Here is a 57478-nt window from a genome sequence, read left to right as displayed (position 1 = left end):
TCAGCCTTCAGACCTGTAGGCGCCAGGACCGGCGGAACGGCCATTATGACCAACTTTGCTGCGGACAAGCACGATGGTGACGTTGTCGGTGCCGCCGCGTTCGAGAACCGTTGCTAACAGTTTCTTGCACGCTGTCTGTGGTGCAGCCGACACAACGGCTGCCTGGATTTCGGCATCCGTGACATGAGCCGTCAGGCCGTCGGTGCTGAGAACGAAGATATCACCCGGCAGGACTTCCCCTTGCTGGAAGTCGATGACGATATCGTCGCTGACGCCAACGGCGCGGGTGATCACATTGCGGCGGGGCCAGCTCCGCGCCTCGCTTGGGGTGATCATGCCGCGATCGAGCAATTCCTGGACTTCGGTATGGTCGCGCGAAATCTGCGAGATCGAACCATTGCGCACCAGATACACGCGGCTGTCGCCGGACCACAGGCATGCAAATCTGCCGTCCATCGCCAGGAGGGCAGCGACGGTGGAGCCAATGGTCACCCCACGTGCCGCGGAAATGCCGCGGATTTCGGCGTGGGCGCGGCTCAACCTGTCTTCGAAGCGGGCGCGCAGGTCGGGTGCGGAACTCGCAATGCCGATGGTCGCTAGGTGCTCGACGATGCTCGCGGAAGCGATCTCTCCCGCATCGTGCCCTCCCATCCCGTCAGCCACCAGCCAAAGCCCGCTCCTCGGCTCGATAAGATAGCTGTCCTCGTTAAGCTGACGCACGCAGCCCTTGTGGCTCACGCCGTAACTCTCGAAGGGGAGGGCGGCATCGTTCAAATCGGTCCAGGCGCTTCTCAGCGCTCCTCCGCGGCGTTTTCCCGCACGCCGGCTCCCGGCACTCTGCCACACGGCTGAACATTAGAGTACAAAAATTAAGTCGTGGCAGTTCCCCCGAGATGCATCCAGCATGCGGGTCCAGGCTGCTGTAATCATTGTTCGGCTCTTCTGCGTATCGCGAAACAAGTGCCTACCTGAAACTTGTCGGACAACTGAAGCCTGAAAGCGCGGGAAGCGCGAATGGATTGCCGCCCGAGGCGACCTGGACCGTATAAGCGACGTCACGGCCGCCGATCACGAAACGCGCTTCCAGATTGTCACCGTTGCGGGTCATCGTTGCGCTGTCCAGCAACCGCTTAAGGGCCCAGGGTCCGTCGAATTTGACGGCGGATTCGCGGCCGGGAAGTTCAGGCGTTAGGCTGAGATGCGCGGAGCCGGCTTCCAGGCTGCCAGGCCATGTCACGATGCCTGGTGCGTTGCCCGTCTGATAGCTCTGCACGATCTGCCCATTAACATCGAGCAGCGCCATGTCGGCGTCGCCGTGCAGCGAGAACGGGGTGAAGGTCACGTTTACCGCCGGCACCGAGCCGCCCATCGGGAAAAACGCGTCGCGGATTTCGGCGGCCTGCTGGAATTGCTTCAGGGCGGACTTCGAAAGCTCCCGGCCAAGGCGGGTGTCCTGCTTCCATTGCCAATTCACACCTCCCGTATCGACGAGCGGCAACAGGTTCTGCGCGAAGAACCTGTCGATCACGCCGCTCGGGGCGAACAATTTGGCGAAATCCACCAGCTGCACTTCGTCGCTGCTGCCGCTGGTGAAGGGAAAGCGATTAGCCGTTACATCATCGCAAGGCCTGCTGACGGTCTCGGCCAGCCGCTGATCCAGCTGCGCGATGGAGGTTTCCGCGACATCTGCTTCAAAATCGTCGGCGCCGCCATTGACCATTCTCGAAAGCGCTTTGGGCAGCCGCGACGCGTTGGCGCGAAGGCTGGAAATTTGCAGTTGGAGGTTGGCGTTGGCCCGGTCGGTCTGCGCCGGCATCGCCGCTGCCAGCTTGAGGCTTTGGAGGATATCGCGGAAATTCTGGATCAGCGCGTCGACCGGGCGCTGGCCGGGAGGGCCATTGACCAGCAGCTGAAAGGGCTTGAACTGCGCTTCTATGCTGCCGCCAGGGTTCTGGACCGCCGACTGTGCGAAGGCGGCGCCCGCCCTGCTTTGTGATTTACCGGTGGGCAGTTCAATGCCGACGCGTGCAAGGCCTTTGGCGCGATCCTTGGTGTCTTGCATCCCTTGGGCCTGGGGCTCGCGCGTCAACGCGGTCTCCTGCGCGATAGCCTCGAAAAGCTGAATGATGGGCGATGTCGGCGACGCGGCGGCCGAGAGCGTGAGATAGTCCGGCTTGTCCGCGGCCAGCGGCTTGAACTTCAGCCTGTCGAGGACACCGTTCCAGGCTGCGGCAAATCCCTTGCCGTAGCGGTCGAGAAGCTCGGGGCCGAGCCGCAGCAGCTCCTGGTCGAAGCCGCCCTGTTCTCCGCCAGCGCCGATCACCCATTGGTCGTCGACGAGTTTTTGGGCAACCTTGGCCAGTCGGGCAAGGTAAAAATCGTTGAAGCCGGCATGCGAATAGATGCCCGGCACCTTCACCGTCGACAGGTCGCTTCCATCCACGGTTTCGAAGACGAGCGGGGCTTCCGGTCCGCCTCTCGTCGCCACGGAGAAATCGTCGAGGGCGGCCGAATAGATATCCGACTGGACAAGCGCCAGCGCGCGATCCGCCACCGTCATGCGGCCGAGCGAGCGCTGCGCGGATTCGACCAATGGACGATTGAGTTCGAAGGTCGCGTCGTGGGCATCGTCGAGCGCCAGCATCGCACGCAGATGTTTCTCGAGCTCGGAGCGTCCGGCACGATTTTGCGCGCCCGGATAGCGGTTCTGCTCCCAATCCTGCTTCATCCACGCAACGATCAACTCGTCGTCGGATTTCGGCGCTTTGCCGCCAAGCATCAGGTAGATTTTCAGCGGTTCGTAAAGCGCAATCGGATTGCTCATGTTTGCTTCGATCGTTTGCTCGACCTGGAGCAGCAGGCGCGAGCGGAACATGCGCTCCAGCGCTTGCCTGTAAGCCGTCTCGGATGCCGAAACGAGCCTTTCCCGCTGGCTGAAACCGAGCGTTTCCCCGACCGGCGTCGGCAGATCGCGGTTTTCGTAGCCGGCTGGTAGATTGCGCAACGCTTCCAGCGCACCGATGACGTTTTCGAGGTCGACATCCGCCACCGTTGCGCTCGAAAGCAGCGGCTCCGCCGTCGTGCGATACTGTTGGACTGCCTGTTTGCTCGATGTGACGAGCGCCTCATTGGCGGTGAAACTCAAGCCCAGCGCGCCAAGCACGACAGCGGCGGCAAGCGCGATCGCCGCGTAGCTGCCGTATCGGATGAACGCAGCGCGCCTTTCGGCCACTCTGTCGTGCGAGACCCATCCGGATTCGGCGAAGATAACCTTGGCCAGCAGGTCATGGAGGAAAAAGCTCTTGCCGGTGCCGGACAGATGGGCTCCGACACCGCTGCCGAAACTCCTGCCGAGGGCGCCGAGCACCTGGTCGATCGGCGTGCCTTCCTGCGTGCCGGATGAAAAATAGAAGCCACGCAGGCCGGTTGCCCGCTTGCGTGTCGGCTCGAAGACGCGGCCAAGAAACTCGATGACCCCGTCCTTCAGCAATCCGAACTGGGCCGGGAAGCCGAAGATAGAAACGCGCGTCACCGGATCGGCTTCTTCGTGAAGGCGATCAGAGATTTCGTCGGACAGGCGCTTGGCCAGTGCGTCGAACTCCGCCGGTGCCGCCTCGATCATGTTCTTGTGACGATCCGCGGTCTGGAACGTAGCGCCCCACACCTCGCGACGGCGGGTTTCGTCGAAGCTGCCGAAATATTCCATGAAACCCAGCAGCAGGTCAGCCTTGGTGAATAGAACGTAGACTGGAAAGTCGACCTTGAGGATTTCGTGGATTTCTTCCAGCCGATTGCGGATCTCGATTGCGTGGGCGCCGAGGTCCTGGCCGCCGAGCGTCATCAGATCGGAGAGGCTTATGGCCAGGATGACGCCGTTTATCGGCTGCCTTGCGCGATGCTGCTTGAGCAGCGACAGGAAAGCGAGCCAGCTTTTCTTGTCCGCTTCGGAGTCCGAGTCCTGCGTGGTGTATCGTCCGGCCGTGTCGATCAGCACGGCATCGTCAGTGAACCACCAGTCGCAGTAGCGCGTACCGCCGATGCCTGCTACCGGCTGGGCCTGACCCGATCCAGCGAGCGGAAATTTAAGCCCGGAATTGACAAGCGCGGTGGTCTTGCCTGCGCCTGGCGGACCGATGACGATGTACCAGGGCAGCTCGTAGAGGAAATTGCGCTTGTGGCTCGCGCGCCTCAATGTGGCGATGGCTTCGCTCATGCGCGTTTCGAGCACGGCGGTGTCGCTGTCCCGGTCGCCGGTGCTGGTGGCGATTGCCGCCTCAAGGGCTCTCTGAGCCTTGTTCATCTGCCAGAAGCGGAAAAGATACCAACCTCCCACCAGGGCAACAGTCACGCCGATGATCGTCGCCCGCAGCCAAGCTGGTTCAAGCGGCCTCGTGTCGGCAAAGCCGATCAGAGGGCCGGCGAACCACACGGCGGTGGCAAAGCCGATCAGGGCGAACACGCTGAATATCCGTAGCAGCCACAGCGTCACGCGCGCACTCCGTCACTCCGCGATCGTTCGGCGCTCACAGCGTTTCCTCCCGCGGGATCATCAGGTCGACACGGCGGTTGCGGGTCCTGCCTTCCGGCGTCGCGTTGTCTGCGATCGGTTCTTCCTCGCCCTTGCCCTCGACTGCGATCCGCGATGGATCGGCGATCTTGGAAGCCACCACTTTTTCGACGGCTTTGGCGCGGGCTACGGAAAGGTCGTAGTTCGATTTGAAGGCGCTCGACCTGCGCGGTTTCACATTATCGGTATGGCCGACGATCCGGATCGGCCCCGGCTCGGGTTCGAGTGCCGCGGCGATGCGGCTGGCGACCGGTTCGAATTCGGCTTTTATCTCGGCCTTCCCCGACGCGAACAGCATCAGGTTGTTGACTTCGACAACAATGAAATCGCCCTTCGTGGCGACAGTCAGCCCGCCGGCCTCGATGTCTTGCGCAAGGGCCGCGCGGACACGATCGATCTGTGCGGTGGCGGCAGGTTTCACTTCTTCGGTCAGCGGCACGAAGCTCGCCCGCTGGATAACGACGGGCGTGGATGGGTTGAGGGCCAGCAGTTCGTCGGCAAGTGCGTCGCCCTGATTGGTGATGGCGATGCGCATCGCAAAGAACGCGCCGACCAAGAGGGCAAGTGTCGCCGCCGCGATGGACCAGAGCGGTACACGCAGCCCCGTGTGTTCCATCGCAGCCGACAGGCCTTGCCAACGCGGCGAAATCTCGTTGCCCGGCCTGGGCTTGAAATAGCGCAGCGTATCGTAGACGTCCTGCCGGACCCGTTGCAGGCTGCCGTCTTCGCGCGGCAAGCCACGGTATTGGCCTTCAAAACCGAGGGCGAGGCATGCATGCATGAGCTCCAGCAGATCGTGATGCGCTTCGGGTTCGGCCAGCATCTTGTTCAATGCCCTGAAGAAGCCGGCGCCCGGCGTTCCCGCCTGGAAGAAATGCGACAGCATGGCGTGCGGCTTCCAGACATCCTTGTCGAAACCGGGCAGGTTGCCGACAATGTCGTCTGCGGTCTCGCAAAGGACGAATTTGGCGATGCGCGCGTCTTCCGCCGGAATGCCGGCGTCGGCAAACTTCCGCTCGAATTCTTCGATCGCTCCGGCGATGTGCTCTGCCAGCGGCGATGCTTCGATGTCAGGAGCCATGAGCCGAAGATGGCCGAACAGGATCAGCAGTGGCGCCGCGGCAGCGATGAATGGATTGGCCGAGGCGTATTCCTTGCCTTCCCCCGCTCCGAGCAGAACATCCAGCGGGATTTTCCGTGTCGCGGGAGAGGGCAGGTCGGCTGATTTGATGCCGGCTTCGCCGCTTTCGGCGGGGCTATCCACGGCGAAAGATGTGCCCTGATAGATGACCGTTCCCGACGACCAGCCAGGCGGAGCGGATTGAATGCTTGCGGGATCGAAAACCGTAGCGCCAGGGTTTTCCGCGGATGCGGGCTGCGGCGTGGCGGCTTCCCGCCTGTCAGCCTTCGGCGGTCGTGCAAGGCTGGGGCGAATGATGGTTTTGTCGCCGGAGCCGGAAGGATCATCCTTCGAACTCATCGCCACCCCTGCCTCGCCGCGTGATTTGTGCAAGGTAAGTTTTTGATTCTATGCATGTCGTTATCGCAAAATCGCCCCACACTTTTGCGTGACATGCTTTAGAAAACACCGCCAATGCCGATGCCGCCGCTGATATCCGGTGGAGGAGCGGCCGGCCGGCTTCTGGTCTGTGAGCGGCCCATGGCTTTGCGGTTGCCAGTCGCCGCCTTGGAAGCGCGTCCACGGCTTTCGTCGGCTGCCACTCTCGGTGGCTTGACTTTCTTGACGATCACCGGCTGCTTGCAGATGCGGCCTGAACGCAGGAAGAGATCTCCCAGCAGCTCGACGGTCGGATCGCTGGTCGCCATGGCTTGCTTGGTATTCCTGTAGTAATCGGTGAGCGCTCTGATGGAACCCTTGCCCCAGTCGCCGTCGACCGTCATCCGATAGCAGCCGAGGCGGCGAAGTTCCGTCTGGATGCTGCGCGCGAGGTCTGTGGCTTTGGCGTCATCGGTTTCGCCAGCCGACGTGCCGACGATCAGGGTCTCGAGGCCGGAGACGACGCTTTGCCGGGCGCCCTCGATGGCTTTGGGTGAAAGGCTGGCGACCTGCGTGCCTGTCTGTGCTTGAGCGGCCTTCGCTTGGGCGGGAATTTCAACGGAGCGCAAAGTCTGACCGACGATCAGCACTGCGGTCTGGAGGTCGTTCGAGGCGAGTTCCAGTTGCAGCTTTTGCTTGGCGACCGGGTCGGAAAGGATGCGCGACAGGCTTGCACTCAGTTGCGCCGGATCGAGCACCTGCTGTTCGGTGAAATAGAATTGTTCGCGCAGGTTCGACTGGTCCCAGGGGACCTGACGTCCGACGGTCAATGCTTCCGTTTCGTTGCGGACGCGGATCATCATGTCGGAAATGCTGAGGCCGGGGATCTCGACATTCTTCAGCAGTGCCGTGGTGAACGGGCTGTTGTCTCCGGAGCCGTCGACGGTCACGTTGCCGGGCTGCGTGGCGAAGGCGATAAAAGTGTTTTCGCCGACTTCTACCTGTGCCAGACCGTTGCCGGTGTTGGCGCCGCTGCCGAGCGGGTTGTTTCGGCATGCATCGAGAAACACGAAGGTCTGGCGGTCGCGGCTGGCAAACCGCGCGATCACGTCATTGAGCTTGACGGCCCTGGCGCTCAGCTTTTCCATGCTTTCCGGATCGGGAGTATCCACCGGCAGCAGATAGTTTTCGCCCTGCAATTGCACGCCATGGCCGGCATAGAAGATCAGTACCGAACTTGTGGCAGCCAGTTTCGCGTCGGCGTCGCGGAAGAGCTTGGCGAAGCCTTCCGCTGAGAGGTCGGTTTGGATTAGCACGTCGAAGTTCAGTCTCTTCAGGCTTTCCGCAAGCTTCGTCGCGTCGTTCGCCGCGTTGGCCAGGTGCTCGAGGCGCGTGCTCTGATAGTTGGAGTTGCCAATGACGATCGCCAGGCGATTGCGCGGCAGCGGCGACGGTTGCTCCTCTATTGCCGCCCACACGACGCCAACCGACCACATCAGGGCGAGAAGCAGCAGAAACGGAATGCGCAGAAAATATTTGTGGTCGTGCGGCATGTCAGCGTGCTCGTCCCGGCCTGCGACAAGATCGGTCCTTCGAGGCGCTCGCCAGATGCGAGGATCGGTCCGAATTTCCGGACCGGTATCTCCGAAGACCAAGTCCCATTTTTTACACCAAGAATCAGTTCAAAGATAGGGTAAGGACCGCATCGTATGGTTGAGTATTGTGCTTCATTTCGACTTGCTGAGTCTTTTTGGAGCAGCGCGAGCAAACCTTCCTTTGTGACTAAACCACTTCTCGCGTGATCTTTATGCAACACCGCCGAATGGCGAGAATGCAATGCCTGCTATTCTTTGGTTGCGGGGTCAGGCCACATCGATTTTTGTTGAATTTTCAATCGATTGCCTTTTATACGAAAATTCTGACCGGCAGCGTTACGTTCAAAAAACAACATGCGGGCGCGTTCTGTATGCGCTTCACTTCACATACAGGCGGATGGCTCGAACTATATCCTCCGCTCTCACGTGATGGTATCTTCAGGTTGACGCCGAGTTCGTTTTGCCTGCCCGGGGGATTGAAGGGGTGGTATCGCGGACAGCCCTCGCGTCATGCGCAGTTTTGAAATGCGCGTGAACGTAGTTGGAAGGGGAACAATGACCGGCAAAACTCGGGCGTTGTATTTGGGTGGCGCTTCCGCGCTGGCGATCGGGGCAGCATCGATTTTCATTCCGGGACAGGCGGAGGCGGCCTGCGAAGCCACCCCCATTTTTGAGGGTGAAACGGTTGTTTCGGTGGATGTGACCTGCGATGACACGGCGCCAACGATCACGGCGCCGTTCGACACCAGCTTCGACGACATCTATCTCGGCGGCGGACCGGACACGCTGAACATGTCGGGCGGCAGCATTGAGGCGGGCGTTGCCGGTACAGCCACGCCGCCTGTAGATGGTTTTGAGGAGAACCTGAACCCGAGCCCCAACATCGACATGCTTGGCGGCAACGACACGGTCGTCATTTCAGGCGGGACGATAGGCACGGGCGGGACGACCGGCACTCCCATCGACGTCAACCTCGGAGCCGGCGACGACCGGTTCGAAATGAGCGGAGGCACCTTATTCGGCAATGTCTTCGGAGAAGTCGAAGGGGAAGCGCCAGGAATCGATACGTTTGTCATTAGCGGCGGCACCGTCACCGGCTCCCTTTTCGGCCTGGGTGGAGGCAACATATACGACATCAGCGGCGGCCTCGTTCAGGGCTCCCTTTTCGCCGGCAGCCAGAACGACAGGGTGACGATTTCCGGGACCGCGAACATCCAGGTGAATACCGCCGTCGGGCCGGATTCGGTTGGACTGGAAGATGGCGACGATGTCTTCACGATGACCGGCGGCACGCTTGGCGGATCGGTAAGCGGCAACGCCGGCAACGATCTGTTGACAATCAGCGGCGGGACGATCGGCAATTACGTTGCCGGTAACGAGGGCGACGACCAGATTGAAATTTCGGGCGGCAGTATAGCTGACGATGTCCGCGGCAACGAAGGCGTGGACCAGGTTACTATCTCCGGCGGCACGATCGGCGGCGATGTGGAAGGCGAAACGGTGCGTCTCTACGGCGGCACCATCGGTGGCGACATCACAGGCATCTCCGGCAACACGCTCATCATCAACGGTTCGGTGGTGGCCAATCCGCTCACCCTGCGCAACGGGGTGCTTTTCAGCGGCACGGGCGGTGTCGCTACCATCACCGACGAGGATCTCGCCGCCGGCGGCACGAAAACGCAGAACTTCACCGGTTTCAACACGGTCTCCGCCTCCAACTCCACGCTCGGCTTTGGCACGGGAACGCAAGGCATCGGCTTGCTGAGCCTGACAAACGCTTCCACGCTTTTCGTCAACGGCAATGCCAACCTGGCGGGCAACCTCAATCTGACCAATTCGACCATCAACATGATCGACGGCGCCGCAGACGATGTCTTTACGCTCGGAGGCCTGACGCTCAACAGCGGCACCATCGGTCTCGATCTCAACCAGCAGACAAGCCAGGCGGACCAACTCATCGCGTCGGCGTTTGCGGCGAACGGCGTCAACACGATCCTGGTCAATCTGGTCGGCACGCCCCAGTTTGCCACCACGACCGATATTCCGATCATCATTTCGACCAACGGTCCGGTTGCCGGAACTTTTGTTATCCAGGGTATTCCGGGCACAGTGGGTTCACTCTTTATCTTCCAGGTGATTCCCGGGCCGACCGGTGGTCTGCTGATTCGCGCCATTCCAGCCAATTTCGGCATCGCGGTAGCCCCCAACAGCGCGGTCAATGCCAGCACGGTCGAGACGGCGATCGATGCGCTTTACGGCGTCAATCGGGACGCGATAGCTTCTGATCTCGGGTTGGCCAACGGCGTCCAGAGAGTACAGCTCACTTCGACGTTCGGGGTTTTCGCATCCGGCCAGTTCGCCCACACAGAGCATGACGGCTTCACCATCAGCGGAAACGGGCTGACAGCTCCGGGGCCAGACTTTGATGCAGATGATTTTTCGGCCGCGATTAGCCTGGATTTCAACGCCGCGAAGCATTTTGGCTTCGACGACCGCTACGGGCTGAATTTGGGGCTCTTCGGCGGCTATGCCTCGACCGATGTCGGCATGGGCTCGCTGCAAGGCTTTGATTTCATTGGCGACGCCGACAACAAGAGCGGCATGTTCGGCGGATATGCGCTGTTCCGTCAGGGTGTCAATTACGGGCTGGTTTCGGCTTCGACCTTCATTGGCGAAACCGACGTTACCAGCGGCGTGCTGAACACAACCGGCAGCTACGACACCATTGGTTATGCCGTAACCGGCTCTATCGGCCATATCTTTGCCCTGAGCGATCGCATGCGCTTCGATCTGCGTGGCGGCATGCTGGGGGTCAGCTTCACCGGCGACGATTACACCGACAGCGGTGGCAACCAGTTTGGAAAGAGCCGGATTTCATTCGGCGCCTTCAAATTCGAGCCAGGCATCTATGCGGACTACGCGATGGAGAACGGCATGGTGTTCAGCCCCTATGCGCGGGCCGACCTGCAGCAGCGCTTCGCCTACAAGAACACCGCCACGATTGACAACAGGGAGATCGATTTCGACGACGCCGATTTTTCCGTGGCGCTGTCGGCCGGCTTCAATCTGAAGATGTCGGAGCGGTCGACCCTGAGCAGTGAGTTGCGCGGCAAGTTTTCGTCGGACAGCTCAACGGTCGGCGGAAAGTTGGGCTTGAAGATCTCCTTCTAGAGCTGGCATTAGCAAGCCGGCTCTGCAAACCTCACTTCGGTTTGGATGCCTTGGCGTAAGCCTCGCTGAAGTAAGCGAGGAACACGTCAAGCATGCCGTTCTCGTGTGCCCCCTCCTTAGCCTCCCATGTCGCGACGAAGGCGTCCCAGGCGCGGCTTTTCTTCGAGGTGAAGGAAGCCGGTGGCAGCTTTTTCTCGATCGCGTCAGGCGACAGATCCTCGAGAAGGCGAGACAGGGCCGCCTGCATGGCCGTGTAGGTGGCAAGCTCGTGTGTCTTCAGGTCGCGAAATGCTTCCTCGATGCTGTGCCTGGCGTCGAGATAGCCGGCTCTGCGCCGGGCGAACATGATCTCCAGGATTTCCTCCGACCCGGGGACGAATTTCAGCGGATTGTTGTCGGCGGCGCTGACCATCGTTCGATGCGCGCTCTTGGCCAGAACCTTCGCGGCGGCGCGGGCCTTCAGCAGCATTGCCAGTTCATCGACCACGCTTCTGAGGACCGCGCCGATTTCGGCTGCAATCTCGTCAGAGCTGCGCTGCAGAAAAGTTTCCTGCGGAAGTCCGGCGCCAAGGGCGATGCTCCGCAGGACGTCCGCCGCACCGGACTGCCCGGAAGCCATCGGCGACAGCGGCGCGGTGTGTGCGGAGATCGGTAGCTGACTAACACCCCGCGGCGTTGCTTGTTCCGCTGAACCACCGAAGAACGGATCGCCGAACTGCGGCCCTCGCCTGCCCGACTCCGGCTCATATCTTGGCAGCGAACGGCTGCCGGAATTCTCGGCCGGCATCGGCGCGATCAGCTCGTCCCCGATCGACACCGAAACGATGTAACGGCCAATGCGAAGCCGATCACCGTGCCCCAGCCTATAGGGGCTTGCGATACGATTGCTGGCGCCGTTGACGAAGGTGCCATTGCGCGAAATGTCGTAGAGCCAGAAGGCGCCTCCTTCGTAGCGGACTTCGCAATGCCGGCTGGAGATGAACTTGTCCGGGTCGGGTAGAGCCCAATCACGGCTTTCGCGGCCGATGTCGAAGCCCCGATTATGCGACTTGTAGCTGAGTGGCCCACCGTTAGGCAGCCTGTCCACATTGTCGATCTTCAGACCAATGAACATCCTCAATTGCCTGCCAAATTCTCGTTAGTCGACATCACCGCCGATTTAACCGCGATATTCTAACAGTTTGTGGCAGCAGGAGAACAGTGCCAACCGACGGCTGAGCAGTCGCTCGCCCGATGTGTGAAGCTCCTCTCTTGTTGGTTGAAAAACATGTGTTACCCTCAAAGTTGAAACGTCGCCATCGTTACTGGAGAGGCAAGGTCCTCGATGCCCACTGATCGCGCTACTGCCGTTCAGACACCAATTGGCGCCGATATCCTTACCTTCACGCATCTTGTCGGCCGTGACGAAATGAGCCGCTGTTTTGCCTATACTGTGGGATTTGTGGGCAAGAACGCGGATGTCGATCCGCTGAAGATGCTAGGTGGCGTCATTTCGGTCGAGGGCGAATCCGGAGACCCGAAACGCTGGTTCAGCGGCCTTGTTTCGGAGTTCCGCCTCACCCGCATCGAGGATAGGCTGGTATATTATGAGGCGGTCGTCAGGCCGTGGCTTTGGTTCCTCGGCAACACCACCGACTGCCGAATTTTCCAGAACATGAGCGTCATCGAGATCGTCGAGAAGGTTTTTTCCAGATACGGCCCGGTGAAGTTCGAGAAGCGGCTGCAGGGATCCTACCCGCCGCGCGACTACTGCGTTCAATATGACGAGACCGATCTCGATTTCGTGCAGCGCCTGCTCGAACACGAGGGGGTGATGTATTTCTTCGAACATGGAGATGGGGAACACAAGCTCATCCTTGCCGACGCAATGAGCAAGCTGAAACCGGCCCCAGGTTACGAAAAGGTGCCCTATCATTTCGAGGGCCAGCCCCTGCGGCGCGATGTCGAATACATCACCGAATGGATCCCGGCGAGTTCGGTAAGGCCGGGCGCATACGCCCACAAGGATTTCGACTTCAAGAAACCGGGGGCCGACCTGACCGCCGTATCGGCGCAAGCCTTCAGCCACAAGGAAGCGTCGCACGAATTCTACCGGCACCCCGGCGCACATCTGGATGTCGGGCGCGGCGACAAGATCGCGGCCATCCGACGTGAGGAAATTCAGGCGGCACACAAGCGCGTGTCGGCAGCGGGGACGGTGAGGGGGCTTTTTTCCGGCTGCACTTTCAAGCTCGAAGGCTTTCCGCGCGATGACCAGAACCAGGAATATCTGGTGCTGAGTGCCGAGTACAGGTTGTTCGATCCGGGCTACCGCTCGGGGATCGAAACGGACGCTGAGAATTTCAAGGTCCTTCTCGGGGTGGCGCCTACGGCGCTGCCTTATCGCCCGCCACGCGCCACGCCACGCCCCATCATGCGGGGGCCGCAGACCGCGACCGTCGTCGGCCCCTCGGGCGAGGAGATTTTCACCGACGAATATGCGCGGGTGAAGGTGCAGTTCCACTGGGATCGTCAGGGCAAGAAGGACCAGAACAGCTCGTGCTTCGTGCGCGTCTCCCAGACCTGGGCCGGCAGCAGCTGGGGCTTCATCCAGATTCCGCGTATCGGCCAGGAGGTCATCGTCGATTTCATCGAGGGCGATCCCGACCTGCCGATCATCACAGGCCGCGTCTACAATGCCTCGCAGATGCCGCCCTATGGCCTGCCGGGCAGCGCTACCCAATCGGGCTGGAAATCCGATTCATCGAAGGGCGGCGGCGGTTACAACGAGCTGATGTTCGAGGACAAGGCCGGTTCCGAACTGGTCAACTTCCAAGCGCAGAAGGACCACAAGCTTCTGGTCAAGAACGACCGCACCAAGCTGGTGCAGCATGATCAGTCCGACCGCATCGATCATGACGCCAAGCACTCGGTCGGCCACAATCTCGATGAGGACGTCGGCAACAACAAGACGGTGAAGATCGGGGTCGACCAGACCACCGATATCGGCAACAACGACACCGAGACGGTCGGCGCCAACCGCTCGCTGACGGTGATGGCCAACGAGACGATCCATGTCGTCTCCAACTCAACCGAGAATATCGACGCGAACCATTCGCAAACGGTCGGCATCGTGCAGACGATTACTGTAGGTGCTGCGCGCATCGATACGGTGGGCGCCGCCGAGACGCGCACCGTCGGTGCGGCTCAGATGAACACGATCGGAGCGATCAGGTCCGTGTCGGTAGGAATTTCCCAAAGCCACGACATCGGAACAAGCGACAGCTGGGATATCGGGGCGAGTCAAACGGTGCAGATCGGGGCTGGGCAGGGCTTGAAGATTGGGGCAGACCAGAATGTTCAGATCGGCGGCACCCAGATCGTCAAGGTTGGCAAGGACGCGCAGACGCAGATCAGTGGCGCCCACAAGCTTGAAATCGCAAAGGACAGCTTGACCGAGATCGGCGCCGATGGCGCCATCAATGTGGGCAAGACGCTGATCATCGCCGCCAAGGAGTCGATCACTATCAAGACGGGCAGCGCCAAGCTGATCATGAAGAAGGACGGCACCATCCAGCTCGAAGGTAAGGACATCAGCGTCAAAGGATCCGGCAAGATCAACATCAAGGCAAGCGGCGACGTAGCGATCAAAGGATCGGCGATCAAGGAGAACTGAGGACGAAAAGCATGACAAAACTCCTGAACCGCATCGACGGCGTGGTCATCGGCGTGTTCCTGGGCTTCGACGGAGAGCGGCCACTCGTCGTCTTTCCCGGCAATCCGAGAGATGTCGCCTTGCCCGCGCGCAGCCTCGCTGGACTTGCTCCCGAGATGATCGGGGCCGAAGTCGCGCTGCTTTTCGAGGGCGGCGACCCGGAGTGCCCCCTCATTGTTGGTCGGGTCGTTGGACGCGAGCCGCCCGACCGGCAACCGGAAGTCAGGCGAGACGGCGAAACCCTCAAGATCATGGCGAAGCAGCGGATCGAACTGCGTTGCGGCAAAGCGACCATCATCATGGAGAAGGATGGCCGGATCACCATTCGCGGCTCCTATCTTACGAGCCATGCGAGCGCGACTAATCGCATCCGCGGGGGATCGGTGAACCTCAACTGATGTCCGCACCGGTGCTCAAGGAAATCGTTCGGCAACATGCCGAGATGGCGGCCCTTCTGTGGACCATCTACGACCGCCATCTGCAGTTTCCGGACGAGAATCCGGACCTCGACGTGCAGCGGGTCAGCTGGCTCATCGCACGGATCGAGGCGCATCTGGACGGACTCGTCGTCGCGGGTGCGGAGGGCGAGGCGATGGCGCGCGAGCGCTATGAGGAATATCCGGAGGCAGGCGAACTGTTCGTGGTGCAGGTGCTGAAGACCACGAAGCGGCCTATCCTGGTTGCCGACCTCGACCCACCGAAAATTCGGGCTTGGATCGCACAAAATCTGCCGTCTCGGGAGTGAGTCAGCGCAGCAGAGCCCTTGGGATCTCGACCTCGCCCCAATCCGAACCGTTCCAGCGCGCGAGCCCCAGCCAATCGACGAGCCAAGCTCGGTCTCCGTCAGGATGGAGGTTCTGTAGTGCCTCGAAGCCGTCGGGCACGGGCAGGTTCTCGCTTGTGCCAGCCTCCAGATCGAGTGTGACGATCTCGTCGGTGAGCACCACCATCGGCTGTCCCTGCCATCCGACAAGATCGGCGACCTCTTTCGGCTCGCCACTCACATAGAGCTCCTCCACCTGATCCGCCGCCACGATCTCGGCGACCAGGCCGCTGTTGGTCGACAAGAACAGCCTTCCGCCCTCCCATTCGAACAGGTTCGTCACCGTGCCGGAAGCAGGCAGATCGACCTTTCGCCAAGCGCCCTCCGCCAAAAGCCACAAGGTCCCGTAGTTCCGGCGCACATCCGTGATGATGCGGTTCGCGAAGCCTTCGACATCGCCGCGCGTCAGGAGCGCCACGATCTCGTCGAAGCTCTTGGTTTGCGGCTCGCTCACCCCTCCGAAGTACAGCCCACCGCCGGCGCTTGCGCCCGCGCAAAGGAAGTTAATGTGATCGGTGGGGTTGTCCTCCAAAGGGGGAACTGGCGACACCGCCTGCCAGCCATCTTCCGACCCGAAGCGGTAGGCCTGCCCGCCGCGGCCGAGCGCCAGCAACGAACCACCCGCAATGTTGAGCGCCGATAGCATGCCCTTGCCCGGTTCGATCACCCGGAAAACGCCTTCCGCGTTGACACGCGACACAACGGGCGGATCGGTGAGGACGACTGCTTCGCCCGTGCTGGCGAGTGCCATATAGGTCGCCTGTCGCCGTTGCGGGTCAGATGTTAGCGCGACGTCCATGATGTCGAAGGGCAGTTCGATACGCCGCCAGACTTCCGCCGCGCCGGGCGAATGGATCAATACCAGGCTGTCGCCGTCGCCGGCTTCGAAATCTTTGAGCGCAAGGCAAACGGTCGGTCCGTCGGAAGCGGAAGCGAAGATGCGGAGCGTGTTCTTGTCGGTGATGCTGGGCATGTGTGCTAACTATGGCCTCAGAGCGTTGAAGGCCGGCGAGTTGGGAGCCGGCGGCTGGAGAGTGGTGCGGCCCGATTGCGTGGCGATCGGCGCGGTTTGGTTGGCGACTTTGGTTGCCGCTTCCTTGATACAATCGTCGTGGAGTTCTGGGGTTAGCCCACGAAGGCCGATCACGGCGGTCGCGGCGCAGGCGCCGATCATGGCCGTACCGGCCGGGGTTCCGGGCAACGCGGCGAGCGCCTGGTTTACGCTGCTGTGCAAGCCGCTGTGTTGGCCCGGCGTCAAGCAGATACACATGCCGCCGCCAAGCGACGGCGCTCCTCGCACGCGATTTCCGGCATTGGTCGTTGCCCGCGTTGTCTGCCGATAGACCATGTCCGGGACGATGTGGTGCGTCTCGCCTTTAGGGGTGCGATTTTTGCATTCGTCATGAATCTCACTGTACGAGCCGGTGAGGCATTCGGTCCAGCCGCCGGCGGCCATGGCTGCGCTACACACTTTGAGCTGTGGCGGCGTTCCACCTGTCGGCGAAGCGTGGTCGTTAGTGCACATGTCGGAAAAGCGGCTGACCGGCTCCTTGTCCGCCTTGACGTTGCCAGACCACGCGTGCGCGTATTCCTTGCCCCGGTTCACGGAGGTGATAAGGTTCTTCTTGGGTGCGCAGCCCGCCTCGGTGCCCGTGGTCTTGGTGTAGTAGGATTTGTTCTTGTGCGTGATCGTCTTGCCGCCCACCTTGACTGTGCCGGTGCCTTGGTCGGTGTCGGAGTCCATGCCGAATGAGGGGTAGGGCACCGGCACGCCGGGTGGCGTCGCAGGCGTCTGAGGCGGCGTGAAGCAGGTGTCGGGGAAGGCGGCGATCACCTTGTTGCTTTGCGCCTTGCAGGCTAGGTGCAGGCCGTTTGCAAAAACGGCCATCAAGCAGCCCTCGCGCCGAACACCGCGGCCCCGCAGGCGCCGTGGTCGTTGGACGCCTCGACCAGAACGGAATCACCCGCCGAATAGCCCTTGCGGGCTGCCGTCCACGCCATTCCGATCATGATGGGCACGACTGCCGCGCCGACATTACCAAGCGACTCGGCCGGCGACCACAGGTCCTGGAATCCGTGATGCCCCCGAACGAGCCGGATACTGGCGAGCGCCGTCTGCTTGAAGTAATAGGCTTCGCCGATAAGGTCGGAGATGCGGTAGCCGAGCCGGTTCATCTCGATTCCCGTCTCGTCGAGCGCAGCGCGATAAGCAGCGACAATGCCGTCGCCGCGCAGGGGCAGATTCTCCTTGTTGTAGATCGACGCCCTTTCCCGGGACAGGCCGAGCCCGAAGAGACGCAACCCTCCGGCCGCGGCCGTGGTGCAAAGAACGGCGGCGGCCGCTTCGCCGGGAATGAAGCCGTCCGGGTTGGTCTGCGTCAGCAGACGCCGGTGGTCCAGGTAGTGCCGGACCCCATGCGTCGTCAAATAGCTATCCACTCCGACGATCAAGACATAGGGCGTCGATCCCGCCGCCAGTATCTGGCGCGCCTGCTCAAGGGCGACATGGCCTGAAGGGCGGCCATGCGCGACCACGCGGCTGCGCGTTGAGGTATCGATCTCGGCGATTTCAGCGATCACTCGCAGGAGGCCTGCCGGGTCGCGCAGCGGCCGACCTGGCCGCGTTTCCTCGGGAAGGCAAAAGATCAGTTCCGTCCGGCCGCGCGCGTTGGGCACTCTCTCGAACGCCTCGCAGATAGCGCCCGCCGCCAGGTGGGCGAGACGCTTTTCGCCGATCCAACCCCGCGGCAGTGGCACGGGCGCGCCGACGAGGGCTTCGTCCTCCCCCGCCGAAAAGTGCGTTTCCTGAAACCCGTCGATGCCCGCGCGCATTGCCGCGCAGGATGAAGGCGCATCGAGCCCGACGGCCGTGACCATGCCGATCGAGACGATGTCAAGGCTTGCGCTCATGCAGCTTCGGCCTCCTCATCGCGTGGTGGAAGATCAAAGCGGCGGACGTAGCGCTTGCCCTTCGCGCGTGCGCGCAGCATGCCCCGGGTCGGCGGTCCGATCCAGCATTCGGAAAAATCCAGAATTGTGCGTGGGATGCGCTGCGATACCCGCCACACCAGTGAAAACCGTCGGTTCTCTGGATCAAAGAGAATCGTGTCCGGGCCGAGCATCGCTTCGAACGCCTTCGTCTGCCCCTTGAACAGCGTCATCGGCAGGGCGGTCGACGGCAACCGGAAACTGACGCGCCCTTCCGGCGTGAGGTTCACCAGTTGCACCTCCTCGCCGCCGCGGGGCAAATCGATCTGCTGGTCGGGAGGCGCCATCTGGAAATAGCGTTCGTCGAAATCCGCGGGCAGGAAAGGGAAGATGTTGTCGATCCAGTTCTGGTCGTAAGTGCCGCCATATTCGATGCGGCCCGGCCAGCCGCGGCCCATCGGGCCAAAGCTCATGGGTTTGTAATCACCAAAGGGCGAGCGGATCTCCTCGCCAACAGCCTGCGTGTTGGGCAGGCGAAGCCCTGGAATGAAGCGTTGATTTTTCGTCTGCGCCCAGCCGGTTCCAACGGGGTTACGCAGATAGGCGCCGGGCAGCTTGTCTTCGGGGTTGAGTGTGTCGACGCCGCCCCAGGCATTGTCGTAGCTGATCGGCATTTTCAGGAACGGTTGCGGTGAGGTTGCGCTGAATACGGGTCCGATGGCGCGCCATTCGCGGTTACCCACGACCTCGAAGAGTTTCGACCAGTTGCCGACCTTGACGCCGACCGGCACGCGCTCAGCCGGTCGTCCGCCAGGGGAATAGGCGCAGCCATTCAAGATCACATCGCATCTTGGTTTGCGAAAGGCGAAGTCGGTTTCCCAGACCGTCGCGGAGTAGCCCGGTTCGCCGGTCTGCGTGTCGGCGAAGACCAGTGGCATTTGTTCTGCCGATTTGCGCACCGGTGCATTCGGCGTTTCGGGGAAATCGAATGTCCCTTTAACCACCACGACGATCCAATCATGGCCGGCGACGTCGGTCGCCATCGTGAATTCGTGAGGGTAGCCCATCTGGTCCCAGATCTGCATCAGCTGGTCTCCCAGCTTGCGTCGAAAAGCTGCTCCAACACTGGCTGTGGCGCGTCGGGATCGACATCGAAAATGTCGGAATGCGCGGTCCACATCACCATGCGGTCTACGATTTCCCCGCTTGGTTCGACGAGAGGCGCCGGCAAGCCCGCCAACGCGGTTTCGAGTTCGTCCGGCGTGAATTTTCCGAGCTGGGCTTTGATGCCCGCATCCTCGATGGCGGCAAACCAGGCGTCGGCACGCGCCGTTGCGATTGGTGCATCGGCAAGCAGTGCGACAATGCTCAGCGGAAAGCGCCTGCCGACCTTGTCGGTGCTTTGCAGGACGATGCCCGTCGCCGGGCCGAAACATGCAGGTCCGGTCAAGAAGCGCAAGGCGAGGGACGGGGGCCAGCGCTGCGAGCCGATCAGCGGCGCGAGATGTTGTGCAATCCATCGATCCCAGGGCCGGACGAAGTCGAGCGGCAGCCGCCGCGAAACGAAGTCGCCCGCGGTCGGCAGTTTTCCGTAGAAGCCCGGGAGGATCATATGTTCTGCGGACATGTAAATTTCTTGAACATTTCGAGGTTGTACGGGTTTTCCACGCTGGAGGCCTTCAGCTGGAAGTCAGCATAAAAACTCTTGGCGCCGAGGCGCAGGCTGTAGACGTCTGCCAGCGATGTGCCGGTGAACCGGCCGGTACGCAACATCCTGAGCCAGGCCCAGCTGCCGGTTTCGCTGACGATGACCTCCGGCGATCCATCGACCGGCTGGAAAGCCAGCGTGATGACGCCGGTGCCATCCTTGCCCGGCCAAGTCATCGGCTGCGGGCGTGTCGCATTGTTGAAGTAGACGAGGCTCTGGCCATCGAGGTTGAGGGTGACGCGGGTCACCGTCGGCGAAAGGTCTTTCGGCTCGAGCGTAAAGCTCATCACCGGGCCAGAACCGCCGGGGAAAAGGTCGTCGCGGATACGGCGCGCCTGTTCGAATGCGGCAAGGGCTGAAGCGTCCAGGCCGAAGTCTGCGCGCCATTTCCATGGCTGATTGGTGGTGTCGACATAGTTGATCAGATGATCATTGATGAAAGCGTCGATCATGCCGCCCGGTCCAAACAGCCGGGCGAAGTCGCGCACATTGACGTCGATCGCACTCTCGGCGGTGAACGGGTAGCGGTTGTTGAGCGCGGCTTGGCAGAACGGCAGGATGTCGGCACGCCAGATAGCGTTAAGTTCCGAGGTGACGGCCTTTTCGGTCAGGCCGCTGGTGTCCCCGGCAATGCCGCCCAGCCAGTCGTCCACCGGGTCGGGCAATATCTGCGCCTGCCTGGCCACCGCGCCGGTCAATTCGGCAAGCCCGCCCTGCTTCTTGACGGCGTCCTGCGGATCGGGGCTGGCGGTCACCGTCTGCAGGACGTTGGACAGGGCAGTCAGCGCGACCACCGCCGCATCGAGTGCCGGCGGCTGCCCGTCGACTTCGGCGATCGTTGCCTTCAGCGGCTTGAAATGTTCCGCGACCAACGAACCGGTGAGATCCACCTGCGCCGCCGCTCCCGTGCGAGGCAGCAGCTTCGCGCCGGTCTTTGCCAGCTTGCCGATCTTGCCCAGCTTGCCAAGCAGCTTCGAGGTGCCCTTCTTTGCCGCCTTGTTATCGCCGGCGGGCTCCTCGTCCGACCGGGTGAGTTCGGTCTCCCTGACGACGGCGGTGACCAGCCGCTTCAGCGCCGAATCCGCGCTCGACAGGTCCTTGAGGTTTTCACTTGCGACGGTGAGGTCGGTCAGCGGCGCCAGGCGCATGTCACGCAGGAAACTGTCCCATTGCGCGATGAAGTCCTCGTAGTAGAGCTTGAGGATGTCCTGCGACAGCGCGGACACCGAAGTCTCGGCGTTTTCCTCGCAGCCGCCGGCAAATACGGCGCGGTCAAGTGCTGCTTGCGCCGCGACGTCCTCGACCCGGGCCAGGATGGCGTTCTGGAACCCGTCATAGGTGAAGGCGCCGGGCATGCCCGTCCTAAGCGTCTTGTCGGAACGCCTTGCGAAAACCTTGGCCCCATTCGGACCCGCGAAATTTGCCGGTATCCATTCCTTGAGTTCGGCAACGGCAGGGTCGGCAAGCAGCTGCTTGTAGGCGCGCGCCGGCAGCGAAATGGTGCAGACGCTCGCCAGCGCCTCTGCAACCAGCGCCTGGTCGGGAGCGATGTAGCTTTCGTCGACGGTCATGCGGCGGATGGCGGCGAGCTGATGTTCCTCCGCGTCCGGCGTCGGGAATGGAGCCGTGGGCGCGAATTCGGGCAGGTCGTTCACCCACCAGTCCTGCACGAAGTCAGAATCCATCTGCGAAAGCCCTGTCATCATGCGATAGGTTTTCAGCGCGCCGAGCAGGAATTCCGGCTCGCGGATCTGCCGCCACATGGTGGCCTCGAGCAGGGCCACCATACGTGGCTCCAGAACGTTGCGCAGTGCATGATTGTAGGCATCGGTCTGTGCCAGCTGGATTTCGGATGAAGCCGAAGGCCCGATCGTGTCGCGCAAGTTGTCCGGCACTTGTGTGCGGGCGTTGGCCACGTCGTCCATCGCGGCGAGCGCAATGTCGAGGTCCGATGGTTCCACCGGCGCCGTGCTGGCGGCTATGGCGTTGAGCGGCGTCTGCAGCGCTTCGAGCTGGGCCGCCTGAGCAGTTATCGCATTGCGGCTGTCATAGTAGGAGAAGGTGAATATCCCTCCCGCCAGCAGCGCCGCTGCCGCTGAGGCGGCGGCCGCTCCCCGCCAGATCCAGGCACGGCGTTTTTGCGCGAGCGGGTCGAAGGTGCCGAGCCCGGCTTCCTTGAAGATCACTTCCGTCAAGAGGTTCTTGAGGAAGAAGCTGCGTTTTTCGATGCGTGCGGCAGGCAGCGAGCGGCGTGCCGGCAAGCCGAAAGAGGAGGAGAGCGCTGCGGTCAGCCGGTCGATCGGGGCGCCTTCCTGGGTCGCCGAGGTCAGGTAGATGCCGCGCAGCCAGGCGCTCTCCTCGTAACGGCTTTCGCCGAACATGGAATCGATCAAAACCTGGATCGGCTCGGACAGGCTTTCGAGCTGTGCCGGAAACCGGAAGATTTCGGCGCGGGCGGCGAGCTTGTCCTCGTCTTCCAGCTTTGGCACGAGCCGCCGTTCGAGTTCCCTTGCCAGCGTCGAGATTTCGCCGGCGACGATTTTCCCGTCGACCCGCGCGTCGAGCGGAAAGGTCGTTCCCCACACTTGCTCGCGCGCGGCGGTGGACAGGCCGCCGAAGAATGCCTCGAACCCCTTGATGAGGTCGGCCTTGGTGAGCATCAGATAGACCGGCAGGCGAATTTCCAGCCGCTCGTTGAGCTCAGCCAGGCGTCGGCGGATCTTGCGGCCATGTGCTTTGATCGCCTCGTCGCCCTCCGACAGCGCATCAATCGATAGCGCAACGATGACGCCGTTCAACGCGCGGCGGCCCCGATGCTTCTTGAGGAGATCGAGGAAACCCAGCCATTCGGTGGCGTCTACGTCGGGCTGGCTTTCCTGCTGAACGTAACGGCCGGCCGTGTCGATCAGAACGGCGGTCTCGGAAAAGAACCAGTCGCAGTTGCGGGTGCCGCCGACGCCCTGGAGATCGTCCGTCAGGTCGATCGGGAAATTGAGCCCGGATTGACGCAGCGCAGTGGTCTTGCCGGTGGCCGGCGGCCCGACGATCACATACCACGGCATTTCGCGCAGGAATTTGCGACCGCCGAGCTTACGGCGACGCAGTTCGCCCATCACGTCCTGGAACTTGGCGCCGACGGCGGCCACACTTTCCTGACCCGGTGTGAGCTGTTTTTCCGGTGGCGGCGCGGCGATTTCGGCGACGAACATGCGGTTGGCGCGGATTGCGCGGCGTTGCGCGACGATCAGCCAGATCAGCCACAGGATGACCAGCCCGGCGATAATGGCGATGCGCACCGTCTCCGAAGCGAACGGTTCTGATGCTCCGATCCTGACGATCGGACCGAAAATCCAGATGATCGCTGCAAGCAGCGTCAGGCCGATCAGCGTCCAGAGAAAGCGCGAAGTCAGAACCGACCAGAGGAAGCGCAGGATGAACATGTCAGAGCCTCTTCTCGACCAGCACTTCGACGCGCCGGTTCAAGGCCCGGCCTTCGCGCGTGCTGTCGTCGGCCACCGGATCGGTGGCGGCCCGGCCTTCCGAACGGACGCGGTCCTCAGGGACGCCGTTCTGGATGAGAATTTGCGCGATCGTCGCGGCCCGGGCCTCCGAAAGGCGCTGGTTGGTCGATAGCGGGTTGCTGCGTTGCAACGGGATGCTGTCGGTGTGGCCGACGACCGTGATGTTGCCGATCAGGTCCTGGTTTTCGAGGATCACCTTGGCGATCGATCCGATGAGCGGCTCGAACCCCTCGGTCAATTGCGCCTGCGAGGATTGGAAAAGTTCCGGGTTGGAGCCCTGGATCACCAGCTTGGCAAGCGAGATGCTTTCGGTGCCCTTGAGCGTGGTGCGCAGTTCAGCAGGCGCTGCGGCCTCGAATTCGGGCAAGAGGGCAAAATCGAACGTTTCAAGCTCCGGTGCGTCGACTTTCGGCGATGCGCGCTGGATTTGTGCGCGATCCGGTGGCGGGAGGGCGCGAACCAGAGTTGAAAGTTCCACCGCCTGGCTGCTGAGGCCCATTGACAGCCCGATATGGATCGCGGCGGCAAGCACCGCGGCTCCGAGCGCCATCACCCAGATCGGAATGGTGAAGCGCGCTGGTTCGTCCGAAGCGATCACGCCCTTCCAGTTCGGCGAGAGGGGGGCGTCCTCGGCATCTGCATCGCGCAGGAAGCGCGCCGCGGCAACGCGCACGGCGTTCAGAGAGCGGTCGCCGGAGCGGCCGGGAACCCGATATTTGCCGCGAAATCCCAGCGACATGCAGAGATACTGCAGCTCCAGCAACTCGCGGTCGCGGTTGGGATGGCGCTCGAGTTCTTCCAGCCTTGCGAAGAACTGCGTGCCGGCATCGACATCGCCGCGCAGCATGACGACGAGCGGCTGGCGCGGCCAGGCACTGGCGCCACCCCAAGGGGTGTTCAGCGCGAGGTCGTCGAGCAATGCAGCCACCACCCAAGCCGCCTGGTCGGCCCGTTCCAGGGAAGACCCGGCAGCCACCGCCGCATCGCGGGCGCGGACGAGTTCGTCGAGCAGGCGGGTGCGCAGCGCTTCCGGGTTTTCCGGCGGCAATGCACTTTCCATTTCGGGCGCGAATTCGAGCAGCGGCGAGAAGGCGTTGACGAGTCCATTGGGATGGGCGCGCGATCGTTTCAGCGGCGCGCCGGGGGCCGATGGGATCGGCGCACGCGGCATCGGCGAGCCGACCAGGCGAATGCGGGTTCGCTCGCGATCCTCCGACAGGCCGAAAGGATCGTCCTTGCTCATGGGGCTACCTGTTCACCGAGTAGCAGTCGACCTGCGGTTCGCTCGGCAGCACGCCGGACACACCGATCACGAAGCCGGGTGCGTCGAGCAGAGACGCCCAATGCTCGCTGCGCTGGTCGAGCTCCAGGCACAAGCGGTCGCCATCGTAGGGGATTTCACGCGGCTGCGAATGCAGCGGCTTCAGCGGAATGCCCGGCAGACGCGATTTCCATAGCCCTTCAAATTCGTCGGCGGCGCCGACCGTCGCCTGGTTGACGAATATCTTGCGCAAGGCGTCTTCCGACAGTTCCGACCCGACGCGCACCACGATACGGCTGGCCACCAGGAGCTTCGGATTGTCGACGCGCACCTTCCAGACATTGGTGGAGTGGCGCATCACGGGCAGGGCGCGCGACTTCGGTTCGATATAGCGCAGGCTGAGTATCAGCGAGCGCAACGCATCGGCGAGCGCCGAATAGGCGGGACCGGGCGCCATGTGGTCGTAGGCCGGCAGTTCGCCCAGCCGCCGCGAGCTCGATCCGTAAGTGGCCATCGAGCCGGCAAGGCCGGCAAGCTCGAGGAACAATTCGGCGGGGTGATAGACTTCCTGCGCCAGCATGTGCGCCAGCCGCGGCCGCGCCGCATTGGCGAGGTGCAGCATCAGCAGGTCCTCGACGCTGCGTCCGGGGCCGCCGAGAACCATCTTGCCATGTGCTTCGGCGATCTGGTCGAGCCCGGTGATGACCTCCTGAAGCAGCTGCGCGTACCAGACAACCGCGCCGGTCTGGAGCGTCGGCGGCAGGAAGGTTTCGTCGAGCGCAACGGCGCCATCGGCGCGAAGCCCGTTGATCTCGGCGATTGGCAGCGCGGTGTATCCGCCGACCGATTTTCCCGGTGCGAGCAGCAGCGCCTGTGGCCGGGCAATCTCGATTTCCTCGGGGTCGGAGCCGCCTTGCACCGCATCGCGGACGGAAACAATCCTGCCGCGATAGCGAGCGCCTGTCGAGGCCGCGTGCGCCGGGTCGAAACCGATGCCGCCGGGCGGTTCGAGCGGCAGGGCAATCAGCACCGCCCCGCCACCCATGTCCGGCGTTATCGCGAGCGGCAGTGGCGCGTCCATTGTATCCGGAATGGCGAACGGCGTGCCGTCGGGAAAGATGCCGCGCGCCGAAAGAACAGAGACCTGTCCGGCCTCCAGCCGCGACGGATCGAGCGTCAGCGACTGAAAGCCGAATGTATGGAGCTGCCCGGCCTGCAGTGCACCGCGCACCGTCGCTTCAAAGAAGCGATCCTGTTGCTGAAAATGCTGTGTCCGAAGGAAAAGCCCTTCAGACCATAGCACCCTGTTTGCGTCGCTCATTCCGTCACTTTCCGCATGGCGTTTCCGTTTCGGGCATCAAGCGGAAATGCCGCCCGTGCCGATCCTCGCGTTGATGGTGACCGTCGATCCCGGCGACACCGACTTGGTGGCTCGCCAGGTTCGCCCGCCGGGTTCGCGAACAAGCGCGACAAGGCCAAGCGTGGTGGCTTCGGGTTCGACCGTGATGGTCTTCGACGCGGTCTGACCGGGTGCGACTGCGACCGAGTCAGATCCGATGAGATCCGCGCCAAGTGCCGTGCCGGCATCCCCCTGCAGCGCGAAATAGTCCGCCGAATTGAATTTTCCGGCGCTTTTCAGCCGCATGATCAGAACCGTTACCGGCCTGTCGCCGCCATCCGGGCCCGGATTCATCCCGGGCTGGCCGGCGACGTTAACCGTGACCGCCGACGGTTTCGGCGGTCCGCTCTGGCAGGCTGAAACGAACCCTGTCGCGCCGAGGGCAATAATGAAGTCGCGCCGGTGGATCATGCGTCACTCCTCTTCATATGCATTTCGGAAATCGGCGCCGATATCGCCAAGGAAACGGGATTCCGCGCTCGCCGCGATTTCGCGGTGACGCTTCTGGTAGAGTTCCCACAGCTTGGCGCCACGGCCGCCCGCAAGCAGCGTCTCGATGGTTGAACTCGACTTCAATTCTTCTTCGAGCGCCTCGGGATCGAAGCGGTCGATCATCCGCCGCAATGCCGCCTGCACGCCGCGCCAGGCGCGAACGTGATGGTGGGCGAGATCGCGCACGGCGTCGGCGATCGCCGGTTCGGCGGCGAGAAAGCCCGGGCTGCGCTCGGCAAGGATCGTCGCCAGCGCGTCGTCCACGGTCGGCAGGAATTTGAGCGGGTTGACCTCAGACGCTCCGACCACCGTCTGCGCGACCCGTGCATTGCCCTTCTCCTCGGCGCGCTTGCGCAGGAGCTGCATCAGGCCTTCCATCATCAGCCGGTATTCGCGGCCGAATTTTTCCATATCCGCAACGGAATCGCGGCCGGAGAGCTCATCCTCTTCCAGTCCCAGCCCGCGCAGGAACGCGGCGCGCAGCGCATCGTTCGAGGGGGTCGCAGGCGGTGATTTTCGCCGACTGGGAATCGGCGTTGGCCGCACAGGTGGCGGAGGCGGTTCTTCGGCGACCGGCGAGGGCACATCCCACGGATCGGGCGAGGACGAGGCATCCGCCACGCTTTCGCGCGGGGCGGGAGCGCCGGCGCGCTTTTCTGGAACGGGTGCTATCGGCGGCGGCAGGCTGAACCCGTCGTCGTCCGGCTCCCGCTGAGCGCCGCCTGTGGCCGTCGCGTTCGGCGCTGCAGCCGACGTGTCGAAGCCAAATGGATCGTCGAAAATCGGGGCGCCGCGTTGATCCTGGTCGGCGCTCGCGCTAGACGCAGGCGTAGCCACCGGGTCGAGGCTGAATGGATCGTCGAAAGCCGGCGAGTTCCGCTGGGCGTCGGCGCGGCTGAACGCACCGGCTTCCGGCTGCTCAAAGGGATCCGGAAGGTTGGCTGGACGCGGACGCGCCGGCTCTTCCTCAGTCTTCACGGAGAAGAAGTCGTCATGTCCGAAGTTCACCGGCGTGCGCGAGGCGGGTTGCGCCGCCTGATATGCCGGTTCTGGCGCGGCCGGCTGGGCGTCCGCCATCTGCAGGTCGACCCACAGCACATAATCGCCCATCCTGAGGCGCATGCCGTTTCGCAATCGCGCCGAGTTTCCCGATCCCAGCGGGCTTCCGGAATTGTCGATGAACAGGCCGCTGCTCGACATATCGGTGACGAAATATCCGTCCTCTCCGCCGACGACTTTGCAGTGGGCACGCGAAACGAACATGTCGGGATCGTCGATCTGCCAGTCCGCTTCGGGACTGCGGCCGATCACCAGTTCGCCCTTGTCGAGCCGCGCCTGGCGCACTGCCTGGGCGCGCGGTCCTTGCTCGAGCGTAAGAAGCAGGCTCATGCCGCCACTCCCGCCATCTCCGGTCGCCATCCGACGATGGTCCGCAGACGCATGTCTTCAGCATCGCCCCTTTCCGGGGGGCGTGCAAGCCACGCCGTTCGGCCGATCTGTGCTGTTCCGATCTGGGCTTGCGGCACGGCATCTGCTGTCAGCACAATCCTCAGATCGACATCGAGCAAATCGCCGACAAGGTCGCGCACAGCGCGTTTCATCACCTCGAGCTGCTTGCCGCCGGGGAGGAAGTTCGTGAAATCGTCAAAACCGAGCGGCCCGATGCGAAGCTCGACACGGCTTTGCCGGCTGAACGTTCGCGGTCCGATCGTGGCGCTGCGGCCAAGTGCGGCGTGTTCTTTGCCCAGTTGGCTTTGCAGTGCTTTGGGCACCGTCATCCAGGATGCGACGAACTCCTTCAATTGCACGGGCACCCTGAAAGCTTCCGCGACAAACAAAGTCAGCCGCTCCGGCCCATCCACCTGGCTGGCGAGGGCGGCAGCCTGGCGAAGCTTGACCGCATCGAGGTCGGGGTTATCGGGATTGTGCGTGCCCGGGAGTCCCGTGCCGGCCATCGCCTCCAGCATCGAGCGGATGCGTCCACCACCTCGTTCCATCTGGACGCCTGGGTGCGCATCGGCCCAGGCGCGGTAGAACAGGGCGATCATGCGGTGCTGGAGAATATTGACGAAGTCGACGAAGGTCGTATCGCTTGTCTGATGCGCATCCACGCCGGCGAACCAGCGCTGCGACAGGCGGTCGAGCACCCAGCGAGTGACGTGGAGAGGCAACGGCCCCTCCGGACCCATCAGTCCGAGATTGGCAACGGCGATCCGGGCCGGCTGTCTGTCCGTCGCTTCGCGGAATTCGACCACGTCCCGGGTGGCAAACCCGAGGCGTATGTGCTGCCCCAGCCGCGCCGGTTCGCGATCCAGCCGACCGGCATGACCAAACATGCCGCCACGTTGTTCGAGTTGGCGCAGCAACTCGAAGAAATCGAACGCCTCGGACAGTGGCACCCGCGACGTGTTCGACTCTAGATCAGGTAGCGATTGCCGGGCGTCATCGGCCATGGCACATCCTCCTGCTTCTGGAGCAACCGCGTGCGGGTGCGCACGAAACCGTTTATTCCCGCGTGGCGGGCGAACAGGCGGGCGAGCAGGGCCGACAAAAGCAACGTGCTTTGCCCCGCCAGTACCGATTGGTCCACATGCAACGTGACTTCGGTGCCGCGCCCGAAACACATGGGTCCTTCTATCGCCAGCCTTTCGACTACCGACCGCGACTCGACCCGGGGAATCGAACGCGCATGGCGTGCAAGTCCGGGATCGCCCCGATCCGCGTAGAGATCGAGAAGTGCATGAAGAGGGGCTGCCCCGCGTCCGTCCTGGGCAAGGCCGAGGAAATTCAGCGAAAGCTGCGCCACGAGCCGCCAGGCTAGATCGTCGGCCCGCGACTCGCCCTCCGCGCCTGCCGGCAAGGCGGCGGGGATCGCGGGTTGAGGGGGGCGCACCGCGCCAAGCAGCTTTACCGCCTCGATAGGGTCACCGCTCTCCGCGCTGAGTGTAGGCGTGTCGTCCAGAATCGGTAGGTCGCGATTGGTGCACAGTGCGGTGATTTCGATGCGTTTGAGCGGGCGGTTCGCAGCCTGCCCGGGTGGACGCGATATCGCCAGGAAGACATCGTCGCCAGTGTACGAAGTGCGGGTCATGCCTTCGCGCCGCTCGTCTTCCGTCGGCCGACGCGGCCGCCGTTCGGTCGAATAGACCCAACCGTTGCCACGGTTCTGCCCAAGGCTGAACAGCACAGGTATTTCGGCGTCGAGCCCTTCGGCGTCGGCGTCCTCGACATGGGTTACCCGGTAGATTTCGAAGTCTCTGGGACGGGTCCGGTCCGCATAGACCGCCTGGCGCGTTTTGCGCGGATCGAGCTCGATCACATTGCACTCGCGTTCGAACAGATTGATGATCGGCGTCGCAAACAGCTCGAGATCGGCGGGCGTCAGATCGGAGAGTTCAGGCACGGCGCGCCTGAACAGGAAGATGATTTCCAGCCCGGCGTCGCATTTGCGCACCACTGGCCGCAACCCGCGAATGCGCGCGTAGTGGAAACGCTCAGGCATCATGAAATATTCGCGCAGCAGGCGGTAGCCTTCGAATGTCGGGCGGGTGCGGGGCATCAAAGCCTCGGCATCGTTGACGCCGGTCATCTCGGGAGCGGACAAGGCCGTCAGCGGGTTGTTCTTTCCCTCCGGTCGTGCGCCGAGCGCTATGCAACTGCCGAAAATAGCGTCGAACAGGAGCGCCGCCTTCGAACGCCCTGAAAAATACAGGTCGATCTGATCGAGCGCCAATTCGTTGAGCTTGCCCTTGCCGCTGTGCGTGATGACGAGGCGAAGCGCGGCCTCGCCGCGGATGCCTCCGATCGGCGTTATGCCCGCAACCGCCAGCGCATTCCTGTCCTGAAAATAGCTGACTGAAGCAATAGCTATCGGCCAGAGCGTGACATCCTGGCCGGTGGTGAAGGTGCAGCGGGTCGACAGTCCGGGCTGCAGGCTCGACACCAGCTTTGTGCCGCGTTTGACGACGTGACCGGCAAGCATCGTCTGCACCTGTTGGCCGGGTTTCAGCACTGCCATCGCGGTGGCAGGCGCTGGCGTGACGAGGTCAGGATAAAGAACTTCCAGAATGCTGCGTGAAAAACGCGAACGCTCGGCGTCCACCTTCAGCCTGGTGCGCGCCGCGAGGAAGGCCACGCCATCGAGCAGCCGCTCGACGTAAGGATCCGGGCACGGCACCGTGTCCAGCGACAGGTTGCGGGCGACCGCCGGGTGCATGTCGGCAAACTCGGACGCCAGCGCCCGAATATGGGTCAGTTCTTCCTCGTAGTACTCCAAAAAGACCCGGTCCATTCAGGCATCCCCGATGTCGGTCCGCGCCAGACCATTGTCGAGGTTGATGGAGGTGCGCAGTTTCAGCCGTTCCGGTGTCGGCGTCATGATGAGGATGGCGTCGATCTCGATTTTCAGCCCGCCGTTCTTGTCGCCGAGTGTGACGTTCACCTTGGTGGCGCTTTCCTTCAAACGGGGTTCGAAGGTGGCCAACACCATTTTTATTTCGCGGGCCAGCGTGTCGCGGTCGAAGTCACGCGAGGAACGCCCGGAAAAAGACGGCACACCGTAGTTTACGACGCTGCGCCGTACTTCCGGGAAATCGCTCAAATCGAGTGGACTGCCTTCCATCTGCTCGCTTTCGTGGTCGGAAAGAAGCGGCGTGACGTCGTAGCGTTCCGTATTGAACAGCGCTTCAATGTCGCGCCGCACGGCTTCCCGGAGGACGTCTGGCGAGACCACGATGCCGCGGCTTTCCAGTTCGGCACGCTGGGCGCCCTGCAAGGCCAGCCGTTGCAGGCGCCGCTTCTGCTCGGCCGTCAAGTCGGCAGCGGATTCCATGAGCCGCGAACTGCCGCCGAGCAGCGTATCGAGCCGCTCGGCGCCCAGTTCAGCCACCAACGAATGACGCAATCCCTCGATCTCCGAGCTGAGGCCCGGCAAATCGTTCACGAGGCGATCCCAAAGAGAAGGCTGAACCGCCTCGCGTTTGGCGCGCTTGGTACCACTTGGTTTCATGGCTCACTGCGATTGTCGGGCCTCACATGCCGGTGGCGACATCCATGTCGGTGGTATGATCGTCGTCGTATTTGAGCTCGATGTTCTTGTAGGCAAATTGCACGATGTCGCCGAGCGTATCGGGATTGGTCTTGCTCGCGCCGAACGAGTAGCCAACGACCGACGCTTCCTTCAGCGTGACGACGAAATAGTCGCTGGTTGCGCCATCGATGGTACGGCGGCAATAGATGACGACTTCGTCGAGCGGCTTGTTTTCGTGACAGGCTTTCGCCAGATAGGGCGACGACATGTCGACGTCCTTCGTGCAGGTCACCGTACCCAGCGAAACGCGCCCCTTGCGCGACAATGAGTTGGGGTCGAACGGAGCGACCATAGAGAAGGTAACGTCGTAGATCTCGATCTGGTCTTCATGGCCATCGCGCTGGCTGGGGCCGGCAATGTCTGGAACCTCCAGAAAGCCGTCGATCTTCATCATGTTGAGACTTCTGAGGTCGTCTATTAATGCCATTGTCGTTCTCCAATTGTTTCAGAAATTCAGGATTTGACGGACGGCAACTCCGATACGAGCCGTAGCGACGCGTTTATTCCTTCCAGCTGGTAATGCGGACGCAGATAGAAGCGGGCGTTGTAATAACCCGGCCGCCCCTCGACGCTGTCCACCTGCACTTCGGCCGCCGCGAGAGGACGCTTGGCCCGTGCTTTGTCATCGGCGAACGCAGGGTTCGCAAGAACGTAACGGTTGATCCATTCGGTCAACCAGATCTGCATGTCGGATCTTTCCTTGAACGAGCCGATCTTGTCGCGGGCGATCGCCTTCAGGTAATGCGCGAAGCGTGAGACCGGGAACAAGTAGGGCAGGTTGGCACTGAGCCGCTCGTTCGACTGGGCGTCGGGATCGACGAGCCGGCCGGCCCGCGTTTCGTCATCCTGCAGCGAATGCGCGCCGATGAAGGCGGCAAGGTCGGTGTTCTTGCGGTGCAGGATCGGCATCAGGCCGAGCTTGGCGAGTTCGGCTTCACGCCGGTCGTCGATGGCGACTTCAGTCGGGCACTTCATCGCGATCGACCCGTCGTCGGTCGGGAAGCTGTGCACCGGCAGGTTGAGCACCGTACCGCCGTTCTCGACGCCGCGGATCTGCGTCCCCCAGCCATACAGCTTGTGGCTGCGGTTGATGTTCACGCCCATAGGGAAGGCGGCGTTCATCCAGACATATTTGTTGTGGTCGCCCAACACCTCTTCTTCGAAGGCAAAGCCCTTCACCGGCACCGTCTCGGAGCCATACGGCAGTCGCGCCAGCACGCGCGGCATCGTCAGCCCGATGTAGCGCGCATCCTCGCTTTCGCGCAGCGACTGCCAGGAGGCGTATGCCGGGTTGGAAACGATCTGCTGGAGATCCTGCGGGTTCGGCAGTTCCTGCCAGCTGTCCATCCGGAAGAGGCGCGGCGAGGCTGCCGCGATGAACGGGGTGTGCGCGGAGGCGCATATGCCGGAGATGTTGCGGATCAAGCCGACATCGCGCGGGTGGTTGGAGAATTCGTAAGCGCCGATCAGGCAGCCGATCGGCTCGCCGCCGAGCATCGAATACTCGTCCGTGTAGACCTTCTTGAAGATCGGGCTCTGATCCCACATCTGGCCTTCGTAGTCTTCAAGCGTGTCAGCCAGCGCTTCCTTGGAGATGTTCATGACCCGGATCTTCAGTTTCTGATCCGTTTCCGTGTTGTTGATGAGGTACCAGAGGCCGCGCCATGTGCCTTCCATCTCGCGCACTTCCGGCGCGTGCAGGATCTCGTTGACCTGGGTCGTCAGCATCTTGTCGATGCCCGCGACAAGCGACTTGATCGACTTGATCGCGTTCGACGAGATCGTTGTGGTTTCGGAGCGAGCCTGCGCCGCAAGGGCAAGGTTGCGGACGAGTTGCTGCAGCTTCTCGCTGTCGTCCTTCTTGACCTTGAAGTCCTTCTCGAGGAGTTCGCTGAACTCCCCAAGGTCGATGGCATCTGCTTCGGCGACGGTTGCGACTTTTTGCTGTTCGGCCATGACTTACTCCCCGCCCTTCTCGCCTTCGGACAGCGCCTGATTGGCGATCTGCCCGAGAAGAGGCTCGTTGTTCAGCAGTTGCGCGATACGCTTTTCGGCGTCGACCCTGCCGTCCATGAAACCAAGCAGTTCCACGAGTTGGCGACGCATCTTGAGAATTTCCGCCAGTTGCGGAACTTGCTCGGCGACCTTGTCCGGGGCGAAATCCCCCATTTTGGTGAAGGTCAGATCCACGAACAGCTCTTCTTCGCGCTCGGCGCCTTCGGCCTGTGGAAGCGTGTTCTTGACGCGCGCCTTCACACGCGGCCCTAGCGCCTCCATGAAACGCGGGAACCTGTTGGCGTCGGTCTCGACAAAGGATCGGTCGAGCACGGATTTCTGAGCTTCCCTGGTCTCCGACGCGCCCGAAAGGTCAGCCATCACGCCCATGACGAAGGGCAGTTCGATGGTCGTCGGGCTGCCGTAAGTTTCCACATCGTAGGCGATCTGCACGCGCGGTGCGCGATTTCGCTCAATGACCTTTGCTTTGCTTTCGGCCGGCATGGTTTCTTACCTTTCATCTTTCTGTGCCGTCTTCTTGTTGTCTGGAACGCCGGCGAGAAGCCGGAACTCCTTCAGCCCCGACGGCGCGAGGTCTTCCATCAGTTCAACGAAATCCATGTGCACCATGCGTCGAACACGGCGGGCGAGATGCGGAATGGGGCTCGAAGGTTCGGTCCGATCATAGAAGGCGACAACAAGATCGAGGCATTTGACGACATCGTCGCGTGAGGAAATCCGGTCCGGGAGCATTTGCTGAGATCCCCCCTCGGTTGCTGGGGCAGAGTCGCTATCACGGCCATTTCGAACCGGGGTTTCCGGTGCCGCTGGCGTCTCGACAGGCTTGGCCGCGCCATTCGCCGAGATGCGCACCGTCGATCCGCGCTCCAGCGTGGTCAGGATGCGCTCCAGAAAGCGCTTCAGTTCGGGAACCGCCGTGCCGCTGCTTTCAAGGCGCGCGTTGAGTGCGATCTCTACCGCATCGAGCGCAGCACTTGCCGCACGGGCATCGGCGACCAGCGCGATCATCGCGTCATTGGCCTGGTCGATATGGGCCGCGCATCCGGCGCGCACCCGGCCCAGAAGTTGCTCATGCGCGCTGGAAAGTGCTGCTTTCTCGGCGCCGTTCAATCCCGATGCGGCTTCCTGGAGCATCGTGCGGTCATCCAGCGCGCCCTTTTCCAGGTCGCGTCCGGTGATCGGGCCGATGCCGCGCGGGGCGAAAAATGTCATCTGGCGCAGGTTTGCCAACAGGCCGTCCTGGCCGTTCTGCAGGTCGAGCAGTGAGTTGATGCGCCGCAACGCCGCCTCGCGCGGCGCAGCGTTTGCCCGCAGCGCCGGGTGCATGGTCTCCCAATGCGCGTCGAAGGTCTGGGCGATCAGCGTCAGGCCCTGTGTCAGCCCGGCCAGCCCCGACTCGTTGGCGAGAGCGCGCGTCAGGATCACCAGCAGACGCAGGTCCCGCCCTTCGGTATGCAATTCCTCCGCCTTGGCGAGCACCGCGGCCCAATCGACGGGAACAATGATTTCAGAGGAAGGTTTGTTGCGGTCGTCGTGCGTGACTTTGATCTGCGCTTCCGTCAGGCGTTCCAGTTCGTGAAATCGTGGATCGTTGCGCAAATCCTTGCCGGACGGGTTTTCACCGTCCAGGGGAGTCAGCCAGAGCGCGACGTCGATCACAAGCACCCCCAGCAAAACGGCCAAAGGCCGAATATCGCTAGTATTTTACCACAGAACTTTCATTCATCACAATTTGGATTACGCCCCGAAAGTCAAAGCAGGATACCTCTTTCAGGCATCGTGTCTACAATTTCACGTGGTGTTGTCTTTCGAAATTCGCACTACGTTGTTGCGAACGCCAGGTATGTTAAAGAGCGCACACAAAATTCGTTATCCGGCAACAAATTTCAGATCAGAAGCACTATGGGTAAGTTCTGAGCGTGAAAAATTTCATTGTGCCGAACCTTTGCCTTCTCTACTCCACTGCATGAGGCTCTCTTTGTAAAGCCGCTTTTTGTATGGCAGGTTATTGGCAGACGATCGGTCACAGGAGCAGTCCGATGGAGGCAGGCGGTGCACAGCGGCGCGGAAGCTCTCAGGGCTTCAAGCGCAAGGAACTGGTCGCGAAGCTCAACCCGACTTGCCAGCAAGCATTCAAGGCGGCCGCCGGCGCGGCCAAGCTGCGCGGCAATCCCTACGTCGAACTCGCCCACTTTATTGAGCAGCTGGTGCTTTCCGACCGTTCGGACGTTCAGTTCATACTGGCCGACGCTGGCGTCGACAGCAGCCGCATAGCCGGCGACATGACGCGGGCGATCGACAAGCTGCCTTACGGCGCGACATCCATCGAAGAGTTTTCCGACCATATCTTCCACGCCATCCAGGAGGCCTGGAATCTGGCCGGGCTCGAATTCGGCGCGGATGAGGTGCGCAGCGCGTACATCGTGCTTGCCTGCCTGAAGACTCCGGTGCTCGAAGGGCTGCTGTCGAAGATCAGCGGCGAATTCGACAAGATCGATGCCGACGGCGTCATCGGCCGTTTCGCCGATGTGGTTGAAGGGTCCCTCGAAGGCGCTGCGGCGGAAGCCGCGCCCGCTTCCGCCGAGGCGCCGAAACGGTCGCTCGGCGGCGATTCCGCGCTGGCGAAATATGCCACCGACCTGACGCAGCGCGCCCACGACGGCAAGATCGATCCTGTCGTAGGACGCGATCCGGAGATACGGCAGATCGTCGACATCCTGATGCGACGCCGGCAAAACAACCCGATCCTGACCGGCGAGGCCGGTGTCGGAAAGACAGCGGTGGTCGAAGGGTTTGCGTTGCGCATCGCCGAGGGCGATGTACCGCCTCCGCTTCAGGGGATCAGCGTCCGCATGCTCGATGTCGGCCTGATGCAGGCGGGCGCCAGCGTGAAGGGCGAGTTCGAAAAACGCCTGAAGGCGGTTATCGACGAGGTGCAATCCTCGGAGACGCCGATCATCCTTTTCATTGATGAAGCCCATACGCTCATCGGCGCTGGCGGAGCGGCTGGCACGGGCGATGCAGCAAACCTGCTCAAGCCTGCGCTGGCGCGTGGCGAACTGCGCACTATCGCGGCAACCACCTGGGCCGAATACAAGCAGCACATCGAGAAGGATCCTGCACTCACCCGCCGCTTCCAGGTGGTGAAGATCGACGAACCGGCGGAAGCGGTTGCTCTGCTGATGTTGCGCGGCGTTGCCGGCGTGCTGGAGAAACACCACCAGGTGCAGATACTCGACGAGGCGATCGAGGCCGCGGTCGGCCTGTCGCATCGCTATATTCCGGCGCGGCAGTTGCCGGACAAGGCGGTGAGCCTGCTCGACACGGCCTGCGCCCGCGTCGCGGTCTCGCAGCACGCGACGCCGGCCGAGGTGGAGGACATTCTGCGCCGCCGTCAGGCGCTGGAAATCGAGCGCGCCATTATCGGGCGCGAAGAGGCGATTGGCATCGAGGTCGCCGACCGTCAGGCGCGGGTCGATGCCGGCTTGGCCGAAGCCGAGATGTCGCTTGCGTCCGCACAGGAGCGTTGGGAACGCGAAAAGGCGCTCGTCGCCGAAATACTCGACCTGCGCAAGAAGTTGCGCGGTGAGGGCGTGCCGCTCGATCCGGAGCCGGACGTAGCCGAAACGGGCGAGGGCGAAGGTGTCGAAGCAATTGAGCCTGCGGCCGGCTCAGCCGAAACCGGAGGTGCGGCCGAAGAGCTTGCGGCGGAGCCGGCGACAGGCGAGGAAGTGCCCGATAAGGCCGCCGATCTGGCGCGGCTGCGGGAACTCATGGCGGAACTCGCCGAAGCACAGGGCGAGACGCCGCTGATCCTGCCTTCGGTAGACCGCAACGCGGTGGCAGCCGTCGTTCAGGATTGGACCGGCATTCCGACCGGACGCATGCTGTCCAGTCAGACGGAAAAGGCGCTGCGCCTTGCCGCAACGCTTTCGGAGCGCGTCGTCGGCCAGGACCACGCGATGGAGATGATCGCCAAACGCGTGCAGACCAGCCGTGCCGGGCTCGGTGCGCCGGAAAAGCCGGTCGGCGTCTTCCTGCTCTGCGGCCCTTCTGGCGTCGGCAAGACGGAAACCGCACTTGCGCTGGCGGAGACGCTTTATGGCGGCGAGCAGAACCTCATCTCGATCAACATGTCCGAATTCCAGGAGGCGCATACCGTGTCGACATTGAAAGGCGCGCCGCCCGGATATGTCGGTTATGGCAAGGGAGGCATCCTCACCGAGGCGGTTCGCCGCAAGCCCTATTCGGTCATCCTGCTCGACGAGGTCGAGAAGGCGCATCCCGATGTGCACGAGATATTCTTCCAGGTTTTCGACAAGGGCATGATGGACGACAGCGAAGGGCGGCGGATCGACTTCAAGAACACGCTGATCCTGCTGACTTCGAATGTCGGTTCTGAGGTCATCATGGACCGTACCGACGGCGGCCGGGAGCGGACCGGGCATGATGACCTCGATCAGGCGCTGCGTACCCCTTTGCTCAAAGTCTTTCCCGCCGCGTTCCTTGGCCGTGTGGTGACCATTCCCTATTATCCGCTGTCGGACCAGATGATCGAGGCGATCACGCGCCATCAATTCGGCAAGATCGCGCGCCGCCTGCGCGCTAGCCACGATGCGGAACTGGTGATCGGCGATGGTGTCATGGACCTGGTCAAGGCGCGCTGCACCGAAATCGAGTCGGGAGGGCGGATGATCGATGCGATCCTCACCAACACGCTGCTGCCGGAACTCAGCCGCGGCGTGCTCAACCGCTCGCTGGAAGGCGAGAAGATGACGAAAGTCACCGTCGGCGCCTCCGATCAGGGTTTCACCTACGCGTTCGAATAGCTATACGGACATCCCGTAAGCGGACCGCCGGTGGTCCCGCGTGCCGGCGACAATTTCAGGGAACGTCCGATTGACCACCAGAATCTATGGCATCAAGAACTGCGACACCATGAAGAAGGCGCGAACCTGGCTGGAATCGCATGGCGTCGCTTATGATTTCCACGACTATCGCGTCGAAGGGCTGAACCGCGAGGTCCTGGCCCGCTGGTGCGATGAACTCGGCTGGGAAACCTTGCTGAACAAGGGGTCGACCACGTTCCGGGCCTTGCCGGATGCCGACAGGAAGGATCTCGATCGCGAGAAGGCGATCAAGCTGATGCTGGCCGAGCCCACCATGATCAAGCGGCCGGTGCTCGACGCCAAGGGCAAGCTCATGGCGGGCTTCAAGCCGGAGCGTTACGAAGCAGCCTTCGCCGCTTATTAACAGCGTCGGCTTTGCGTTCGTTGCCGGTACCGGTCCTTTCCAGGAGCCGGTCGAAGCATCATCCCGATCAATCGCGATTGGCCCAATAGCCAGACGCTGCAACCGGATTGTGTCTCGCGTCGCGGCCAATATGGTCGCGCCATGGACAAGGCCCCAGCCAACCCGCTCCGCTATGCGATTGCCGGCATGACCGCCATGGCCGTGGCCATGGGCATCGGCCGTTTCGTCTACACGCCGATCTTGCCGAGCATGATGGAGGAAATCGGTCTGTCGGCGTCGAATGCGGGGCTTATCGCGTCGGCCAACTATCTCGGCTATCTGCTCGGCGCCATCGCGGCCGCCGGCGGCTGGGCGCATGGGCGCGAGCGTGCCGTCATGCTGGTCTCGCTCGCAGCAAGCGCGCTGCTGGCCGGAGCGATGGGGCTGACCGAAAACCTCGCTGCCTTCACAGCGATCAGGTTTTTCGCCGGTGTCGCCAGCGCCTTCGTCATGGTTTTCGTCATCACCATCGTCTTCAGCCATCTGGCCGCGGCTGGCCGCAATAGCCTGCAGGCGCTGCATTTCGGCGGCGTCGGTGTCGGCATTGCCGTTTCTTCGGTGATGACCGGCGCTTTGGTGCTTGCAGGTTCTGCGTGGCCGGCGGGATGGCTTTGGTCCGGCGCGTTGTCGATCGCCGGCTTCCTCGTTGTCCTCCTGATGATCGATCGCGGGCCCCTGGTCGGCGGCATTGCGCGACGCGAGCCGCAATTGCCGAAAAGTGGAGCCCTTGCCAAGATCATAGTCGCCTACGGCCTGTTCGGTCTCGGCTACATCGTCACCGCCACCTTCATCGTCGCGATCGTCCGCCAAGGCGACGGTGGCCGGCTTTTCGAATCCGCCGTCTGGCTGGTCACTGGCCTGGCTGGAATTCCCTCCGTCTACCTTTGGGCAAGGATGGCGCCGCGACTCGGCCTGACCGCAACATTCGCACTGGGCTGTATCGTCGAGGCCATAGGCGTCGTTGCCAGTGTCAGTCTCGGCGGAGTTGCCGGGCCGCTGATCGGTGGCATCCTGCTTGGCGGCACTTTCATCGCGATCACCGCAATCGGCCTGCAGGCGGGGCGCTTGCTGGCGCCTGCCGCGCCGCGCCGCGCGCTAGCCCTGATGACGGCATCGTTCGGCACCGGCCAGATTCTTGGCCCCATCGCCGCCGGATACCTTGCCGACTGGACAGGCAGCTTCGTCGTGCCATCGATCGGAGCGGCTCTCGTGTTGTTGTTGTGTGCGGCAATCGGCTACGACGCCGGCCGCAAACAGGTGCTTGCCTGAGAACTTTCCGCCAGATTTTGCCGTAAAGCATTGCCAGAAGGGTCTTTTCATCTGGACATGAAGTGTGACTTCATGTCCGGAACGCGTGCCGTTGATCTGCCCCCAAAGGAACAGCCGAAATGTTCGTATCGTTTTTCCCGAAGCCGAAGCTGTTTTTCACCAGCGCTGCAGCGTGGGCGCTCTTCGGAATCCTGTTGTGGTTTTTCGGCGGGAGGGAACTGGGCGCCGCCTTCGGCATGGGACCGGCACCTGCGGATACACCACCAATCCTCGGCGTTCCGATTTTCTGGTCGGGTCCGTTTATCTGGTTCTACATCTATTTCTTCGTCATGCTGGCGGCGTTTTATCTGTTCTGGCGGTTCTACGCCCCGCATCCCTGGCTAAACTGGTCCATTCTCGGATCTGCGATGATCCTTTTTTCGACCTACATATCTGTCGAGCTCTACGTCGCGCTTAACAATTGGCGTCGCCCCTTCTTCGATCTCTTCCAGAAAGCCCTGACTACCGCCGGGTCGGTCTCGCAAGGTGAACTCTACAGCCTGTTCTGGATATTCGCCTGGATCGCCATGGCGAACGTCACCCTGTTTGTGTTGACCAGGTTCTATGTCAGCCACTACATTTTCCGCTGGCGCACCGCCATGAACGATTTTTACATGGCCAACTGGTCGAGGCTGCGCCACATCGAAGGCGCATCCCAGCGTGTCCAGGAAGACACGATGCGTTTTTCGACCACCATGGAAGGCCTTGGCGTTGCCTTCGCGGACGCCATTCTCACGTTGATAGCCTTCCTGCCCGTGCTGGCGATGCTGTCGGACAACATCACCGAACTCCCGCTGGTGGGTGCGGTGCCTTATTCGCTTGTGGTTGCGGCACTCGCCTGGGCGATCTTCGGAACGAGCCTGCTTGCATTGGTGGGCATCAAGCTTCCCGGCCTCGAATTCCGCAACCAGCGTGTCGAAGCGGCGTATCGAAAGGAACTCGTTTACGGTGAAGACGATTCCAGCCGGGCTCAGCCACCGACCGTCGCCGAGCTTTTCGCGAATGTGCGCCGCAACTACTTCCGGCTTTATTTCCACTACGCCTATTTCAATATGTTCCGCTCCGGCTTCGGGCAGGCGGATGCGATCTTTTCGAGCGTGATTCTGATACCGACCATCGCTGCAGGCAAAATCACGCTGGGCATCTGGCAGCAGATTCTCACCGCGTTTGGCCAGGTGAGCTCGTCCTTCCAGTATCTGGTGAATGCGTGGCCGACGATCGTCGAACTGATCTCGATCTACAAACGTCTGCGTGCCTTCGAGGCGACGCTGGACGGGGCGCCACTGCCCGACATCGATCAGCGTTTTATTGAAAGACCCCAGGAAGAGCCTGTCTGAGCCGACCTCACCCACCCACCGCCGCGCCAGGCCGGTCGTCCGGGCTGGCCGGCGTCGGTGCGGTCCGCTTCAGGTAGTCCCGGTAGCTGACGCAGGCCACTTCGGGCTTGACGCAGACTTCCTCGGCGAAGCGCTCCAATGCGCGCCAGTAAGCGCCGCCGTTCATCAGCGTGAAGTGGAAGCCGACCTGGAACGGCACGCGCTTGCCGTTGTATTCCTGGTCGAAGGAAGCGAGGAAAGCGTCATAGGCGCGATCCTCGAAATTCTTCGATTCGCTCGGCCGTTCCAGCCCGCCGGAATGGCGCACGAAAAGATTATAGTCCATTGCGATCACGCGGCGCGCCTTGGGTCCTTCGGCAATTTGCGGCAGCGCGAAATGGGTGAGGCCAGCATCGCTCGCCGGTTCTGCCGGTCCGCGCGAAATACCGCTGGCGTCGTAGGAGAATTTGTCCTCGGCGAGTGCGGCATAAAGAGCCTTGCTGGTCGACAGGTAAGGCGCTCGAAAGCCGCTTATCTCCTTCTCGGCGAAACGCCGCCAGCTCTTGGGTTCTCCGGCAATGCCGTTCGCCGCATAGGCGTCGCGGACGATTTTTCTGAATTGCGAGAACTCGGCCAGCCAGTCGGCCTTGCTCCACTGCGCACCATCGAAATGGCCGCAGCCGTGGCTCGCAATCTCATGCCCCTCGCGGCGGGCCGCCGAGATTTCAGCGAGCCGTGCGCTGACTTCGTTCCTGGACAGAGCGAAGCCGACATTGGATTTTCCCGCACCCTTGCCGGGCGCCTGGTAGTTGCGGCGCGTTTCCGGCGACAGCAGGAAGACGCAGGACAGGAAGTAGGTGAACTTTGCGCCGGTCCTGGCGGCGAGATCGCGGCTGCGCTTCCATTGCGCCACGTCATGGGCGCCGTCGAAGGAGATGATCACATATTGCGGGCGTTTGGCCGCATCAGCCAGAAGCGGCGAGGCGCTGGCTAGCAGCGCGGACACAGCGGCACAAAGACGCAAGGGTACAGACATCGGTGTCAAACTAGCATGTTATCAGCGGGATGACGCAGCTAGGAGCAAAATGTGGCGCCGGTGCGTCGCGTTTCAAGGGAGGCATGGCGCCGCCTTGCCGCCTGCGCTAGCCTTGCGCCAGCCAGCGCGGAGCCAGCCATGTTTCTCCTGATTGTCGGTCTCATTGTTTTCCTTGGCGTCCATTCGGTTCGTATCGTGGCGCCCGATTGGCGCGAAGCCCAGATCGCGCGTTTGGGAGAAAACGGCTGGAAGGGCCTTTACTCCATTGTCTCGCTTGTCGGTTTCGTTCTGCTCGTCTGGGGCTATGCACGCGCCTGGCCTGTTGCTCCCGTGCTTTACGAGCCACCGGTCTGGATGAAACATGTTACCGCTGCGTTGATGCTGCTGGCTTTTATCAGCCTGATGGTCTGGCGCTTCCCTGCAGGCCGGCTAAAGCCGGTGCTGAAACATCCGATGCTGCTTGCCATCAAGATCTGGGCGTTCGCGCATCTGCTGGCCAATGGCGACCTCGCCTCGCTGATCCTTTTTGGCAGCTTCCTGGCCTGGGCCGTTTGGGACCGCATCGCAGTCAAGCGCAGCGGCGAGGCGACAGTCGCCGCCGGTCCGGTGAAGTGGGATTTCGCGGCGGCCGTTGCGGCAACGCTGCTTTACATCCTTTTCGTCTGGAAACTGCACGCCTGGCTGTTCGGCGTCTCGCCGTTCTGAGCGATTTTCTGCCTCGCCCCTTCCATGCGGACAAAATTCCGCTTAAACGCAGGCCCACACAAGCCCTGATAAACGGGCGCGAAGAACAATTCGGTAGATTTGATGTCGGACGACAGTTTCATCCGCGAGGTAAATGAAGAGATCCGCCAGGATCAGGCGAGGGCGCTGTGGGACCGCTATGGCCCTATCGCCATCGCGATCGCGATCTGCGTGGTGCTCGGAACGGCTGCCTTCGTGGGCTACAATTATTGGGTGGAAACCCGCGCCAACCGCTCGGGCGACGATTTTTCGCAGGCGCTCCGGTTGGCCAACGACGGCAAGAGCGATGAGGCGCTGAAGGCGCTTGAAGCGCTGGAGACCGGTGGCCACGGCGCTTATCCCGTGCTTGCCCGGCTGCGTGCGGCGACGGTGCTCGCCGGCAAGGGCGATTTTTCCGGTGCGGTCGCCGGCTTCGACGAAGTTTCGGGCGATGCATCCATCCCGGTCGCAATCCGCGACATGGCGCGGCTGAGGGCTGCCCTCGTGCTGGTCGACCACGGCACCTATGCCGATGTCGCAACCCGGGTCGAGGTGCTGAACGCCGACAACAATCCCCTGCGTCACTCGGCCCGCGAATTGCTCGGCCTCTCCGCCTGGAAGGAAGGCAAGTCGGCCGATGCGCTGAAGTTCTTCGAGCAGGTCTCGGCCGACGACGCAGCACCCCGCAACGTGCGCGAGCGCGTTAATCTCCTTACCGAACTGATCCGCGGTTCGGGCAACGCCTCGTGATTGTGGCTGATGAGCTTCAAGGTAGCGATCATCGGCCGGCCCAATGTTGGCAAGTCGACGCTTTTTAACCGTCTTGCCGGCAGGAAACTTGCGCTCGTCGACGACACGCCGGGCGTAACACGCGACCGGCGTATCCATTCCGCCAAGCTCTACGATCTCAATTTCGACGTCATCGACACCGCCGGCTTCGAGGATGCCGCGGCAGCGACCTTGCAGGGTCGCATGCGCGCGCAGACCGAGATGGCGATCGAGGAAGCCGACCTGGTTTTCTTCCTCATCGATTCCAAGGCGGGCCTTTTGCCCGACGACCGGACCTTTGCTGAGATCGTCCGCCGTTCGGGCAAGCCGGTCGTGCTGGTCGCCAACAAGGCTGAAGCCCGCGGCGCCCAGAGCGGCATGCTGGAAAGCTGGGAGCTTGGCCTCGGCGAGCCGGTGCCGGTGTCGGCCGAGCATGGCCAGGGACTGCCCGACCTGCGCGATGCCATCATCGCGGCGATCGGCGAAGAGCGCGCATTCGGCGATGAGGCCGAGGAAGAGGCTGTCGCCGAAAGCGAGGTCCTGATCGGTGAGGACATCACCGACCCCGACGCCGACGAAGCCGCCGCCGCCTACGACGAATCGAAGCCGATGCGCATCGCTGTCGTCGGCCGCCCGAACGCCGGCAAATCGACGTTGATCAATGCGTTGATCGGCCAGGAACGGCTGCTGACAGGCCCCGAAGCCGGAATCACCCGCGATTCCATCTCGGTCGATTGGGAATGGGGTGGCCGCAAGATCAAGCTGTTCGATACTGCAGGCATGCGTCGCAAGGCGCGGGTTCAGGAAAAGCTCGAAAAACTGTCCGTTGCGGATGGCTTGCGCGCCATCCGTTTTGCCGAAGTCGTGATCGTCGTTTTCGATGCGACAATTCCCTTCGAGAAACAGGATCTGCAGATCGCCGACCTCATCATCCGTGAGGGGAGGGCGCTGGTCATCGCCTTCAACAAGTGGGACATGATCGACAACCCGCAGGAGAAACTCGCCGAATTGCGCGAGATGACCGACCGGCTGCTGCCACAGGTGCGCGGCGTCCAGGCGGTGACGATTTCAGCCGAAACCGGCCGCGGGCTGGAAAAGCTGATGGCCTCGGTCATCAAGACCCATCAGGTCTGGAACCGCCGTGTCTCGACCGGCAGGCTGAACCGCTGGCTGGAAGGCATCCTGACCCATCATCCGCCCCCCGCCGTCGCCGGCCGCCGGCTGAAGGTCAAATACATGACGCAAGCCAAGACGCGGCCTCCGGGCTTTGTGGTGTCCTGTTCGCGCCCCGACGCCATGCCGCAATCCTACGTGCGGTACCTCGTCAACAATCTGCGCGAGGCGTTCGACATGCCCGGCGTGCCGATCCGCATGGCCTTGCACGCGTCCGACAATCCGTTTGCCGGCAAGGCAAAAAAGAAGCGCTGAGTTTCCTTATCCTCCCCCCGGCTTCCGCGGCGAAACGGCACACAGCGCCGTTTTTTTGCCGTGGTCTCAATGCGGCCAAAGACTGGCCGTTAACGCGGCATCAAGGTTAATGCGCCATTATCCATCTTCTGTTGGGTGAGTTGCGTACCGGAGAGGGTGTTCGTGCATCGACGAATTGTGACGCGGCTGCGTGCCGCCGCCGCGAGACAGGACAGGTCTTCGCTTCTTACATCGCTGGTCATCGGGCTTGGTATCTGGGTCGGTTTCCCCACCGTCGTCGCATATCAGGACATGACGAGCATGGTTTCGGGCGCAGAGTCGCAAGGCGCGCGCTGGAATTCCTTTGTCGAGAAGGCCGCCGCCGGCTCGGTGCACGCGGCCGAAATGCCCTTCGCCAATGCTGATGCCACCGGCTCGCTCTCCGGCGCCGGGTTTTCCGCGCCCGGCATCGGCACGGTGACGTTCCGCGGCAAGGCCGCCGCCAATGACGTGCCCGACGAATTTCGCGTCAACCGGGCCGACAAGCAGGGCCGTCTCGTCCAGATCGCGCCGGTTGCGCCGCCGAAGTCCTTCAACGCCGGATCGGTCTTCGAGCGCTCCAGCTCGTTGCTGAAACCGACGCTGGACGGTGAATTGAAGATGGCGTTCGCCGCACCGGCCATCAAAGGCAAGGAAATCGAGATCGCGGCAGCCTTCCATGCCAAGCAGGACAAGAAGGCCGCCCCGGGCGTTCCAGTCATGCTGGCATCGCTAGTGACCAACGATACGCCCGACGTTCTCGCCACCGCCTATGCGCCCGCGGAACCCGACTATGCCAAGGCATCGCCTTTCGAGACGCTGCTTCGCAACGAAGACCCCAACCAGGGCCGCTTTATCCCTCCGATCGCCAAGGGCGACCACGCCTGGATGAGCCAGCCGCTGCCGCCGAGCGTCTTTTCCAAGGCAGAGCAGAAGTGCCTTGCCAACGCCATCTATTTCGAGGCGCGCAGCGAAAGCCCGAAGGGGCAGGCGGCGGTGGCGCAGGTCGTTCTCAACCGCGTCCGCAATCCCGCCTATCCCAACTCGATCTGCGGCGTCGTCTACCAGAACGACAACTGGCGCAACCGCTGCCAGTTTTCTTTTGCTTGCGATGGCATCAAGGACCGGGTGCTGAGCCCTTCCCACTACCGTGTTGCCGAAGACATCGCCATGGCAGTGACTGCCGGCAAGATCTTCATTCCCGAGATCGGCTCGTCCACGCACTATTACGCGACCTATGTAAATCCGGGCTGGGCGCGGACCATGCAGAAGATGAAGAAGATCGGCCTTCATATCTTCTATAGGACCTATGGCGGCGGCTGGAGTTGAGCCTTCTGGCTGGCCGAGAGTCTCCCGGGATTCGCAGCCTGCGGCGCCCCGCACCACGCGGGCAGGATGTCGCAGTAAGCCAAGATATTGATTTTGCTGTATTAAATACATGCAGAGAGTCTCCTTGCCGTGGCTTGACTGGGGCAGGTCCGCTAACTATGTTGCCGGCGACTTTGAAGCGGACAGCAGGTTGAAAGCTGGCCGGGCACGGAGGTTGCGGTGGCCACACCCATTCGGCCAGACGAAACCGGTAAGAACGGGCCTGGAAACCAGGAAAAGCCTGTCGTCCAGGACGACGATCTCGAGCGCCGCCGGCGTGATCTCGAAGCAGTTCTTGCAGCGAGGCGGCCGGAAAAACGGACCGGGAGCGAAGGCACGAATTCAGGCGGCGCCGCCGGATTTGGGCAAGCATTGAAGCTTTCCAGCGAATTCATCGCGGGAATTGCTGTCGGTGCGGCCCTTGGCTGGGGGATCGACCGCATGGCGGGAACTTCCCCGTGGGGACTGATCGTGTTTCTGCTGCTCGGTTTTGGCGCCGGGGTCTTGAATGTGCTGCGCTCAGCGGGGCTCGTTGCCGAACCCGGTCCGAAAACGCCCGGCAAGGGCAGCGGCGGACCGGACAAGAAGTGAATGGCGCCCGCGGGCGCATGATGTGAGGGGTTAAGGTGGCAAACGATCCGATCCACCAGTTCCAGATTTCGAAATGGATTCCGATCGAAATCGGCGGGCTCGACTTCTCGTTCACCAATGCCTCGGCCTTCATGGTGGCGACTGTCGCCGCCGCCGGCGCGTTCCTCTACCTGACCACCTCCAGCCGTGGCCTGGTTCCGGGGCGTCTCCAGTCGATCTCGGAAATGTCCTACGAATTTGTGGCGTCTATGCTGCGGGATGCGGCGGGTTCGCACGGAATGAAGTTCTTTCCGTTCGTCTTTTCGTTGTTCATGTTCGTGCTCGTCGCAAACCTGCTCGGCTTGTTCCCCTATTTCTTCACCGTCACCAGCCATATCATCGTCACCTTCGCTCTGGCGCTGCTGGTCATCGGCACGGTCGTCGTCTACGGCTTCTACAAGAACGGCATCGGCTTCCTGAAACTGTTCGTGCCGTCGGGCGTTCCTGGAGTTCTGATCCCGCTTGTCGTGCTGATCGAGGTTATCTCGTTCCTGTCGCGCCCGATCAGCCTTTCGGTTCGTCTGTTCGCCAACATGCTGGCCGGCCACATCACGCTGAAGGTTTTCGCCGGCTTCGTGACGTCGCTGAGCGCGTTTGGCGCCGTCGGCATCGCCGGTTCGATCCTGCCGCTCGCCATGACGGTGGCGATCACCGGTCTGGAATTTCTGGTGGCCTTCCTGCAGGCCTACGTCTTTGCGGTGCTAACCTGCATGTACCTCAACGACGCCATTCATCCGGGCCACTAGGAAAATTTCGCCGGCGGTTTTCCGCCACCCGAAACTGAAGTTTATTTGAGATCCACAAGGAGTTGGACAATGGAAGCAGAAGCAGCAAAGGCAATCGGTGCGGGCATCGCCTGCCTCGGCATGGGCGGTGCGGGCATCGGCCTGGGCCACATCTTCGGTAACTACCTCGCTGGCGCGCTGCGCAACCCGTCGGCTGCCGACGGCCAGTTCGGCCGCCTGATCTTCGGCTTCGCCGTGACCGAAGCTCTGGGCATCTTCTCGCTGCTCGTCGCTCTCCTCCTGCTCTTCACCTAAGAGCCGGACGCACAAGCGATTTGGCCGGCCGCAGTGTTGCGGCCGGATCGAGCGGACAGGGGAAGTTAAATGTTTGTGACACCGGGATATGCGCAGGAAGAGGCTCCGGCCCTGGACGAAGCGCACACCGTCGAAGGCCCTGAGCATGGCGGTGGTTCGTTTCCTCCGTTCGACGCATCGACATTTCCGTCGCAGATCCTGTGGCTCGCGATCACCTTCGGCCTGTTCTACCTCTTCCTGAAGAGGGCGGTGCTGCCGCGCATCGGCGGCATCCTGGAAAATCGCCACGGCCGCATCCAGCAGGATCTCGATCAGGCAAGCCGCCTGCAAGAGGAAGCCGACGCCGCCGTCGCCGCCTACGAACAGGAATTGACGGATGCCCGCGCCAAGGCCAACGTCATCGGCCAGGAGGCTCGGGACGGCGCCAAGGCGAGTGCGGAAACCGCACGCAAGAAGGTCGAGGCGAGCCTCGACAAGAAGCTCGGGGACGCTGAAGCGCATATCGCTTCCATCAAGGCCGCGGCCATGAAGGAAGTCGGCACCATTGCCGAGGACACAGCCGGCGCGATCGTGCAGGAACTGGTGGGCGGCAAGCTCGACAAGGGAACGATCGCGGCCGCCGTCAAGGCCGTCAGGTAACGGGGAGCGCGCCATGGACGCAACATTCTGGGCGTTTGTCGCTCTCATCATTTTCCTCGGCATCGTCTTCTACATGAAGGTGCCGGGCATGATCTCGAAGTCGCTCGACCAGCGTGCTGAGAAGATCCGTGGCGAGCTCGACGAGGCCCGCCGCCTGCGTGAGGAAGCCCAGCAGCTGCTCGGCGAATACCAGCGCAAGCGCAAGGAAGCCGAGCAGGAAGCCGGCGACATCGTCGCCGCCGCCAAACGCGAGGCCGACCAGCTGGTCGTCGAAGCGCAGAAGAAGACCGAAGAGTATGTCGCCCGCCGCACGGCTCTGGCCGAGCAGAAGATCGGGCAGGCTGAACGCGACGCGGTCAACGAAGTGCGCGCGAAAGCCGTCGATATCGCCGTGGAAGCCGCGCGCAAGCTGCTCGGCGACACGGTCGACACCAAGGCTGGCGCCGATCTCTTCAAGACCTCGCTGCAGCAGGTGAAGGCCAAGCTCAACTGAGCAGGCAATTCAGGAACCTTTTGAAAAGCCGCTTGGGCAACCAAGCGGCTTTTTTTGTTGTGCAGGATCTGCCGTGGATCGCACCGGGCGCCGTTCGAAGCTCCCGCTCGCGCCACGCCTCGACATGAAGGTCGCGGGAGCCGAAGCCCGAGGCACTAATCGGCTTCGGCCATCTCTGTTTCGCCGAGACGGAATGGCGCGAAGGAAACGCGGTGCAGCCTGGCTATGGGGCCGTGATTGCCGATCGCGGTGCGGTGGCGCGGCGTGGCGTACCCCATATGCGCCTCGAAACCGTAGTGGACGTGGACCTGGCCGCAGCCGGACATCATGCGGTCGCGCATCACCTTGGCGACGATCGAGGCCGCGGCGATCGACTGCGAGCGCTGATCTCCCTTGATCAGGGCGCGGCCGGGGCAGGGCAGGCCGGGCGGGATGTCGCGGCCGTCGGCCAGCGCCAGCTTGGGCTGCAGGCTGAGGCCGGCTGCGGCGCGGCGCATCGCTTCCAGGCTGGCGCGCAGTATGTTGATCGTGTCGATGCCTTCGGCGCAGATCGACGACATCGCGACGCCAAGCGCGCTGCCGAGAATGATGTCGAACAACGCCTCGCGCTGCTCTGCGGTGAGGCGTTTCGAATCGTCGAGGCCTTCCGGGATTTTTTCGGGATCGAGGATGACCGCAGCCGCCACCACTGGTCCGGCAAGCGGGCCGCGCCCGGCTTCGTCGAGGCCGGCGACCGGCCACTGGCCCTCGGCCATCGCCCGCCTTTCGACCGAGAAGTCGGGTCTCTCGATGATCTCGAAGAGGGGCGGAGAATCGGAACGCGCGCGAGCCATGGTGCGGCGAGGTTCGCATCGGCTCCGATTCTCCGCAAGTCCTTCCCGACCGAATGGGGCGGCGGTCCGGGAAGGCACCGTCAGGCGGACAGGGGAGTGGCCGGACGGGATTTTTACAGCGCGTCGCGCCGAATGGGATTCGGCTTCCGCGCTGTAATTTCTTGTTTATGCATGTCGTTTCTCCCGAAACCGAGGACACTTTCGGGCGACATGCACCAGTCACAGAAGGCTGAGCTGCTCACCCTGCCTAGCGGGCGCGCGGAACAGATCGTTGCGCAGCCGGGTCCGTTCGGAATTGAGACCGAGCTTGCGTGCGGCGATCTCGAAGCGGCGACCGATCTGCCAGGCATAAGGCCCGGCGCCCTTCATCCGCTTCCCGAACTCCGAATCGTAATCCTTGCCGTCGCGCATCGAGCGGATCAGCGACATCACGTGCCGGTAGCGGTCGGGATAATGGCGCAGCAGCCAGTCCTTGAAGATCGGCGCAACTTCCAGCGGCAGCCTGAGGATGACGTAGCCGGCATCGCGCGCACCGGCGGCGCGCGCCGAATCGAGGATGCGCTCGATCTCCTGGTCGGTCAGCCCCGGAATGATCGGCGCCACCATGACGGAAGCCGGGATGCCCGCTTCGCTAAGCTGCCTGATCGCCTCCAGCCTCTTGGTCGGCGTCGAGGCGCGGGGCTCCATCACCCGGGCGAGCATGCGGTCGAGCGTCGTCACCGACAGCGCCACCTTGGCAAGCCCGCGCTCGGCCATGCGCGACAGGATGTCGATGTCGCGCGTCACCAGCGCCGACTTTGTGACGATGCCGACGGGGTGGTTATGGGCATCGAGCACTTCGAGTACCTCGCGCATGATGCGATACTGCTTCTCGATCGGCTGGTAAGGGTCGGTGTTTGTGCCGATGGCGATGGTGCGCGGCTGGTAGCCGTCCTTCGACAGTTCCCGTTCCAGGAGCTTGGCCGCGTCGGGCTTCGCAAAGAGCTTTGATTCGAAGTCCAGCCCCGGCGACAGGCCCATATAGGCGTGGGTGGGCCGGGCGAAGCAGTAGACGCAGCCATGCTCGCAGCCGCGATAGGGATTGATCGAGCGATCGAAGGAAATATCGGGCGTTTCGTTGCGCGTGATGATGGTCCGCGGCTTTTCGACCTGCACTTCTGTCTTGAAGGGCGGCAGCTCTTCCAGCGAGTTCCAGCCGTCGTCGAAGACGTGCCGGCTGACCGGCTCGAACCGGCCGGACGGATTGATGCCCGCCGACCGGCCACGGTTGCGGTCGGGACGCACGCGTATTTCGCTCTGCTCGATCATCGCATTCGCCATTTCGGCCCTGCCTTGTCCAAAAGCAGCAATGTCTGCGCGGACGATCTGTTCCACTTTGGCTCGTTCCCACGGGGTGTCGGAGGTCTGGCGAATCGCGTTGTTCATGAAACTATTCCTATTTCCGGAATGAGAACAAAGCAAGAACTTTTTGTAAGGCCGGATGAAGACGCATCGGCAGGCGCTCCTGCAAGACCCCCTCTCCGGTTTGCTGCGCAAACCACCTCTCCCGCTTCGCAGGGGCGAGGAACCGCTGCCGCGATGCCGGCGCCTCTCCAGCCTGGGTTCCTCGCCCCTGCAAAGCGGGGGAGAGGTGTCGAGGCGAAGCCGAGACGGAGAGGGGGTTTTCATCAACACAAGCTTCTCCGTCGCCACGCCCCGTTTCCGGTCTGGCCATTAGGTGGAAGAAAGTGGGAAGCGGGGCGCTGGTTCAGCACCTCGTAAGTAAGTAATCTGGCGCCTTCCCAGCGCCCCGCCGGTGTTCTTGCCCTCCCGCAGGGAGCGCGGGTTTTCAGACCCGCGAACTAGCCTCGGTTAGGGCCCGGACCTGCGGGTTCATTCCCCCAGCGACACCACCGTCAGCGCTGCCGATCCGGCACCGTCGCCCTCCCTGATACCCGGTGCGCACCAGGTTCCCGTGAGGGCGATGGCTGCATTATGCGGGAGCGGCAAAGGGGTGTGGATAAACGGCGAGAGAAGACTACTGACAGATGCTGACAAGGTGGGGTTGGGGAGGCGCGAGGGAGAAGCCGGTTTCCGAGAGTTTGTGTTCCTTCGCGCCCCCCTCTGGCCTGCCGGCCATCTCCCCCACAGGTGGGGAGATCAGTCGCGTCGCTGGCTTCGCCCAATCGCCGACGCTGAAGGTTGAGCGTGTAGCCGAAGCTGCCAATCTCCCCACCTGTGGGGGAGATGGCCGGCAGGCCAGAGGGGGGCAACCTAGGGCATTTAGCTTCCCGACGTACGCCTCACCCTCCCAACTGGCATTCCGCTCCGCTTTCGGCTACGCCGGAACCATGCTTTCCGTGCTGATCGAAACGAGGAATGACGAGGAGGCGCTGGCCCGTACGCTGGCCTCGCTGATTGGCGGCGCCGTCGAAGGCGTGGTGCGCGAGGTGATCGTCTGCGACAAGGGGTCGACCGACCAGACGCATTATGTCGCCGAACATGCCGGCTGCCAATATCTGGCCGAGGGCGGCTTAGCCGCCGGCATCGCCCAGGCGAAAGGCGACTGGCTGTTGTTGCTGGAGCCCGGCGCGCGGCTCGCCGACGGCTGGATGGAGGACGTGTTGCAGCATGCGGCCAAGCAGACGATGGCGGCCCGCTTCTCGCGTTCGCGCAGGGAGCGCACGCCTTTCCTGGCGCGTGTGTTCACAAGCGGGCGGGCGCTCGCCGAGGGACTGCTGATCACCAAGCGGCAAGCAACGGTGCTTTCCAGAACCGCAGGCAGTGCCGAGGCAATCGCACGCGGCCTCGCGACCAAGCTGCTTGCGGCGGAAATTTCCGTCGCGCCGCCCAGGAAGTGACGGTGCCTGCTCCCGGTAAACAGGAAGGAGGGCGAAGCGGCACCCGATGCTCTACGCCGTCTTGCCGGCGCCGCGTTTCAGGTGTTCGTCCAGGCGCGGCATGATTTCCACGAAATTGCAGGGCATGTGGCGGTAGTCGAGCTGCGCCTTGAGGATGCCGTCCCAGGCATCCTTGCAGGCGCCGGGCGAACCCGGCAGCACGAAGACGAAGGTGGCGTTGACGACGCCGCCGGTCGCCCTGGACTGGATCGTCGAGGTGCCGATCTTGTCGAAGGAAATGCGGTGAAAAACTTCGGAAAAGCCGTCCATGCGCTTTTCGAAGATCGGTTCCAGCGCTTCCGGCGTCACGTCGCGGCCGGTGAAGCCGGTGCCGCCCGTGGTGATGACCACATCGATCTTTTCGTCATGCGACCACGCCAGAACCTGATCGCGGATTTTTTCCTTGTCGTCGGTGACGATGGCGCGGGCAGCAAGGATATGGCCGGCCTCGGCGATGCGGTCGGCGAGCGTCTGGCCGGACTTGTCGTCGGCAAGCGTGCGGCTGTCGGATACGGTGAGCACGGCGATGCCAACCGGGACGAAGGCGCGGTTTTCGTTACCCATGCGCGTCGGCCTCCGATGCCACGCTGCGGGTCGCGGCGACGAACCAGCCGGGCTGGCGGGCGCGGATGGCGGCCGCGGCGCGTTTGGCCACATTGCCGGTCTCGAACAGGCCGAAGCAGGTGGCGCCGGAACCCGACATGCGGGTGAAGCCGGACCCGGCGCGGTCGAGTGCTGTCGCCGCAGCAGCAATGGCCGGCTCGATGGCGCGGGCCGCCGGCTCGAGGTCGTTGCGGGTGGTCTCCAGCCAATTGCGCAGCGAATGGAAGTCGATTGCCAGGGGAAGCGGCGGCAGCTTTTCGCCGTCGCGTTTTGCCAGCGCAGCGAAGACGGCGGCGGTGGGCACCGCGACGGCCGGATTGACCAGCACCAGGCCAAGCGCCGGGAAATTCGGCAGTAGGGAGAGTTCGTCGCCCACCCCGCACGCGATCAGCGGTTGCGCGGCAAGGCACATCGGCAGGTCTGCCCCGAGCGAAAGGCCGATGCGGGCAAGGGCCGCGTCATCGTCGATGGCCCACAGATCGGCCAGCGCGTGCAATGCCGCCGCCGCGTCGCTGGAGCCGCCGCCGATGCCGGAGGCCACCGGCAGGTTCTTTTCGAGCACAATGGCGACGGGGGGGCAGGCGCTGTCGGGGAAGGCGCTGCGCAGCGCATCGCGGGCGCGCAGCACAAGGTTCCCGGCATCGAGCGGCACATGGGCGGCGAACGGCCCGCTGACTGCAAAACTGTCCTCATCGGAAGCCGTGACGGTGACACGATCGCCGAAGCGGGTGAAGACGGCGAGGCTGTCGATGAGATGATAGCCGTCGGCGCGCCGACCGGTGACATGCAGCGCAAGGTTGATCTTCGCCGGCGCGAGCCGCGCGACTGTCTGGGCAGGCGGGGAATCCATGCGGGTGGTGTCAGTCCTTGGCGAGCCGGTATTCGCCGGTCTCAGGGTCCTTGACCAGCGTGCCCTGCGTGCCGGTGGCGGCCTGATGCTCCTCGCGGCGCACCCTCGCGGTGACCCGCTCGGCCTCCTTGATGAAATGCCTGTAGCCATACCAGGCGACCAGAGCGATCAGGGCGAAGAAAATGAGCTGTGGCATTTCTCTGCTCCTCCCTTGGAGAGCGGGCCGGCCGGAAAAACCTCGCCGGGAAGGTGCCGAAGACGGCATGATAGCCGCCTTCGGCGATCATTCAAAGGCCGAAGCGGCTCCACAGCGCGCGTTCTTCCGCCGCATCGATGAGCCCGCCGGCCGCAGCCTGCGCGATGTCGGGCGCTGAAAAGCCGGAGTTGGAGCCGAAGAAGCCGAGGCCGCGGCCGAACAGGCCGCGCGGCGGCGTTATGAGCTTCAGCCGCGTCTTGGCGCCGTAGCGGTCCTTCAGCACGGCGCGCATGTCGCCGAGTGCGTCGACGAGGCCGAGCGCTAGGCCGCGCTTTCCCGTCCAGAACAGGCCGGTGAACAGGTCGGGGTCGTCGGAAAGCTTTGTGCCGCGGCGCTCCTTGACCAGGTCGATGAAAGTGTCGTGGACTTCCAGCTGCAGCGCCTTCAGCCGCTCGACGTCTTCCTTCTTTTCCGGCCGGAACGGGTCGAGCACGGCCTTGTTCTGACCGGCGGTGTGGACACGGCGCTCGACGCCGATCTTCTTCATCAGCTCGGGGAAGCCGAAGGAGGCGGAGACAACGCCGATCGAGCCGACGATCGAGGAGGGGTCGGCGATGATCTCGTCGCCGGCCACCGCGATCATGTAGCCGCCGGAAGCCGCCACGTCCTCGACGAACACCAGCACCTTCCTGTTGTGCTCGGCGGCGAGGTCGCGGATGCGCTTGTAGATGAGGCGCGACTGCACCGGCGAGCCGCCCGGCGAGTTGATGGAGATGGCGACGGCCGGTGCGTCGGGAAAGGCGAAGGCCTTCTCGATCAGGCCGGCGGTGGAGGCCAGCGACAGATAGGGGCGGAACTGGCCGCCGCCGCTCATAATGGCGCCGTGCAGGCGGATGACGGGAATGGTGACCGCGTCGGAACGCATCGACTTCGGCGTCAGGCGGCGGAAAATGCGTCTCAGCAAGGAGGTCTCCAGAATATGGTTAGAGGGCATGTAGGCATTCGCCGGCGCTGCGCAATGCCGGCCTGGAAAACTCGACGCTTCACGCGTCGATTCTGAAGTGTGACGGCATCCCTTCGGGACGCGCGGCGCTGTCAGTCGCCAAACAGCGAGGCGCGTCCATTGTTGATGGCGTCGGCTTGCGGCGAAAACAAGTCGCCGGCAGCATCATGCAGCACCAGCGCCGGCATCAGCGAAAGGCCGGCGCGCGAACCGCGCACCGCCCGCACGACGATGCGGATGGCTGGCGCATCTGCATGCGGCTGGATGGGCACGATTTCGGCGCCACCGAAGCGGCCACCGAAAGCTGCCAGGATGGCCGACAGCGATTGCGGCCGGGCGATCAGCGCCAGGCCGCCGCGCGGCCGCACGGTCGCCGCCGCGGTGCGGATCCAGCGCTCGAACAGGCCGTCTTCCATGACATGCGCCTCGATCTTCAGCGCGTCCGGCGTTGCCCTGTCCTTGGCCTCGTTGAAGGGCGGGTTCATGATGGCGAAGTCGAACGAAGCGTCGGCGAGGCCAGCAGCGACGCGCGCCTTGCCGGCGAGGGTCACGTCGGCGGCGAGAAGCGAGACGCGGGCGCTCAGATGCGCGTTCTGTTCGAGCGCAAGCGTGCGGGCGGCAAAGTCGGCCATTTCGGCGGAACGTTCGACCAGCACCACATCGGCCCCGGGGCAGCGGGAGGCGACCGCCAGCCCCGCCGCACCCGCGCCGGCGCCGAAATCGGCAAGCCGGCCGGAAAAGCCGGTCGGCACTGCGGCGGCGAGCATCATGGCGTCCATGCCGGCGCGATGGCCCTTGCCGCGCGGCTGCACCAGCCAGAAATTGCCGCGGTGGAAGGCGTCGATCGTCTGCGCGGTCGATTTCATGACTGTGACGACGAAACCATCATCGAGGCCGTCAGCCGCCTTCGATCTCGTTGGCGATCCCTGCGTCGACGAGGATTTTCCGCGCCGCGTCGGCATCGTCTTCGGCAACGAGGATGCGGCGCGGCAGCACGCCGATCGAGCCGTCGAGCACGCTCATGTTCTGGTCGGCGACCATGAATTCGATGCCGGCGTCGCGCATCAGCGCCTCGATGAACGAGATCAGTACGGCGTCGTTGGTTCGGACAAGTTCAATCATGGGTGAAGGGTGGCAGGTTGGGAGGGCGAGGTAAAGGGGGAAGGGGAGGCTTGGGTCTGGCACGTCTCCAATAGATCGATTGTGTTGAAAAAGTCGGTGTTGCTGCGAGCTTGAAGTCCTGATTCACTGGTTTGAGTGAATCGGGGGCGCGGCCGATGATGGGCGAACGGA

49 protein-coding genes are annotated in these 57478 nt (G+C 62.7%); 18 read left to right on the top strand and 31 right to left on the bottom strand.

Annotated elements, in window-relative coordinates:
* The 4 genes from F3H98_RS25315 to F3H98_RS25300 form a co-directional block, all read right to left on the bottom strand.
* A complete protein-coding gene (locus F3H98_RS25315; RefSeq protein ID WP_425294870.1) occupies positions 1-738 on the bottom strand; it encodes a PP2C family protein-serine/threonine phosphatase in 738 nt (245 codons plus the stop codon).
* Between the two features lie 226 nt (positions 739-964).
* Positions 965-4489, bottom strand: a complete 3525-nt coding sequence (tssM, locus tag F3H98_RS25310) for a type VI secretion system membrane subunit TssM (protein WP_149763113.1) — start codon at positions 4487-4489, stop codon at positions 965-967.
* 34 nt (positions 4490-4523) lie between these two features.
* Entirely contained in the window at positions 4524-6047 is a 1524-nt protein-coding gene (gene tssL / locus F3H98_RS25305) for a type VI secretion system protein TssL, long form (RefSeq protein WP_149763112.1), read from the bottom strand.
* 98 nt (positions 6048-6145) lie between these two features.
* Positions 6146-7618, bottom strand: coding sequence for a caspase family protein (locus tag F3H98_RS25300; RefSeq protein WP_149763111.1), 1473 nt, complete (start codon positions 7616-7618; stop codon positions 6146-6148).
* 597 nt (positions 7619-8215) lie between these two features.
* Between F3H98_RS25300 and F3H98_RS25295 the strand changes: the two genes are divergently transcribed.
* Entirely contained in the window at positions 8216-10831 is a 2616-nt protein-coding gene (locus tag F3H98_RS25295) for a beta strand repeat-containing protein (protein ID WP_149763110.1), read from the top strand.
* A gap of 31 nt (positions 10832-10862) precedes the next feature.
* On the opposite strand, the gene tagH (F3H98_RS25290) is transcribed toward F3H98_RS25295, so the two are convergent.
* Entirely contained in the window at positions 10863-11945 is a 1083-nt protein-coding gene (gene tagH, locus F3H98_RS25290) for a type VI secretion system-associated FHA domain protein TagH (protein ID WP_149763109.1), read from the bottom strand.
* A 210-nt stretch (positions 11946-12155) separates the two neighbouring features.
* On the opposite strand from tagH (F3H98_RS25290), the gene F3H98_RS25285 reads away from it, so the two are divergent.
* The 3 genes from F3H98_RS25285 to F3H98_RS25275 are packed head-to-tail and all read left to right on the top strand — an operon-like array spanning position 12156 to position 15270.
* The gene (locus tag F3H98_RS25285) at positions 12156-14486 is read left to right on the top strand and encodes a type VI secretion system Vgr family protein (protein ID WP_149763108.1); all 2331 of its coding nucleotides are present in this window, start codon (positions 12156-12158) and stop codon (positions 14484-14486) included.
* Between the two features lie 11 nt (positions 14487-14497).
* Positions 14498-14923 carry a DUF6484 domain-containing protein gene (locus F3H98_RS25280; protein ID WP_149763107.1) on the top strand — a complete coding sequence of 142 codons (426 nt, stop codon included), beginning with the start codon at positions 14498-14500 and terminating at the stop codon, positions 14921-14923.
* Positions 14920-15270, top strand: coding sequence for a hypothetical protein (locus F3H98_RS25275; protein ID WP_149763106.1), 351 nt, complete (start codon positions 14920-14922; stop codon positions 15268-15270). The genes F3H98_RS25280 and F3H98_RS25275 overlap by 4 nt, the downstream gene beginning before the upstream one ends.
* Position 15271: 1 nt before the next feature.
* Here F3H98_RS25275 and F3H98_RS25270 read toward each other — a convergent pair whose 3' ends face one another.
* The 17 genes from F3H98_RS25270 to tssA all read right to left on the bottom strand — a co-directional run bounded on the left by F3H98_RS25270 (position 15272) and on the right by tssA (position 35421).
* Positions 15272-16321 carry a hypothetical protein gene (locus F3H98_RS25270; RefSeq protein ID WP_149763105.1) on the bottom strand — a complete coding sequence of 350 codons (1050 nt, stop codon included), beginning with the start codon at positions 16319-16321 and terminating at the stop codon, positions 15272-15274.
* Between the two features lie 9 nt (positions 16322-16330).
* Complete coding sequence (locus tag F3H98_RS25265) at positions 16331-17236, bottom strand: PAAR-like domain-containing protein (RefSeq protein WP_149763104.1); 906 nt, start codon at positions 17234-17236, stop codon at positions 16331-16333.
* Entirely contained in the window at positions 17236-18258 is a 1023-nt protein-coding gene (locus F3H98_RS25260) for a 3-oxoacyl-ACP synthase (RefSeq protein WP_149763103.1), read from the bottom strand. Before F3H98_RS25260 ends, F3H98_RS25265 begins: the two co-directional genes overlap by 1 nt.
* Positions 18255-19361 (bottom strand): DUF2169 family type VI secretion system accessory protein, encoded by a 1107-nt coding sequence (locus tag F3H98_RS25255; protein ID WP_149763131.1) that lies wholly within the window; start codon positions 19359-19361, stop codon positions 18255-18257. Before F3H98_RS25255 ends, F3H98_RS25260 begins: the two co-directional genes overlap by 4 nt.
* The gene (gene tagF, locus F3H98_RS25250) at positions 19361-19903 is read right to left on the bottom strand and encodes a type VI secretion system-associated protein TagF (RefSeq protein ID WP_149763102.1); all 543 of its coding nucleotides are present in this window, start codon (positions 19901-19903) and stop codon (positions 19361-19363) included. Before tagF ends, F3H98_RS25255 begins: the two co-directional genes overlap by 1 nt.
* Positions 19885-23424, bottom strand: a complete 3540-nt coding sequence (gene tssM / locus F3H98_RS25245) for a type VI secretion system membrane subunit TssM (RefSeq protein WP_149763101.1) — start codon at positions 23422-23424, stop codon at positions 19885-19887. The genes tagF and tssM (F3H98_RS25245) overlap by 19 nt, the downstream gene beginning before the upstream one ends.
* Before the next feature lies 1 nt (position 23425).
* Positions 23426-24748 carry a type IVB secretion system protein IcmH/DotU gene (icmH, locus tag F3H98_RS25240; protein ID WP_149763100.1) on the bottom strand — a complete coding sequence of 441 codons (1323 nt, stop codon included), beginning with the start codon at positions 24746-24748 and terminating at the stop codon, positions 23426-23428.
* 4 nt (positions 24749-24752) lie between these two features.
* Positions 24753-26087: a type VI secretion system baseplate subunit TssK gene (tssK, locus tag F3H98_RS25235; protein ID WP_149763099.1), complete on the bottom strand. Its 1335-nt coding sequence runs from the start codon at positions 26085-26087 to the stop codon at positions 24753-24755.
* Positions 26088-26123: 36 nt separating this feature from the next.
* Complete coding sequence (gene tssJ, locus F3H98_RS25230) at positions 26124-26576, bottom strand: type VI secretion system lipoprotein TssJ (protein ID WP_149763098.1); 453 nt, start codon at positions 26574-26576, stop codon at positions 26124-26126.
* Positions 26577-26579: 3 nt separating this feature from the next.
* Complete coding sequence (tagH, locus tag F3H98_RS25225) at positions 26580-28046, bottom strand: type VI secretion system-associated FHA domain protein TagH (RefSeq protein ID WP_149763097.1); 1467 nt, start codon at positions 28044-28046, stop codon at positions 26580-26582.
* Positions 28043-29110, bottom strand: a complete 1068-nt coding sequence (gene tssG / locus F3H98_RS25220) for a type VI secretion system baseplate subunit TssG (RefSeq protein ID WP_149763096.1) — start codon at positions 29108-29110, stop codon at positions 28043-28045. The genes tagH (F3H98_RS25225) and tssG overlap by 4 nt, the downstream gene beginning before the upstream one ends.
* Complete coding sequence (tssF, locus tag F3H98_RS25215) at positions 29074-30948, bottom strand: type VI secretion system baseplate subunit TssF (protein WP_149763095.1); 1875 nt, start codon at positions 30946-30948, stop codon at positions 29074-29076. The genes tssG and tssF overlap by 37 nt, the downstream gene beginning before the upstream one ends.
* Complete coding sequence (gene tssE / locus F3H98_RS25210; RefSeq protein ID WP_149763094.1) at positions 30949-31665, bottom strand: type VI secretion system baseplate subunit TssE; 717 nt, start codon at positions 31663-31665, stop codon at positions 30949-30951.
* Between the two features lie 22 nt (positions 31666-31687).
* Positions 31688-32137 (bottom strand): Hcp family type VI secretion system effector, encoded by a 450-nt coding sequence (locus F3H98_RS25205; RefSeq protein ID WP_149763130.1) that lies wholly within the window; start codon positions 32135-32137, stop codon positions 31688-31690.
* Between the two features lie 62 nt (positions 32138-32199).
* Positions 32200-33702 (bottom strand): type VI secretion system contractile sheath large subunit, encoded by a 1503-nt coding sequence (gene tssC / locus F3H98_RS25200; protein ID WP_149763093.1) that lies wholly within the window; start codon positions 33700-33702, stop codon positions 32200-32202.
* A gap of 3 nt (positions 33703-33705) precedes the next feature.
* Entirely contained in the window at positions 33706-34245 is a 540-nt protein-coding gene (tssB, locus tag F3H98_RS25195) for a type VI secretion system contractile sheath small subunit (protein ID WP_149763092.1), read from the bottom strand.
* Positions 34246-34251: 6 nt separating this feature from the next.
* The gene (tssA, locus tag F3H98_RS25190; protein ID WP_149763091.1) at positions 34252-35421 is read right to left on the bottom strand and encodes a type VI secretion system protein TssA; all 1170 of its coding nucleotides are present in this window, start codon (positions 35419-35421) and stop codon (positions 34252-34254) included.
* A gap of 380 nt (positions 35422-35801) precedes the next feature.
* On the opposite strand from tssA, the gene tssH reads away from it, so the two are divergent.
* The 4 genes from tssH (at position 35802) to sbmA (ending at position 41699) form a co-directional block, all read left to right on the top strand.
* Positions 35802-38591 (top strand): type VI secretion system ATPase TssH, encoded by a 2790-nt coding sequence (gene tssH / locus F3H98_RS25185; RefSeq protein WP_149763090.1) that lies wholly within the window; start codon positions 35802-35804, stop codon positions 38589-38591.
* Positions 38592-38661: 70 nt separating this feature from the next.
* On the top strand, positions 38662-39015 hold the full coding sequence (locus F3H98_RS25180) for an ArsC family reductase (protein WP_149763089.1): 354 nt from the start codon (positions 38662-38664) through the stop codon (positions 39013-39015).
* A gap of 141 nt (positions 39016-39156) precedes the next feature.
* Entirely contained in the window at positions 39157-40323 is a 1167-nt protein-coding gene (locus F3H98_RS25175) for a YbfB/YjiJ family MFS transporter (protein ID WP_149763088.1), read from the top strand.
* A 119-nt stretch (positions 40324-40442) separates the two neighbouring features.
* Positions 40443-41699 (top strand): peptide antibiotic transporter SbmA, encoded by a 1257-nt coding sequence (sbmA, locus tag F3H98_RS25170; RefSeq protein WP_149763087.1) that lies wholly within the window; start codon positions 40443-40445, stop codon positions 41697-41699.
* Between the two features lie 7 nt (positions 41700-41706).
* Here sbmA and F3H98_RS25165 read toward each other — a convergent pair whose 3' ends face one another.
* A complete protein-coding gene (locus F3H98_RS25165; RefSeq protein ID WP_149763086.1) occupies positions 41707-42714 on the bottom strand; it encodes a polysaccharide deacetylase family protein in 1008 nt (335 codons plus the stop codon).
* Positions 42715-42852: 138 nt separating this feature from the next.
* Here F3H98_RS25165 and F3H98_RS25160 point away from each other — a divergent pair, with 138 nt between their 5' ends.
* The 9 genes from F3H98_RS25160 (at position 42853) to F3H98_RS25120 (ending at position 49821) form a co-directional block, all read left to right on the top strand.
* Positions 42853-43419 (top strand): NnrU family protein, encoded by a 567-nt coding sequence (locus F3H98_RS25160; RefSeq protein WP_149763085.1) that lies wholly within the window; start codon positions 42853-42855, stop codon positions 43417-43419.
* Positions 43420-43521: 102 nt separating this feature from the next.
* A complete protein-coding gene (locus F3H98_RS25155) occupies positions 43522-44187 on the top strand; it encodes a tetratricopeptide repeat protein (protein ID WP_149763084.1) in 666 nt (221 codons plus the stop codon).
* 9 nt (positions 44188-44196) lie between these two features.
* Positions 44197-45633 (top strand): ribosome biogenesis GTPase Der, encoded by a 1437-nt coding sequence (der, locus tag F3H98_RS25150; RefSeq protein ID WP_149763083.1) that lies wholly within the window; start codon positions 44197-44199, stop codon positions 45631-45633.
* A 162-nt stretch (positions 45634-45795) separates the two neighbouring features.
* Positions 45796-46980, top strand: coding sequence for a cell wall hydrolase (locus F3H98_RS25145; RefSeq protein WP_149763082.1), 1185 nt, complete (start codon positions 45796-45798; stop codon positions 46978-46980).
* A 219-nt stretch (positions 46981-47199) separates the two neighbouring features.
* Entirely contained in the window at positions 47200-47610 is a 411-nt protein-coding gene (locus F3H98_RS25140; protein ID WP_149763081.1) for an AtpZ/AtpI family protein, read from the top strand.
* Positions 47611-47645: 35 nt separating this feature from the next.
* Positions 47646-48395, top strand: a complete 750-nt coding sequence (locus F3H98_RS25135) for a F0F1 ATP synthase subunit A (protein WP_149763080.1) — start codon at positions 47646-47648, stop codon at positions 48393-48395.
* Positions 48396-48464: 69 nt separating this feature from the next.
* Positions 48465-48689: a F0F1 ATP synthase subunit C gene (locus tag F3H98_RS25130; RefSeq protein WP_149763079.1), complete on the top strand. Its 225-nt coding sequence runs from the start codon at positions 48465-48467 to the stop codon at positions 48687-48689.
* A 69-nt stretch (positions 48690-48758) separates the two neighbouring features.
* Positions 48759-49328 (top strand): F0F1 ATP synthase subunit B, encoded by a 570-nt coding sequence (locus F3H98_RS25125; protein WP_149763078.1) that lies wholly within the window; start codon positions 48759-48761, stop codon positions 49326-49328.
* 13 nt (positions 49329-49341) lie between these two features.
* Positions 49342-49821 carry a F0F1 ATP synthase subunit B gene (locus tag F3H98_RS25120; protein ID WP_149763077.1) on the top strand — a complete coding sequence of 160 codons (480 nt, stop codon included), beginning with the start codon at positions 49342-49344 and terminating at the stop codon, positions 49819-49821.
* 155 nt (positions 49822-49976) lie between these two features.
* Here the strand turns inward: F3H98_RS25120 and F3H98_RS25115 are convergent, their stop codons facing one another.
* Both F3H98_RS25115 and F3H98_RS25110 read right to left on the bottom strand, forming a co-directional pair.
* Positions 49977-50654 carry a ribonuclease HII gene (locus tag F3H98_RS25115; RefSeq protein ID WP_149763076.1) on the bottom strand — a complete coding sequence of 226 codons (678 nt, stop codon included), beginning with the start codon at positions 50652-50654 and terminating at the stop codon, positions 49977-49979.
* Between the two features lie 219 nt (positions 50655-50873).
* A complete protein-coding gene (locus tag F3H98_RS25110; protein ID WP_149763129.1) occupies positions 50874-52028 on the bottom strand; it encodes a PA0069 family radical SAM protein in 1155 nt (384 codons plus the stop codon).
* 956 nt (positions 52029-52984) lie between these two features.
* Here F3H98_RS25110 and F3H98_RS25100 point away from each other — a divergent pair.
* Positions 52985-53494 carry a glycosyltransferase gene (locus F3H98_RS25100; protein WP_149763075.1) on the top strand — a complete coding sequence of 170 codons (510 nt, stop codon included), beginning with the start codon at positions 52985-52987 and terminating at the stop codon, positions 53492-53494.
* Positions 53495-53545: 51 nt separating this feature from the next.
* Here the strand turns inward: F3H98_RS25100 and moaB are convergent, their stop codons facing one another.
* The 6 genes from moaB to F3H98_RS25070 form a co-directional block, all read right to left on the bottom strand.
* Positions 53546-54097, bottom strand: a complete 552-nt coding sequence (gene moaB, locus F3H98_RS25095; RefSeq protein ID WP_149763074.1) for a molybdenum cofactor biosynthesis protein B — start codon at positions 54095-54097, stop codon at positions 53546-53548.
* Entirely contained in the window at positions 54090-54986 is an 897-nt protein-coding gene (locus tag F3H98_RS25090) for a 4-(cytidine 5'-diphospho)-2-C-methyl-D-erythritol kinase (RefSeq protein WP_149763073.1), read from the bottom strand. Before F3H98_RS25090 ends, moaB begins: the two co-directional genes overlap by 8 nt.
* A 10-nt stretch (positions 54987-54996) precedes the next feature.
* Positions 54997-55182 carry a hypothetical protein gene (locus tag F3H98_RS25085; RefSeq protein WP_149763072.1) on the bottom strand — a complete coding sequence of 62 codons (186 nt, stop codon included), beginning with the start codon at positions 55180-55182 and terminating at the stop codon, positions 54997-54999.
* 91 nt (positions 55183-55273) lie between these two features.
* Positions 55274-56143, bottom strand: a complete 870-nt coding sequence (locus tag F3H98_RS25080; RefSeq protein ID WP_149763128.1) for a S49 family peptidase — start codon at positions 56141-56143, stop codon at positions 55274-55276.
* A 134-nt stretch (positions 56144-56277) separates the two neighbouring features.
* Entirely contained in the window at positions 56278-57051 is a 774-nt protein-coding gene (locus tag F3H98_RS25075; protein ID WP_149763127.1) for a tRNA1(Val) (adenine(37)-N6)-methyltransferase, read from the bottom strand.
* A 31-nt stretch (positions 57052-57082) separates the two neighbouring features.
* Positions 57083-57307: a putative signal transducing protein gene (locus F3H98_RS25070; protein WP_149763071.1), complete on the bottom strand. Its 225-nt coding sequence runs from the start codon at positions 57305-57307 to the stop codon at positions 57083-57085.
* Between the last annotated feature and the right edge of the window lie 171 nt (positions 57308-57478).

This window comes from Neomesorhizobium albiziae (assembly GCF_900114255.1).
Lineage (GTDB): Bacteria > Pseudomonadota > Alphaproteobacteria > Rhizobiales > Rhizobiaceae > Neomesorhizobium > Neomesorhizobium albiziae.
This window is presented reverse-complemented; position numbering and strand designations above follow the sequence as displayed.

Bases quoted from the DNA above. Each gene is read 5' to 3' on its own strand.
- tssL (WP_149763112.1), bottom strand. From the start codon at position 6,047: ATGAGTTCGAAGGATGATCCTTCCGGCTCCGGCGACAAAACCATCATT.
- F3H98_RS25300 (WP_149763111.1), bottom strand. From the start codon at position 7,618: ATGCCGCACGACCACAAATATTTTCTGCGCATTCCGTTTCTGCTGCTT.
- F3H98_RS25295 (WP_149763110.1), top strand. From the start codon at position 8,216: ATGACCGGCAAAACTCGGGCGTTGTATTTGGGTGGCGCTTCCGCGCTG.
- tagH (WP_149763109.1), bottom strand. From the start codon at position 11,945: ATGTTCATTGGTCTGAAGATCGACAATGTGGACAGGCTGCCTAACGGT.
- F3H98_RS25285 (WP_149763108.1), top strand. From the start codon at position 12,156: ATGCCCACTGATCGCGCTACTGCCGTTCAGACACCAATTGGCGCCGAT.
- F3H98_RS25280 (WP_149763107.1), top strand. From the start codon at position 14,498: ATGACAAAACTCCTGAACCGCATCGACGGCGTGGTCATCGGCGTGTTC.
- F3H98_RS25270 (WP_149763105.1), bottom strand. From the start codon at position 16,321: ATGCCCAGCATCACCGACAAGAACACGCTCCGCATCTTCGCTTCCGCT.
- F3H98_RS25265 (WP_149763104.1), bottom strand. From the start codon at position 17,236: ATGGCCGTTTTTGCAAACGGCCTGCACCTAGCCTGCAAGGCGCAAAGC.
- F3H98_RS25260 (WP_149763103.1), bottom strand. From the start codon at position 18,258: ATGAGCGCAAGCCTTGACATCGTCTCGATCGGCATGGTCACGGCCGTC.
- F3H98_RS25255 (WP_149763131.1), bottom strand. From the start codon at position 19,361: ATGCAGATCTGGGACCAGATGGGCTACCCTCACGAATTCACGATGGCG.
- tagF (WP_149763102.1), bottom strand. From the start codon at position 19,903: ATGTCCGCAGAACATATGATCCTCCCGGGCTTCTACGGAAAACTGCCG.
- tssM (WP_149763101.1), bottom strand. From the start codon at position 23,424: ATGTTCATCCTGCGCTTCCTCTGGTCGGTTCTGACTTCGCGCTTTCTC.
- icmH (WP_149763100.1), bottom strand. From the start codon at position 24,748: ATGAGCAAGGACGATCCTTTCGGCCTGTCGGAGGATCGCGAGCGAACC.
- tssK (WP_149763099.1), bottom strand. From the start codon at position 26,087: ATGAGCGACGCAAACAGGGTGCTATGGTCTGAAGGGCTTTTCCTTCGG.
- tssJ (WP_149763098.1), bottom strand. From the start codon at position 26,576: ATGATCCACCGGCGCGACTTCATTATTGCCCTCGGCGCGACAGGGTTC.
- tagH (WP_149763097.1), bottom strand. From the start codon at position 28,046: ATGAGCCTGCTTCTTACGCTCGAGCAAGGACCGCGCGCCCAGGCAGTG.
- tssG (WP_149763096.1), bottom strand. From the start codon at position 29,110: ATGGCCGATGACGCCCGGCAATCGCTACCTGATCTAGAGTCGAACACG.
- tssF (WP_149763095.1), bottom strand. From the start codon at position 30,948: ATGGACCGGGTCTTTTTGGAGTACTACGAGGAAGAACTGACCCATATT.
- tssE (WP_149763094.1), bottom strand. From the start codon at position 31,665: ATGAAACCAAGTGGTACCAAGCGCGCCAAACGCGAGGCGGTTCAGCCT.
- F3H98_RS25205 (WP_149763130.1), bottom strand. From the start codon at position 32,137: ATGAAGATCGACGGCTTTCTGGAGGTTCCAGACATTGCCGGCCCCAGC.
- tssC (WP_149763093.1), bottom strand. From the start codon at position 33,702: ATGGCCGAACAGCAAAAAGTCGCAACCGTCGCCGAAGCAGATGCCATC.
- tssB (WP_149763092.1), bottom strand. From the start codon at position 34,245: ATGCCGGCCGAAAGCAAAGCAAAGGTCATTGAGCGAAATCGCGCACCG.
- tssH (WP_149763090.1), top strand. From the start codon at position 35,802: ATGGAGGCAGGCGGTGCACAGCGGCGCGGAAGCTCTCAGGGCTTCAAG.
- F3H98_RS25175 (WP_149763088.1), top strand. From the start codon at position 39,157: ATGGACAAGGCCCCAGCCAACCCGCTCCGCTATGCGATTGCCGGCATG.
- sbmA (WP_149763087.1), top strand. From the start codon at position 40,443: ATGTTCGTATCGTTTTTCCCGAAGCCGAAGCTGTTTTTCACCAGCGCT.
- F3H98_RS25165 (WP_149763086.1), bottom strand. From the start codon at position 42,714: ATGTCTGTACCCTTGCGTCTTTGTGCCGCTGTGTCCGCGCTGCTAGCC.
- F3H98_RS25160 (WP_149763085.1), top strand. From the start codon at position 42,853: ATGTTTCTCCTGATTGTCGGTCTCATTGTTTTCCTTGGCGTCCATTCG.
- F3H98_RS25155 (WP_149763084.1), top strand. From the start codon at position 43,522: ATGTCGGACGACAGTTTCATCCGCGAGGTAAATGAAGAGATCCGCCAG.
- der (WP_149763083.1), top strand. From the start codon at position 44,197: ATGAGCTTCAAGGTAGCGATCATCGGCCGGCCCAATGTTGGCAAGTCG.
- F3H98_RS25130 (WP_149763079.1), top strand. From the start codon at position 48,465: ATGGAAGCAGAAGCAGCAAAGGCAATCGGTGCGGGCATCGCCTGCCTC.
- F3H98_RS25125 (WP_149763078.1), top strand. From the start codon at position 48,759: ATGTTTGTGACACCGGGATATGCGCAGGAAGAGGCTCCGGCCCTGGAC.
- F3H98_RS25120 (WP_149763077.1), top strand. From the start codon at position 49,342: ATGGACGCAACATTCTGGGCGTTTGTCGCTCTCATCATTTTCCTCGGC.
- F3H98_RS25115 (WP_149763076.1), bottom strand. From the start codon at position 50,654: ATGGCTCGCGCGCGTTCCGATTCTCCGCCCCTCTTCGAGATCATCGAG.
- F3H98_RS25100 (WP_149763075.1), top strand. From the start codon at position 52,985: ATGCTTTCCGTGCTGATCGAAACGAGGAATGACGAGGAGGCGCTGGCC.
- moaB (WP_149763074.1), bottom strand. From the start codon at position 54,097: ATGGGTAACGAAAACCGCGCCTTCGTCCCGGTTGGCATCGCCGTGCTC.
- F3H98_RS25090 (WP_149763073.1), bottom strand. From the start codon at position 54,986: ATGGATTCCCCGCCTGCCCAGACAGTCGCGCGGCTCGCGCCGGCGAAG.
- F3H98_RS25085 (WP_149763072.1), bottom strand. From the start codon at position 55,182: ATGCCACAGCTCATTTTCTTCGCCCTGATCGCTCTGGTCGCCTGGTAT.
- F3H98_RS25075 (WP_149763127.1), bottom strand. From the start codon at position 57,051: ATGAAATCGACCGCGCAGACGATCGACGCCTTCCACCGCGGCAATTTC.
- F3H98_RS25070 (WP_149763071.1), bottom strand. From the start codon at position 57,307: ATGATTGAACTTGTCCGAACCAACGACGCCGTACTGATCTCGTTCATC.